This is a genomic window from Leisingera aquaemixtae (assembly GCF_019801145.1).
Lineage (GTDB): Bacteria > Pseudomonadota > Alphaproteobacteria > Rhodobacterales > Rhodobacteraceae > Leisingera > Leisingera aquaemixtae_A.
The window spans coordinates 1-57436 of the sequence record NZ_JAHVJQ010000012.1 but is presented as its reverse complement, the minus strand read 5'-3'; the positions used below and the strand labels follow the sequence as shown (position 1 = coordinate 57436).

Annotated in this window: 46 protein-coding genes and 1 pseudogene (1 of these 47 cut by a window edge); 18 read left to right on the top strand and 29 right to left on the bottom strand. The window is 65.5% G+C overall.

The genetic code is table 11. From position 1 onward, the window contains the following. Positions 1–1312, top strand: the 3' portion of a protein-coding gene (hutU, locus tag KUW17_RS20605) for a urocanate hydratase (RefSeq protein ID WP_222482192.1). It extends 371 nt beyond the left edge of the window; 1312 of the gene's 1683 nt are visible here — the last part of the coding sequence; its start codon lies beyond the left edge, outside the window; the stop codon is at positions 1310–1312. A gap of 53 nt (positions 1313–1365) precedes the next feature. Here the strand turns inward: hutU and KUW17_RS20600 are convergent, their stop codons facing one another. Next, positions 1366–2040, bottom strand: a complete 675-nt coding sequence (locus KUW17_RS20600; protein ID WP_222482191.1) for a GntR family transcriptional regulator — start codon at positions 2038–2040, stop codon at positions 1366–1368. A 107-nt stretch (positions 2041–2147) separates the two neighbouring features. On the opposite strand from KUW17_RS20600, the gene KUW17_RS20595 reads away from it, so the two are divergent. The 5 genes from KUW17_RS20595 to KUW17_RS20575 are packed head-to-tail and all read left to right on the top strand — an operon-like array spanning position 2148 to position 6958. Further along, entirely contained in the window at positions 2148–2750 is a 603-nt protein-coding gene (locus KUW17_RS20595; protein ID WP_222482190.1) for an amino acid synthesis family protein, read from the top strand. Beyond that, positions 2722–3525, top strand: coding sequence for an alpha/beta fold hydrolase (locus KUW17_RS20590; RefSeq protein ID WP_222482189.1), 804 nt, complete (start codon positions 2722–2724; stop codon positions 3523–3525). The genes KUW17_RS20595 and KUW17_RS20590 overlap by 29 nt, the downstream gene beginning before the upstream one ends. Further along, complete coding sequence (locus KUW17_RS20585; protein ID WP_222482188.1) at positions 3522–4448, top strand: flavin reductase; 927 nt, start codon at positions 3522–3524, stop codon at positions 4446–4448. The genes KUW17_RS20590 and KUW17_RS20585 overlap by 4 nt, the downstream gene beginning before the upstream one ends. Next, positions 4445–5482: an LLM class flavin-dependent oxidoreductase gene (locus KUW17_RS20580; RefSeq protein WP_222482187.1), complete on the top strand. Its 1038-nt coding sequence runs from the start codon at positions 4445–4447 to the stop codon at positions 5480–5482. Before KUW17_RS20585 ends, KUW17_RS20580 begins: the two co-directional genes overlap by 4 nt. A 12-nt stretch (positions 5483–5494) precedes the next feature. Beyond that, positions 5495–6958 (top strand): aldehyde dehydrogenase, encoded by a 1464-nt coding sequence (locus tag KUW17_RS20575; RefSeq protein ID WP_222482186.1) that lies wholly within the window; start codon positions 5495–5497, stop codon positions 6956–6958. Positions 6959–7096: 138 nt separating this feature from the next. Here the strand turns inward: KUW17_RS20575 and KUW17_RS20570 are convergent, their stop codons facing one another. The 4 genes from KUW17_RS20570 to KUW17_RS20555 all read right to left on the bottom strand — a co-directional run bounded on the left by KUW17_RS20570 (position 7097) and on the right by KUW17_RS20555 (position 13407). Beyond that, positions 7097–8788, bottom strand: a complete 1692-nt coding sequence (locus tag KUW17_RS20570; protein WP_222482185.1) for a BCCT family transporter — start codon at positions 8786–8788, stop codon at positions 7097–7099. Between the two features lie 226 nt (positions 8789–9014). Beyond that, positions 9015–10436 carry a carnitine 3-dehydrogenase gene (locus KUW17_RS20565; RefSeq protein ID WP_222482184.1) on the bottom strand — a complete coding sequence of 474 codons (1422 nt, stop codon included), beginning with the start codon at positions 10434–10436 and terminating at the stop codon, positions 9015–9017. Positions 10437–10524: 88 nt separating this feature from the next. Further along, positions 10525–11442: a 3-keto-5-aminohexanoate cleavage protein gene (locus KUW17_RS20560; protein ID WP_222482183.1), complete on the bottom strand. Its 918-nt coding sequence runs from the start codon at positions 11440–11442 to the stop codon at positions 10525–10527. Between the two features lie 18 nt (positions 11443–11460). Then, positions 11461–13407, bottom strand: coding sequence for an acetoacetate--CoA ligase (locus KUW17_RS20555; RefSeq protein WP_222482182.1), 1947 nt, complete (start codon positions 13405–13407; stop codon positions 11461–11463). 138 nt (positions 13408–13545) lie between these two features. Here KUW17_RS20555 and KUW17_RS20550 point away from each other — a divergent pair, with 138 nt between their 5' ends. Beyond that, the gene (locus tag KUW17_RS20550) at positions 13546–14535 is read left to right on the top strand and encodes a GlxA family transcriptional regulator (RefSeq protein ID WP_222482181.1); all 990 of its coding nucleotides are present in this window, start codon (positions 13546–13548) and stop codon (positions 14533–14535) included. Positions 14536–14606: 71 nt separating this feature from the next. On the opposite strand, the gene KUW17_RS20545 is transcribed toward KUW17_RS20550, so the two are convergent. Then, the gene (locus KUW17_RS20545) at positions 14607–15521 is read right to left on the bottom strand and encodes a LysR substrate-binding domain-containing protein (protein ID WP_222482180.1); all 915 of its coding nucleotides are present in this window, start codon (positions 15519–15521) and stop codon (positions 14607–14609) included. A 107-nt stretch (positions 15522–15628) separates the two neighbouring features. On the opposite strand from KUW17_RS20545, the gene KUW17_RS20540 reads away from it, so the two are divergent. The 3 genes from KUW17_RS20540 (at position 15629) to KUW17_RS20530 (ending at position 19448) form a co-directional block, all read left to right on the top strand. Further along, positions 15629–18094 (top strand): CoA transferase, encoded by a 2466-nt coding sequence (locus KUW17_RS20540; RefSeq protein ID WP_222482179.1) that lies wholly within the window; start codon positions 15629–15631, stop codon positions 18092–18094. Between the two features lie 147 nt (positions 18095–18241). Beyond that, entirely contained in the window at positions 18242–18448 is a 207-nt protein-coding gene (locus KUW17_RS20535; RefSeq protein ID WP_222482178.1) for a dodecin, read from the top strand. A gap of 103 nt (positions 18449–18551) precedes the next feature. Further along, complete coding sequence (locus tag KUW17_RS20530; protein ID WP_222482177.1) at positions 18552–19448, top strand: complex I NDUFA9 subunit family protein; 897 nt, start codon at positions 18552–18554, stop codon at positions 19446–19448. A gap of 65 nt (positions 19449–19513) precedes the next feature. Here the strand turns inward: KUW17_RS20530 and KUW17_RS20525 are convergent, their stop codons facing one another. From KUW17_RS20525 to KUW17_RS20495, 7 genes are all read right to left on the bottom strand, one after another. Continuing rightward, a complete protein-coding gene (locus tag KUW17_RS20525; RefSeq protein ID WP_222482176.1) occupies positions 19514–21175 on the bottom strand; it encodes an acetolactate synthase large subunit in 1662 nt (553 codons plus the stop codon). 29 nt (positions 21176–21204) lie between these two features. Next, a complete protein-coding gene (locus KUW17_RS20520) occupies positions 21205–22716 on the bottom strand; it encodes an FMN-binding glutamate synthase family protein (RefSeq protein WP_222482175.1) in 1512 nt (503 codons plus the stop codon). Between the two features lie 290 nt (positions 22717–23006). Further along, complete coding sequence (locus KUW17_RS20515) at positions 23007–23678, bottom strand: TetR/AcrR family transcriptional regulator (protein WP_222482174.1); 672 nt, start codon at positions 23676–23678, stop codon at positions 23007–23009. Between the two features lies 1 nt (position 23679). After that, entirely contained in the window at positions 23680–25236 is a 1557-nt protein-coding gene (locus KUW17_RS20510) for a trimethylamine methyltransferase family protein (RefSeq protein WP_222482173.1), read from the bottom strand. A 4-nt stretch (positions 25237–25240) separates the two neighbouring features. Continuing rightward, positions 25241–27646 carry an FAD-dependent oxidoreductase gene (locus tag KUW17_RS20505; protein ID WP_222482172.1) on the bottom strand — a complete coding sequence of 802 codons (2406 nt, stop codon included), beginning with the start codon at positions 27644–27646 and terminating at the stop codon, positions 25241–25243. Positions 27647–27784: 138 nt separating this feature from the next. Then, complete coding sequence (locus tag KUW17_RS20500) at positions 27785–28771, bottom strand: pyridoxamine 5'-phosphate oxidase family protein (RefSeq protein ID WP_222482171.1); 987 nt, start codon at positions 28769–28771, stop codon at positions 27785–27787. A gap of 59 nt (positions 28772–28830) precedes the next feature. Continuing rightward, a complete protein-coding gene (locus KUW17_RS20495; protein ID WP_222482170.1) occupies positions 28831–29451 on the bottom strand; it encodes a glutathione S-transferase family protein in 621 nt (206 codons plus the stop codon). Positions 29452–29592: 141 nt separating this feature from the next. Between KUW17_RS20495 and KUW17_RS20490 the strand changes: the two genes are divergently transcribed. The 6 genes from KUW17_RS20490 (at position 29593) to KUW17_RS20465 (ending at position 35352) form a co-directional block, all read left to right on the top strand. Beyond that, positions 29593–30480, top strand: a complete 888-nt coding sequence (locus KUW17_RS20490) for a LysR family transcriptional regulator (RefSeq protein WP_222482169.1) — start codon at positions 29593–29595, stop codon at positions 30478–30480. A gap of 326 nt (positions 30481–30806) precedes the next feature. Then, positions 30807–31943 (top strand): ABC transporter substrate-binding protein, encoded by a 1137-nt coding sequence (locus KUW17_RS20485; RefSeq protein ID WP_222482168.1) that lies wholly within the window; start codon positions 30807–30809, stop codon positions 31941–31943. A gap of 68 nt (positions 31944–32011) precedes the next feature. After that, positions 32012–32932, top strand: a complete 921-nt coding sequence (locus KUW17_RS20480; RefSeq protein WP_222482167.1) for a branched-chain amino acid ABC transporter permease — start codon at positions 32012–32014, stop codon at positions 32930–32932. Beyond that, positions 32929–33918 carry a branched-chain amino acid ABC transporter permease gene (locus tag KUW17_RS20475; protein ID WP_409996787.1) on the top strand — a complete coding sequence of 330 codons (990 nt, stop codon included), beginning with the start codon at positions 32929–32931 and terminating at the stop codon, positions 33916–33918. The genes KUW17_RS20480 and KUW17_RS20475 overlap by 4 nt, the downstream gene beginning before the upstream one ends. Next, positions 33911–34666 (top strand): ABC transporter ATP-binding protein, encoded by a 756-nt coding sequence (locus KUW17_RS20470; RefSeq protein ID WP_222482166.1) that lies wholly within the window; start codon positions 33911–33913, stop codon positions 34664–34666. The genes KUW17_RS20475 and KUW17_RS20470 overlap by 8 nt, the downstream gene beginning before the upstream one ends. Further along, positions 34663–35352 carry an ABC transporter ATP-binding protein gene (locus KUW17_RS20465; RefSeq protein ID WP_222482165.1) on the top strand — a complete coding sequence of 230 codons (690 nt, stop codon included), beginning with the start codon at positions 34663–34665 and terminating at the stop codon, positions 35350–35352. The genes KUW17_RS20470 and KUW17_RS20465 overlap by 4 nt, the downstream gene beginning before the upstream one ends. Positions 35353–35462: 110 nt before the next feature. On the opposite strand, the gene KUW17_RS20460 is transcribed toward KUW17_RS20465, so the two are convergent. The 8 genes from KUW17_RS20460 to KUW17_RS20425 form a co-directional block, all read right to left on the bottom strand. Further along, on the bottom strand, positions 35463–36779 hold the full coding sequence (locus KUW17_RS20460) for a TRAP transporter large permease subunit (protein WP_222482164.1): 1317 nt from the start codon (positions 36777–36779) through the stop codon (positions 35463–35465). An 11-nt stretch (positions 36780–36790) separates the two neighbouring features. Continuing rightward, positions 36791–37291 (bottom strand): TRAP transporter small permease, encoded by a 501-nt coding sequence (locus KUW17_RS20455; RefSeq protein ID WP_222482163.1) that lies wholly within the window; start codon positions 37289–37291, stop codon positions 36791–36793. Positions 37292–37331: 40 nt separating this feature from the next. Continuing rightward, complete coding sequence (gene dctP / locus KUW17_RS20450; protein ID WP_222482162.1) at positions 37332–38300, bottom strand: TRAP transporter substrate-binding protein DctP; 969 nt, start codon at positions 38298–38300, stop codon at positions 37332–37334. A 360-nt stretch (positions 38301–38660) separates the two neighbouring features. Next, positions 38661–40202 carry an indolepyruvate oxidoreductase subunit beta family protein gene (locus KUW17_RS20445; RefSeq protein ID WP_222482161.1) on the bottom strand — a complete coding sequence of 514 codons (1542 nt, stop codon included), beginning with the start codon at positions 40200–40202 and terminating at the stop codon, positions 38661–38663. After that, entirely contained in the window at positions 40202–42364 is a 2163-nt protein-coding gene (locus KUW17_RS20440) for an indolepyruvate ferredoxin oxidoreductase subunit alpha (protein ID WP_222482160.1), read from the bottom strand. The genes KUW17_RS20445 and KUW17_RS20440 overlap by 1 nt, the downstream gene beginning before the upstream one ends. 39 nt (positions 42365–42403) lie before the next feature. After that, on the bottom strand, positions 42404–42907 hold the full coding sequence (locus KUW17_RS20435; protein WP_222482159.1) for a MarR family winged helix-turn-helix transcriptional regulator: 504 nt from the start codon (positions 42905–42907) through the stop codon (positions 42404–42406). A 93-nt stretch (positions 42908–43000) separates the two neighbouring features. Continuing rightward, a complete protein-coding gene (locus tag KUW17_RS20430; RefSeq protein WP_222482158.1) occupies positions 43001–43792 on the bottom strand; it encodes a cyclase family protein in 792 nt (263 codons plus the stop codon). 669 nt (positions 43793–44461) lie between these two features. Next, complete coding sequence (locus KUW17_RS20425; RefSeq protein WP_222482157.1) at positions 44462–46711, bottom strand: methyl-accepting chemotaxis protein; 2250 nt, start codon at positions 46709–46711, stop codon at positions 44462–44464. 388 nt (positions 46712–47099) lie between these two features. On the opposite strand from KUW17_RS20425, the gene KUW17_RS20420 reads away from it, so the two are divergent. After that, positions 47100–47549 carry an Lrp/AsnC family transcriptional regulator gene (locus KUW17_RS20420; RefSeq protein WP_222482156.1) on the top strand — a complete coding sequence of 150 codons (450 nt, stop codon included), beginning with the start codon at positions 47100–47102 and terminating at the stop codon, positions 47547–47549. 18 nt (positions 47550–47567) lie between these two features. On the opposite strand, the gene KUW17_RS20415 is transcribed toward KUW17_RS20420, so the two are convergent. The 7 genes from KUW17_RS20415 to KUW17_RS20385 all read right to left on the bottom strand — a co-directional run bounded on the left by KUW17_RS20415 (position 47568) and on the right by KUW17_RS20385 (position 56103). Beyond that, entirely contained in the window at positions 47568–49061 is a 1494-nt protein-coding gene (locus KUW17_RS20415; protein ID WP_409996786.1) for a M81 family metallopeptidase, read from the bottom strand. Beyond that, positions 49058–50683 (bottom strand): amidohydrolase, encoded by a 1626-nt coding sequence (locus KUW17_RS20410; protein ID WP_222482154.1) that lies wholly within the window; start codon positions 50681–50683, stop codon positions 49058–49060. Before KUW17_RS20410 ends, KUW17_RS20415 begins: the two co-directional genes overlap by 4 nt. Positions 50684–50721: 38 nt before the next feature. Next, positions 50722–51645: an ABC transporter ATP-binding protein gene (locus tag KUW17_RS20405; protein ID WP_222482153.1), complete on the bottom strand. Its 924-nt coding sequence runs from the start codon at positions 51643–51645 to the stop codon at positions 50722–50724. Next, complete coding sequence (locus KUW17_RS20400) at positions 51642–52622, bottom strand: ABC transporter ATP-binding protein (protein WP_222482152.1); 981 nt, start codon at positions 52620–52622, stop codon at positions 51642–51644. Before KUW17_RS20400 ends, KUW17_RS20405 begins: the two co-directional genes overlap by 4 nt. Continuing rightward, positions 52619–53476, bottom strand: coding sequence for an ABC transporter permease (locus tag KUW17_RS20395; protein WP_065266562.1), 858 nt, complete (start codon positions 53474–53476; stop codon positions 52619–52621). Before KUW17_RS20395 ends, KUW17_RS20400 begins: the two co-directional genes overlap by 4 nt. 14 nt (positions 53477–53490) lie before the next feature. Beyond that, positions 53491–54429, bottom strand: coding sequence for an ABC transporter permease (locus KUW17_RS20390; protein WP_222482151.1), 939 nt, complete (start codon positions 54427–54429; stop codon positions 53491–53493). A gap of 111 nt (positions 54430–54540) precedes the next feature. After that, positions 54541–56103, bottom strand: coding sequence for an ABC transporter substrate-binding protein (locus KUW17_RS20385; RefSeq protein ID WP_222482150.1), 1563 nt, complete (start codon positions 56101–56103; stop codon positions 54541–54543). Positions 56104–56326: 223 nt separating this feature from the next. Here KUW17_RS20385 and KUW17_RS20380 point away from each other — a divergent pair, with 223 nt between their 5' ends. Continuing rightward, complete coding sequence (locus KUW17_RS20380) at positions 56327–57130, top strand: helix-turn-helix transcriptional regulator (protein ID WP_222482149.1); 804 nt, start codon at positions 56327–56329, stop codon at positions 57128–57130. A gap of 72 nt (positions 57131–57202) precedes the next feature. Here the strand turns inward: KUW17_RS20380 and KUW17_RS20375 are convergent. Further along, positions 57203–57436: pseudogene (locus KUW17_RS20375) on the bottom strand (Na/Pi cotransporter family protein); the annotation flags it as partial.

The following is a 57436-nucleotide window of genomic DNA, read 5'->3' as shown; positions in this document are numbered from 1 at the left end:
CCTGATGATGTACGGCCAGATGACGGCCGGCTCCTGGATCTATATCGGCACGCAGGGCATCGTGCAGGGCACCTATGAGACCTTTGCTGAGGCCGGCCGCCAGCATTACGGCGGCGACCTCAAGGGCAAGTGGATCCTGACCGGCGGCCTTGGCGGCATGGGCGGCGCCCAGCCGCTGGCGGCTGTATTCGCCGGTGCCTGCTGCCTGGCGGTGGAGTGCAACCCGGACTCGATCGACTTCCGCCTGCGCACCAAATACCTGGACGAGAAGGCCGAAACCCTGGACGAGGCGCTGGAGATGATCGAGCGCTGGACCGCCGCGGGCGAGGCGAAATCCGTGGGCCTTCTGGGCAACGCGGCAGAGATCTTCCCGGAGCTGGTGAAGCGCGCTGAGGCAGGCGGCATCCGCCCCGATATCGTGACCGACCAGACCTCCGCCCACGATCCGGTCAACGGCTACCTGCCGCTGGGCTGGACCATGGGCGAGTGGAAGGAGCGCCGGGTATCAGAGCCTAAAGCGGTTGAAAAAGCCGCCCGCGCCAGCATGCGCGTGCAGGTGAAGGCAATGTGCGACTTCCATGCAATGGGCATCCCCACCGTCGATTACGGCAACAACATCCGCCAGATGGCGCTGGAGGAGGGGCTGGAGAACGCCTTTGACTTCCCCGGCTTCGTGCCCGCCTATATCCGCCCGCTGTTCTGCAAGGGCATCGGCCCGTTCCGCTGGTGCGCGCTGTCGGGCGATCCGGAGGATATCCGCAAGACCGACGCCAAGATGAAGGAGCTGTTCCCGGAGAACGAGCACCTGCACCGCTGGCTGGACATGGCGCAGGAACGCATCGCCTTCCAGGGCCTGCCTGCGCGGATCTGCTGGATCGGCCTCGGCGACCGCCACAAGGCCGGTCTCGCCTTCAACGAGATGGTGCGCAACGGCGAGCTGTCGGCGCCGGTGGTGATTGGCCGCGACCATCTGGACAGCGGCTCGGTGGCCTCGCCCAACCGCGAGACTGAGGCGATGATGGACGGTTCCGATGCGGTATCCGACTGGCCGCTGCTGAACGCGCTCCTGAACACCGCTTCCGGCGCCACCTGGGTGTCGCTGCACCACGGCGGCGGCGTTGGCATGGGCTTCTCGCAGCATTCCGGCGTGGTGATCTGCTGCGACGGCACCGAGGACGCCGACCGCCGCATCGGCCGCGTGCTGTGGAACGACCCGGCGACCGGCGTCATGCGCCACGCGGACGCGGGCTATGACATCGCCAAGGACTGCGCACGCGAACACGGGCTGAACCTGCCCGGCATCCTGGGCTGATAATTCAGCCCGCCAAACAAACCTGGGTAGCCGGTTTCCAGTGAGGAGACCGGCTATTTTTCCTGCAACAGGCGCTCTGCGGTTTGTTTGGCGTCGCTCAGATGCTGTTCAATGGCGGCTTGCGCAGCCTTTGCGTCCCCTGAGACAATCGCCTCGCAGATGTCCTGCATATGGGCGGGGCCGGGCTTCTGCCGCTCCGCGGTCGACAGCGTCACCGCCCGCAACCGGCTGATGCGGCCGTTCAGACGCTGGGCGATTTCCCAGGCGACGTTGTGGCCGGCGCCGTCAAAGATGATCCGGTAGAACTCCGTCGTGGCGCGCAGCATCGGGGTGGGCACGCCTGCGGCCACGGCCTCTTGCAGGCTCTGCAGCGCCGCCCTCAGCCGTTCTGCCAGCTGCGGCGTGATGTTGCGGGCGCATTCAGTGGCGGCTGCGGTCTCCAGCATCTGGCGGATGTCGTAGATCTGCCGCGCGTCGGCCCAAGTGAGCTGCGCCACAATCGGCCCCTTGCCGGGCAGGATCTCCACCAGCCCCTCCGCCTCCAGATAGCGTATCGTTTCGCGCACCACGGTGCGGCTGACGCCAAGCTGATCGCACAGGGGACGCTCCACCAGCCGCTCGCCGGGGGCAAACTGGCCGGAGATGATCGCCTCGCGCATCCGCTCCTGCACAATGTCGCGCAGGGTCTGCGGCTGGTGGTTGATTTTGCTCATGATGGGGCTGGTCATGTTTCTTCCGATAGCAACCGGGGCAGGGCGGAACAAGTCTGCATTGACATACTGTATGATGGTATACCATATTACGGCAACTGGAATCAGACAGGAAAGACCCGCCCATGCCCGCCGAAATCCGAAAGACGCTGCTGCATGTCGAAGAGACCCTGATCGAGGGCGGCAAGGCAGCGGAAACCCCGCTGAAAATGATTGCCGCGGTGGCGGTGATCAAAAACCCCTGGGCGGGGCAGGGCTTTGTCGAGGACCTGCGCCCGGCGATCCATGACTGCGCGCCGGGGCTGGGCGAGAAGCTGACCGCGATGATCCTGGAGGCCGCCGGCGGCGGCGACCGGGTGGAGGGCTACGGCAAATCCGCCATCGTCGGCGTCAATGGCGAGGTGGAGCATGCCTCCGCCCTCATCCACACGCTGCGTTTCGGCAACCACTTCCGCGAGGCGGTGGGGGCAAAGTCCTACCTCGCCTTCACCAACACCCGCGGGCCGGCAAACGCGCCCCTGCAGATCCCGCTGATGGACAAGAACGACGGCGGGCGGCGCAGCCATTACCTGACAATCCAGCTGTCGGTGGCCGATGCGCCGGGCCCGGATGAGATCGTGATCGCGCTTGGCGCCTCCATCGGCGGGCGGCCGCATCACCGCATCGGCGACCGCTATCAGGACCTGAAGGAACTGGGTCATGACGTCGACAACCCTGCAGCTGTCTGAGCCCTACGGCGCCGTCACCTGCCTGCGGGCTGGGCGCGGCGATCCGGTGGTGCTGATCCACGGGGTTGGCATGCAATCGGCGGCCTGGGGGCCGCAGATTGAGGCGCTGAGCCTGACCCATCAGGTGATTGCGCTGGACATGCCCGGCCACGGCGGCAGCGCGCCGCTGCCGGAGGGCGCCGAACTGCCGGACTATGTGGCCTGGCTGCATGCCGTGCTGCAGGCGCTGGATCTGGGGCCGGTCAGCCTGGCGGGCCATTCCATGGGCGCGCTGATTGCAGGCGGCTATGCGGTCTGCCATCCTGAGAATGTCGCCCGCGTGGCGCTGCTGAACGGGGTGTTCCGCCGCTCTGCCGGGGCACGGGCTGCGGTTGAGGCGCGCGCCGCGGAAATCCGCGCGGGCAGCTTTGACCTGGAAACGCCGCTGGCGCGCTGGTTCGGCAGCAGCCCCGCCGACCAACAGGCGCGGGCGCAGGTGGGTGAATGGCTGTCGGGCGTGAACCTGGCGGGCTACGCCGCCGCCTATTCCGCCTTTGCCCGCGGCGACAGCACCTATGCGGACGGGTTCGGCGGCATCCGCTGCCCGCTGCTGGCGCTGACCGGCGACGGCGATCCGAACTCGACGCCGGACATGGCGCAGATGATGGCCGCCGCCGCGCAGCAGGGCAGGGCGGTTGTCATCGAAGGCCACCGGCATATGGTCAACCTGACTGCGCCCGCAGAGGTCAACGCCGCCCTGCGCGCCTGGCTGAACACCGAAGGAGCGACGTCATGAGCGATATCGACCCGAGATCCTTACGCAATGCCTTTGGCACCTTCATGACCGGCGTCACCGTGGTGACAACGCACGATCCGGACGGGAACCCCATCGGCTTTACCGCCAATTCCTTCACCTCCGTGTCGCTGGACCCGCCGCTGGTGCTGGTCTGCATCGCCAATTCCTCCAGCAATTACGCCGCCTTCGAACAGGCGGGCGGGTTTGCCGTCAATGTGCTGGCGGAGGATCAGAAGGACGTCTCCAACACTTTCGCCCGCCCGGTCGAGGACCGTTTTGCCGCCGTCAGCTGGCAGCAGGGGCCGCAGGGCAGCCCGGTGTTCGCGGACGTTTCCGCCTGGTTCGACTGCTCCATGCACAACCGGGTGGAAGCCGGTGATCACCTGATCCTGATCGGCCGAGTGGAGGCGTTTGAGACCTCGCCCGCACCGGGGCTGGGATACGCCCGCGGCGCCTATGTGACGGCGGCTGCCGAGGCCGAGGCCCTCAGCCAGGGCGCCAAGCTGATTGTCTCGGCATTGATCGAGCACGAGGGCAAGGTGCTGCTCATGGGCAACGATCAGGGCAAGCTGACGCTGCCGGAAACCCGGGTGGGCAAGGAGGGCGCCTCAGCCGCCCTGGCCCGCCTGATTGCGGAAACCGGCGTCGAGGCGGAGCCGGGGTTCATCTATTCCGTATTCGAAGACGAAGCGCGCGAACATCAGCACATCTCGTTCCTGTGCCAATCGGCCGGCGGCACACCGGCCAAGGGGGTTTTCACGGCCCTGACCCAATCCACGCTGATGGACATCGCCGATGCGGCGGTCTGCACCATGCTGGAACGGTTCGCCAGTGAAAGCCGGATGGGCAATTTCGGGGTGTATTATGGCAATCAGACCACCGGGCAGGTCCGCCCCGTGGCGACAGGGAGCAAGGGCGCATGAAATTTTCCCTCTTTGCGCATATGGAGCGGATTTCGGAAGCCGACGACCAGAAGCAGCTTTATGACGAGTTCATCCAGCTGTGCAAAATCGCTGATGACGGCGGTATGCACGCGGTCTGGACCGGCGAACACCACGGGATGAATTTTACCATCTCGCCGAATCCGTTCCTGAATCTCATAGACGTGGCGCGGCATACCAAGAACGTGCGGCTGGGCACCGGCACGGTGATTGCGCCATTCTGGCATCCGATCCGGCTGGCGGGCGAGGCGGCGATGACCGATATCATCACCGAAGGCCGCCTGGACCTGGGCATCGCGCGCGGCGCCTATTCGTTCGAATACGAGCGGATGATGCCCGGCATGGACGCCTGGGAGGCGGGCCAGCGGATGCGGGAGCTGATCCCGGCGGTGCAGGGCCTGTGGCAGGGCGACTATGCGCAGGAGGGGGAGTTTCATTCCTTCCCGAAAACCACCTCCTCGCCCAAGCCGCTGCAGCAGGAAGGCCCGCCGATCTGGGTGGCGGCGCGCGATCCCAACAGCCATGAATTTGCGGTTGCGCAGGGGTGCAACGTGCAGGTGACGCCGCTGTGGAAAGGCGATGAGGAAATTGCCGACCTGATGGGCAAGTTCAACGATGCCTGCGCCAAGCACCCGCAAGTGCCGCGGCCCAAGATCATGCTGCTGCAGCACACCTATGTGGCGGACAGCGCGGCGGACGTGAAACGCGGGGCGGAGGAACTGAACCGGTTCTACTGCTATTTCGGCGCCTGGTTCATGAACAAGCGCGAAATCCGCCAGGGCCTGATCGACCCGCTGAGCGACGAGGAAATCGCGGCGCATCCGTTCTATTCGCCCGAGGCGATGGAGCGCGATCTGGTGATCGGCGAACCGGCGGCGGTGATCGAGCGGCTGAAGAAGTATGAGGCCCTGGGGTATGATGAATACTCGTTCTGGATCGACAGCAGCATGAGTTTCGAGCGCAAGAAAGCATCGCTTGAGCGGTTCATCACCGAGGTGATGCCGGCGTTTCAGTAAAGGAACCTGAGAATGCAGACCTTCCAGCAGTACATTGGCGGAGCGTTTGAGGACGCAGGGGAAACCTTCGAGAGCCTTGATCCGGCCACCGGCAAACCCTGGGCGCAGATGCCTGCCGCTTCGGCGGCGGATGTGGACCGGGCGGTTCGGGCCGCGGAGGCAGCGTTTTTCTCGGCCGAATGGGCGGGGATGACCGCCACCCAGCGCGGCAAGCTCCTCATGCGGCTGGCCGATCTGGTGGCAGAAAACGCGCCGCGGCTGGCAGAGCTGGAAACCCGCGACACCGGCAAGATCATCCGCGAGACCTCGGCCCAGATTGCCTATGTGGCGGAATACTACCGCTATTACGCAGGTCTCGCCGACAAGATCGAAGGCGCGCATCTGCCGATTGATAAACCGGACATGGAGGTCTGGCTGCGGCGCGAGCCGGTGGGCGTGGTCGCCGCCATCGTGCCGTGGAATTCGCAACTGTTCCTGTCCGCTGTCAAAATCGGACCGGCGCTGGCGGCGGGCTGCACGGTGGTCTTGAAGGCCTCCGAGGAAGGCCCGGCGCCGATGCTGGAATTTGCCCGTATCTTTGATCAGGCGGGCTTCCCGCCCGGCGTGCTGAACGTGATCACCGGCGGGCCGGAGGCGGGTGCTGCGCTGACCAGCCACGCGTCGGTCGCCCATGTGGCCTTCACCGGCGGGCCGGAAACCGCGCGCCATATCGTGCGCAACTCGGCGGAAAACCTCGCCTCCACCTCGCTGGAGCTGGGCGGCAAGTCGCCCTTCATCGTGTTCGACGACGCGGATCTGGAAAGCGCGGTCAACGCGCAGGTTTCCGGCATCTTCGCCGCCACCGGGCAAAGCTGCGTCGCCGGATCGCGGCTGGTGATCCAAAAGGGCATCAAGGACGCCTTCCTCAAGCGGCTCAAGGAGAAAGCCGAAGCGGTGGTGATCGGCGCGCCGGATGACATGGCAACCGAGGTCGGGCCGCTTTGCACCCTGAAACAGCGCTATCATGCGCTGCGGCTGATCGAAGCCTCGGTTGCTGCCGGGGCGAAACTGGTCACCGGCGGCATCGTGCCGGAAGGGGAGGGGTTCTATTTCCCGCCCACGGTGCTCGATTGCTCCGATGCACCGGAGGCACCCTGCCTGTCGAACGAGTTCTTCGGCCCGGTGCTGTCGGTGGTGGAGTTCGAGACCGAGGCAGAGGCGATGGAGATCGCCAACAACACCGAATTTGGCCTGGCTTCGGGCGTGTTCACCCAGAACCTCACCCGCGCGCACCGGATGATCCGGGGCATCCGGGCGGGGATCGTCTGGGTCAACACCTACCGCGCGGTCAGCCCGATTGCGCCCTTTGGCGGCCACGGCCTGTCTGGCCACGGGCGCGAGGGCGGGCTGCAGGCAGCGCTGGATTACACCAAGGTCAAGGCAGTCTGGCTGCGTACCAGCGATGATCCGATCCCCGATCCCTTTGTGATGCGGTAGGCCTGCGGCTTACTGCAAGGCGGATCGCCAGTGGCAACGCCGTTCTGGCCACCGAAGGAGCGGCACATCAGCAGAAGCGTCAGCGTACCGGGCCCCGAAAGGGGCCCGGCGCATTTCTCAGTTCTGTGCTTGCCCGTCTCAGGCGTGCAGATCCTGTGTGATCCGCGTCCCATCCGGTGCGGCGCCGCTTTCGCTGATCGGCGCAGCCGAGGGGTCGCTCTTCAGCGATTTGTACAGCCCCACGGTCATCGCGATGATCACAAAGGAAATCGGGAAGGCCGCCGCAATCGACGCGGTCTGCAAGGCGCCAAGCCCGCCCGCCATCAGCAGCACGATTGCGGTTGCGCCGATGCCTGCGCCCCAGATGATGCGGAACTTCTTCGGCGGATTGTCGTCCCCCATCGACAGCATGGTGGTAATCACCAGCGTGCCGGAGTCCGCCGAGGTCACGAACCACGAGAACAGCAGCAGCGTCGCCAGCGCCGACAGCGGCCAGGCGGTCCAGCTGAGGTCGCCCAGCCAGGACGTGGCACCCAGGTTGCCGATGGTGCCGTAAAGCGCCGCTGGCAGATCCCAGTCGCGCACGGTCTGGATCACCCCCGCGCCGCCGTCGGCTCCCGGGCCGCCAGCCATGTTCAGTTCCTGCCAGATGGCGTTGCCGCCGAACATGCACAGCCAGAAGAACGCAATCGCGGTCGGCACGAACAGCACCCCGATCATGAACTCGCGGATGGTGCGCCCGCGCGAGATGCGGGCGATGAACATGCCAACCATCGGCGCCCAGGCGATCCACCAGCCCCAGTAGAAGATGGTCCAGCCGCCCTGCCAGGCGATGTTTTCCCCAGAGCTCGCGGTCCAGAAACCCATCGGGATGAAGTTCCAGATGTAATCGCCCAGCGTGGTCACATAGAAGCCCAGCAGCCATTTGACCGGCCCGATCACCACAAAGGCGGCCAACAGGAACATCGACAGCCAGATGTTCCACTCGGAAATCAGACGGATGCCCTTGCCCACGCCCGATACGGTGGAGGCGGTGGCAATGATGGTCACGATCACGATCAGCGCGATCTTCAGCGTCAGGGTCGGCTCCATGCCGAACAGCACATTGAGGCCGGTTGCCATCTGGCTGGTGCCCAGCCCCAGCGAGGTCGCGATGCCAAACACCGATCCGAACACCGCCAGCAGGTCGACGCAGTGCCCCCAGGGGCCATAGATCCGCTCGCCGATCAGCGGATACAGAGCCGACCGCATGGTCAGCGGCAGCTTCTTGCGGAAGCCGAAATAGGCCAGGCACAGGCCGACGATCACATAGAGCGCCCAGCCGTGGAACCCCCAGTGGAAATAGGTCACCCGCATCGCGTCGATGGCGCGCTGCATGTTCATTTCCGAATGGCCCGCCAGCTCTGCATGGGGGTTGTTCGGGTAGCCCCAGACCGCCGAGTTGTCGAAGTAGAAGATCGGCTCCGCGACGCCGAAGAACAGGATGCCGATGCCGATGCCTGCGGAGAACAGCATCGCAAACCAGCTGAAGTTGCTGAATTCGGGGCGCGCGTCGTCATCGCCCAGCCGCAGGCTGCCGAACTTGGAGAACATCAGAAAGAAGCAGAAGAACATGATCCCGGCCAGGACCGAGATGTAGTACCAGCTGAGGCCGCCTTCGATCCAGCTGCGGATGGACTTGTACAGACCGCCTGCAAACTCGACGTTCAGAACGGTGAAGATAACGAAGGCGGCAATCATTGCCTTGGATGCCATGCCCATCCCCGGATGCAGACCGGTAAAGAAACCGGACTTCGCCACCAGATGGCCGTTGGAATTGCTTTCTGACATTTGGTCCTCCCATAGGTTTTTGGTCATTCAGCTCCTGGAGCCCTCCGTGCTCAGGAAACTGATCGGAACACCCTGACGGGGTGAAGCCTTCCCCGCCGCGCTCCGGCTTGGTCCTCCCCCTGCCGCTGCATCCGCAGCAGCACACCTTCAAAAAACGGGCCGGATCGGGGAGGAGATCCGGCCCGCAAAAGAAACCCGGCAGCGCGCGAGCCGCCGGGTTTCCAAGTCATCCGCGCTGGCCGACGTGGCGCCCGGCGCCTTCGGGCAGCGGCAGGCCCGCGTGCGCGGCGGCAAAGGACGCCAGCTTGTCCGCAACCTCCGGCGACGGCAGCGAGGTGCCGCGCGCGTTCAGGTCCATGTGCAGGAGCAGCGTTTCCACCGTTGCCGCCAGCTTGCCCTCGGGGCCGAACAGGCGGTGGAACAGGTGCATTTTCTTGCCTTCGCCCTGCAGCACCTGGGTGGTCACGGTCAGCGCATCGCCCTCGTGCAGCTCATCCAGGAAGCGCACGTGGTTCTCGACGGTGAAATAGCTGCCGCCCGCGGCGATGTACTCGGCGTCGCAGCCGATCATCTCCATGAACCGGTCGGTCGCCTGCGCCGAGGCCTCGGTGTAATGCGCCTCGTTCATGTGGCCGTTGTAGTCGGTCCAGCTCTGCGGCACCGGGCGGCTGACGGTGACCGGCAGCTCCACCACGTCCGGCACGGGCAGCGTGGCCTCATGGGTGTTGATGACACCGCCGGCACCGCTGCCGGATTTCTTCAGCGCCCGCATCATGCCGACCAGGTTGTCGTCCCGCAGCCGCTCCAGCGCGCGAATGGACATATGGCCGGACTGCGCATCGGACTGGCCCGCGATCAGGTCCACCAGTTCCTCGGTGAACTCCGGCACATCCATCAGCTTGGTCCAGGGCCATTCCAGCGCCGGCCCGAACTGCGCCATGAAATGCTTCATGCCCGCTTCGCCGCCGGCAATCCGGTAGGTCTCGAACAGGCCCATCTGCGCCCACCGCAGGCCAAAGCCCATGCGGATCGACTCGTCCAGCTCCTCGGTGGTGCAGATGCCGTCCTTGATCAGCCACAGGCCCTCACGCCAGACCGCTTCCAGCAGACGGTCGGCAATATGCGCGTCGATCTCCTTGCGCACGGTCAGCGGGTACATGCCCACAGACCGCAGCAGGCCCGCGGCCTGCGCGCAGGTCTCCGCATCGCCGACCAGCTCGACCAGCGGCAAGAGGTAGACCGGGTTGAAGGGATGCGCGACCACGGCACGCGCTCCTGCTGCGTTCAGCTCCGACGGCTTGAAGCCCGAGGTGGAGGAACCGATCACCGCGCTTGCCGGCGCGTGCGCCTGGATCTGCGCGTGGATCTTGTGTTTCAGGTCCAGCCGCTCCGGCACGCTCTCCTGGATCCAGGCGGCATCCGCCACCGCCTCCGCCATGTCCGCATGGAAGGTCAGTTCGCCTTCGGCCGGCAGCGCCTTGTCATAAAGCGAGGGCAGCGAGCGGCGGGCGTTGGCCAGCACTTCGCCGATCTTGCGCTCTGCTTCCGGGTCCGGGTCGAACACCCGCACGTTCCAGCCATTCAAAAGAAACCGCGCGGCCCAGCCGCCGCCAATAACCCCGCCGCCGATGATTGCTGCTGTTTTCATGATCTATCCTCTGATCGCCCTCCCTGTGCGCCCGCCGGTGCACAGGGGATGTACAGGGGGTGCACGCAGGACACCCCCGCATTTCGGCTTATTTCGCCACCGGCGCGCGCTTGGTCAGGCCCAGCTTCTCGCGGACCGCATCCGGGCCGATGATCCGGGCACCCATGTTTTCGATCACGGTGACGGCGCGCTCGACCAGCTGCGCGTTGGTGGCCAGCACGCCCTTGTCCAGGAACAGGTTGTCCTCGAGGCCAACCCGCACGTTGCCGCCCGCCAAAACCGACTGCGCCGCGTAAGGCATCTGGTCCCGGCCCAGGGAGAACGCCGACCAGGTCCAGTCGGCGGGCACGTTGTTGACCATCGCCATGAAAGTGTTGAGGTCGTTCGGCGCGCCCCACGGAACACCCATGCACAGCTGCACCAGCGCGTTGGGTTCCAGAATTCCCTCTTTTACCAGTTGCTTGGCAAACCACAGGTGGCCGGTGTCAAACGCCTCGATCTCCGGCTTCACGCCCAGATCGGTCATCATCTGGCCCATCGCCCGCAGCATGCCGGGCGTGTTGGTCATCACGTAATCGGCCTCGGCAAAGTTCATGGTGCCGCAGTCCAGGGTGCAGATTTCCGGCAGGCATTCGGCGATATGGGCCATCCGCTCGGTCGCGCCGATCATGTCGGTTGCCGCCTCGTTCACCGGCAGCGGCGCTTCGGTCGAGCCGAACACGATGTCGCCGCCCATGCCCGCGGTCAGGTTCAGCACCACGTCCACCTCGGAATCGCGGATCCGGTCGGTAAGCTCGCGGTACAGCGCCAGATCACGGCTCGGCGCACCGGTCTCCGGGTCGCGCACATGGCAGTGGACCACCGCCGCGCCAGCCTTGGCCGCCGCGATCGCGGACTCGGCGATCTGCTTGGGTGAGCGCGGCACATGGGGGGATTTGTCCTGGGTGCCGCCGGAGCCGGTCACGGCGCAGGTGATGAAGACGTCTCGGTTCATGGTCAGGGGCATGGTCTCGCTCCTTTGGGGTTAGACTTGCAATTCGGGGTGATCGGCAAACAGCGCCAGCGCCTGCGGGTTGGCGATGCCGGAGAGGTTGCGGACAGGGTGTTTGTTCACCACATCCCGCACCGCCAGCTCGGCGGTCTTGCCGGATTTGGTGCGCGGGATGTCAGCGACGGCGATGATTTTCGCGGGCACGTGGCGCGGCGAGGCATTTTTGCGGATTTCCGTTTTGATCCGGGTGGTTAGCGCATCATCCAGCGCGGCACCCTCGGCAGGAACCACAAACAGAACCACCCGCACGTCGTTGTCGATGCTCTGGCCGACCACCACCGCATCCGCGACCTCGCCGATCTTGTCGAGCTGCCGGTAAATCTCCGCGGTGCCGATCCGCACGCCGCCGGGGTTCAGCGTCGCGTCCGAGCGGCCCAGCACCACGTAGCCGCCGTGTTCCGTGCGGATGGTGAAATCGCCCTGCCGCCAGATATTGGGATAGGTTTCGAAATAGCTGGCGCGGTAGCGGGCATCACCGGGGTCGTTCAGGAACCGGGTCGGCATCGACGGATGCGCATTGCGGCAGACCAGCTCCCCCGCCGTGCCCTCAACCGGTTCGCCCTGATCGTTCAGGGTCGCCACATCCAGCCCCAGCATCGGCGCCTGGATTTCGCCCTGATGCACCGGCAGCACCGGGCAGCCGCCGATGAAACAGCCCAGAATATCGGTGCCGCCGCAGATCGAAGCCAGCTGCACATCCGCCTTCCAGTCCGCATAGACATGGGCAAAGCCCTCGGGCGACAGCGGCGAGCCGGTGGACAGAACCACCCGCAGTGAAGCCAGGTCATGGCTGTCCGCAGGCCGGTTGCGGCGCTTCAGCGAGGCATCGATGTATTTGGCGGAAATGCCGAAATGGGTGACCTTCTCAGCCTCGGCCAGATCGAACAGCCGGCGCATGCCCGGATACATCGGGTTGCCGTCAAACAGCACGATCACGGCCTCGGAGGCCAGCGCCGCCACCTGCCAGTTCCACATCATCCAGTTGCAGGTGGTGTAATAGAACATCCGGTCGCCCGGGTGCAGGTCGCAGTGCAGCTGCTGCTCCACCAGCATCCGCAGGAGGGTGCCGCCGCCGGAATGCTCGATGCATTTCGGCTTGCCGGTGGTGCCGGAGGAAAACATCACATAGAGCGGATCGCGGAAGCCCATGGGACGGCAGTTCAGCGCCGGGGCGTCCGCCTGCTTGAAAGCTTCATAGGCGGTCATGCCCGCGGGCAAATCCGCGGCATCGCCCGCATAGGGCCAGACCACGATCTGCCGGATCGACGGCACCCGGGCGGCGACTTCGGCAATCGCCGCGCGGGTTTCAAACGTCTTGCCGTTGTAGAAATAGCCGTCGGCGGCGAACATCAGCTTGGGCTCGATCTGGCCGAAGCGGTCGACCACCACATCCGGCCCGCTTTCCGGCGCGCAGGAGGACCAGACCGCGCCCAGCGAGGCAGCGGCCAGCATTGCCGCCACGGTCTGCGGCATGTTCGGCACATAGCCCGCGACGTGGTCGCCTGCGCCGATCCCGGCATCCCGCAGGGCGGCAGCGAGCACTTCCACCTCGCGCTTCAGCTCGGCGCGGGTCCAGGCCATGCGGCGGCCGTCCTCGCCAATGAAAACAATGGCCTCGCGGCCGTCAGCGTTGTTCAGGAAGGTGTCCACGATGTTCAGCCGCGCTTGCGGGAAGAATCGCACCTGCATAGGGTCGGCATCCGCCTGCAGCGGCTCCGCACCCTTATCCCCCGCCAGCCCGCAAAAATCCCAGGCCAGCGGCCAGAACTCCTCCGGCCGGGCGACCGACCAGGCGTGCAGATCGGCGAAGCTGTCCAGAGCGGTTCCGGCAGCGGCAGAGGCCTGCGCCATGAAATCGGACAGCAGAGGTTTGCGGCGCGCCGAAAGATCCGGCTGCCAGAGAAGGGGAGCGGTGGTCATGGAAGTCTCAGTGGCTAGAGAGCGGGCTTAGATGTCGTCTGCGCGTCGGTTCGGATCGGGTCAAGAGGCTTGACTTGCAGCGTGATTAGCGCAGGAAATGACGTAACGTTTATACAGTTTCGGTCAAATACTATACAGATGCCGTCAAAACCGCCGCCGATATTCGAATTCCTGCTGTTCGACGGGTTTTCCAACATGGTGCTGGCCAGCGCCATGGAGCCGCTGCGCGACGTGCGGATGAACTCCGGCCAGGAGATGGCCGGCTGGCGGGTCAGCACCCTTGATGGCGCGCCGGTCACCAGTTCCAGCGGCCTGCAGATCACGCCTGACGGGGCATTCGACGACGGCGGGGGCAACCGCACCCTGGTGCTGGTTGCAGGCTACCACGTGCGCGGGCAGGTGACGCCCGCGCTGCTGGCGCGGCTGCGCGGCGCAGTGCGGCGGGCGGAGCTGGTGCTGGCACTGGACACTGCCGCCTGGCTGCTGGCCGCGGCAGGGGTGTTGGACGGCCATACCGCGACGATCCACTGGCAGGAGCTGGAGGCCTTTGCCGAGACCTTTCCCAAGGTCGAGGTTTCCACCGCGCGGTTTGTACGGTCCGGCGCGTTCCTCACCTGCGGCGGCGCCAGCACCGCGCTCGACATGATGCTGAGCCTCATTCAGGATCTTTACGGATCCGCCGCGGCCTTTGGCGCCTCGACCATGTTTGTCTACGACCCGTCGCGCCAGTCGGAGCTGAACCGCGGCGCCGCGCGGCTGGAGCAGAAGGGCTCGCCCAAGATCCTGAAGGCGGCGAACCTGATGGCCGAAACCATCGAAGCCCCGCTGAGCACGGCGGCGCTGGCCAAACGGGTGTCGCTGTCCGAACGCACGCTGGCCCGCGCGTTCCAGCGTGAACTGGGCATGACGCCGGGCAAATACTACAAGATGCTGCGGCTTCAGCATGCCCGCTATCTGTCGGAAGAGACCCATCTAAGCCTGGAGCAGATTGCCCTCCGGTGCGGGTTTTCCTCTGCTTCCTCACTCGGGCGGTCCTTCAGCGGGCATTACGGCAGGACCATCCGCGAGGCGCGGGGGCAGGAAAAACCGTGGGACCGTGCCGCACAGGGCAAAGGCGGCAGATCCTAGGGGCAGGAGCCATTGACGCCGCCACCCCGGCGCGGCAGCGTCCGGTTTGGGCTTTTAAGTTCCGCGTACCATCAGCGGTGAGGCGCTTGGCCCTGGAACCAGGCCAGCAGACGCGCCAGCGCACCGGTTTCGTCCAGGACCGGCCGATGCTGTACATAGTAGGCGGTTTCGCGGCTGAAAACGCTGGGGCCTGCACGGACCAGGCGGCCATTCTCCAGCAGCTGATCGACCAGCCCAAGCCAGCCGAGCGCTATGCCCTCGCCGTCCAGAACCGCCTGCAGAAGGAACGGATAGGCATCAAATTCCGGCGCCTTGCCAAAGCGCGGCAGCGGCAGCCCCGCCTGCTCGAACCAGCCCGGCCAGGTCAGAAAACCGGAGCTGCCGGTGTCGAAGTGCAGGAAAGACACCGGCGGCAGAGCAGAAATGCCGTCAGCTGCCTCCGGGTGATCCGCCAGAAAGCCAGGGGTGCAAACCGGAAAGGTCTCCGACGGGATCAGCGGGAAATACGGGCGCTCAGGCATCCGCGATGGATCCCAGACCACCGCCGCATCCAGGCGGGACATGTCGATATCCCCCAGCTGGTCGGTGGTCACCACCCGGACCCTTGTGCCGCCCAGGCTGGCCCGCAGATCCGAATGCCGCGGCATCAGCCATTGGTCGGCAAAGCCGAAGGTGCACGCGAGCGTCACCTCATCCGTTTCCGGCGCTGCCAGGACCTCGCTCCAGGCCTGGTCCACATGGCCCAGCCCCAGCGCCACCGCATCCGCCAGCCGGATTGCATTGGCGGTGGGGGTGATCCGGTTGTTGTTGCGGTCAAACAATGGCTGCCGCAGCCGGTCCTCCAGCGTGGCGATATGGCGCGAGACTGCAGGCTGGCTCAGTCCCAGTTCAATGGCCGCGCGCGACAGGCTGGCGTGGCGCACGGCCACTTCCAGAACCAGCAGGGAATTCAGCGACCCGGCGGTGGGGCGTATCGAACGTTCCATAGGAAAATGTTAGGGAGACCATGCGTTTTTGGCCAGTGGATATTGCGCGGCGCAAAGATAACCTGGGGCGAACCAGGATTTGATTGCAACAGACAGGTTCCCTCGCAATGCCGCAGCGCCCCCTTTCCCACATCCGCGTCCTCGACTTCGGTCACTATCTGGCCGGCCCGCTGACCGGCATGATGCTGGCCGACATGGGGGCAGAGGTGATCCGCATCACCCGGCCCGGCGGAACCGGCTTTGACGGACCGGCCTTTGACATGCTGTCACGCGGCAAGCAGACGCTTGAGCTGGACCTGAAATCGGAAGAGGGCCGCGCCACCGCCATTGCGCTTGCCAGACGCGCCGATGTGGTGATCGAAAACTTCCGCCCCGGGGTGATGGACCGCCTGGGCCTGGGGCCGGATGTGCTGCGGGCTGCCAACGCCCAGCTGGTCTATCTGTCGCTGCCCGGCTTTGCCTCCACCGACGCGGAACTGGCAGGCCTGCCCGCCTGGGAGGCGGTGATTGCCGCCTATACCGGCCAGTTCACCGACATGGGGCTGAACCGCCGCCTGATGGGCATCAACCCGTCGTTCTCGCCGCTGGCCCTGGCGTCGGCCTATGGCGCCAGCTTTGGCGCCATGTCGGTGCTGTTTGCGCTGAATGCCCGCCGCGAAAACGGCGGCGATCACATCGAGGTGCCGCTGGCCGCCGCGCTGCTGGAAGGGCTGGTCTATAACTGCGAGCAGATTGAGGATTACCCGGAGCGCTACAAGTCCCCGCGCGAGGTGGAGCTGGACCGGCGCCAAGCACGAGGGTTGCCGATGAACCTGCGGTTCGAGGAGCTGTCCGAATTCCTCGATCCCTTCTACCGCACCTATACCTGCGCCGACGGGCGCGGGTTCTATGTGGTGAGCGGCTCTGTCGCCACCCATCCGCGGCGGGTGCTGGAGGCACTGGGGCTGAAGGAACTGGCAGACGGGCTGCCGGATTTCTCTGCCTATCTGGACGCCAAAGACTGGCCCGCCGAATGGTCGATGCGCAACTACCCGGTCGGGGCTTCCGACCGGGAGCGGGTGTCCTCGGCAATGAAGGCCGCCTTCCTGACCAAGCCAGCGCATGAGTGGGAGGATTTGTTCGGCGCCGCCAAGGCGCCCGCGACCGCGCAGCGGTTCACCGCGGAGTGGCTGCACGACCCGCATGCGCTGGCGTCCGGGCTGATCCTGAAAGTGGAGGATAGCAAACACGGGATCATGCATCAGATGGGCAATGTCGCCTGGCTGTCCGGCGACGCGGGCGCGGTGCGGAAATCGGGCGCGGTGGAGGCGGATCTGGCGGCGCTGCTGGCGGAACCGGAACGCGGCGGGGCCAGCGGCCGGGCGGGCAAGGGCTGGCTCGACGGGCTCAAGGTTTTGGACCTGACCAATGTGATTGCCGGGCCGACCATCGGCTCGACCCTGGCGCGCTTCGGCGCAAAGGTGACGCTGGTGCAGCCGGTGGAGCCTTCGGTGGATCCCTGGAACACGGTTGTCTTCGGCATCCACGCGCAGCGCGGCAAGGAGAGCATCCTGTTGAACCTGCGCAGCGAAAAGGGGCAGGAGGCGCTGGCCCGGCTGATTGCCGAAGCTGACGTCATCACCATGAACGGCACCGATCAGCAGCGCGACCGGCTGGGCCTGTCGCCGGAGCGGCTGGCAGAGATCAATCCGCGCCTGATCCTGGTGCAGCTCGATGCCTTCGGCGGCCCGATGCGGGGGCCGAAATCCGGGCACCTGGGTTATGACGATCTGGCGCAGGCGGCGACCGGTGTGATGCTGCGCTTTGGCGGCGGCATGGAAACACCCGAGGAGCACGCGCATTTCGGAACCATCGACGTGCTGACCGGCTTCTGCGCCTGCGTGGCGCTTGGCGGCGCGCTGCTGCGGCTGGAGGACACCGGCAAGGGCGGGGTGGCGCGCGCCTCGCTTGCGGCGGCCGGCAACCTGATCCAGTCGCAGTTCATGTATGACTTTGAGGGCAGGGCGCCCTTTGACGAACCTTCGGGGCGCGAAGCCTTGGGATGGGGGCCGTTCTACCATTGCTATCAGGCCGCCGGCGGCTGGTTCTTCTTTGCAGCCCCCACCGAGCGCGGTGCGGCGCTGGCGCGGGTGCCGGAGCTGGCGGACCTGGCAGAGCTGCCGGAGGACCAGCTGCACGATGCCTTGCAGGCACGCTTCGCCGCCCAGCCGCTGCCGCACTGGCGGGCGGCTTTTGCCGGAACCTCCGCTGCCGCGGTGCCGCTGTCGTCGCTGCATGAAACCCGCGATGCGGCGCTGCAGCTGGAAAGCCAGGGCGGTATCGACCTGAACCAGGCCACTTTCCGCGTGATCCGCCATGACCGGCACCCGATGGGCCGGTGGTGCGATCTGGTGGCCCCCAATGCCGTGCGCCCGCAGGCAGGCCGGATTGCCATTCCGGGCCCAATGCCGAAATACGGCCAGCACACCAGGGCCATCCTGGAACGGCTCGGGTACTCCGAAGCGGAGGCCGCGGCAATGGCCGCAAGCGGTGCGGCAGGTGATAGCTGGTCGGAGAAATATCTGCCCGAATAACCAGTTCGACCCATCGCATGGCTGCCGGCGGGACCGCTGTCCTGAAAGGCCGGTGTTGCTGTGCGGCGCGGCCAGGATACGGATTCTGTAGGTTTCCTGGTCCAAAGCGGTTAACGTGACAGACCCCGCAGTGTGAGGAGGTGTGTTATGAGTGACGCGGTTTACAAGACGGTGGATGTGGTGGGCAGCTCGCAGTCCAGCATCGAGGATGCCATCAGCGGGGCGATTGCCCGGGCGTCCAAGACCATCGAGCACATCGGCTGGTTCGAAGTCGGCGAGATCCGCGGCCATGTCGAGGACGGCAAGGTTGCGCATTACCAGGTCGGGCTCAAGATCGGGTTCCGGCTGGACTGACCGGCTAAGCTGACCGGCAGGGCGCTGACGGTTCCGCTGCAAGTGGCGCAGCGGGGCAGGCGTGCTATCTGGTGGCGCAGACCCGGAAGGGGAGCGCGGCCAGATGCAGAACAGTTCCCGGCGTGTGATTGTGCTGGGCGGCACGGGATTTCTCGGCCGCCGGGTGGTGCGGCGGCTGCAGCGGCTTGGGTGCAGCGTCAGCGCCGGCACCCGCACGCCCGGGGCCGCAGCCCCAACGGAGTGGGAGCCGGGGGTGGCGCAGGTGGCGCTGGACCTGGCGGACCAGAGTGTCATGGCCCGCGCCCTGAACGGCAACGGATGGGTAATAAACTGCATCGGTTTCTACACCGAGACCCGGCAGCAGAGCTTTCAGGACGTGCATCTGGCGGGCGCCCGCAGGATTGCCCGGCTGGTGCAGGAGACCCCCGGTCAGCGGCTGGTGCATATCTCCGGGATCGGCGCCAGCCTGCATTCGCCCTCTGCCTATGTGCGGGCCAGGGCCGAAGGCGAGGTGGCGGTGCGCAGCGCCTGCCCCGATGCGGTGATCCTGCGGCCCAGCGTCATGTTCAGCCGTGACGGCGCCTTTTTCGGGGATCTGCAGAAGATTGTTGAGCATCTGCCGGTGATCCCCCTGTTCGGCACCGGCCGCACCCGCCTGCAGCCGGTCTGGGCCTGCGACGTGGCTGAGGCGGTGGCCCGTGTGCTGGACGGCCCCCGCGCGCAGCGCAAGGTGTTCGAGCTGGGCGGGCCGGACGTCTTCACCTACCGCGAAATCCTGCAGCGGCTGGCGGCCCGCAGCGGCCGCCGCCGCCTGCTGCTGCCGGTGCCCTTTGTTCTGTGGCGGATTGCGGCGGCGCTGCTGGCGCCGCTGCCGCACCCGCCGCTCACCCCGGCGCAGGTTGCGCTGATGCGGCAGGACAATACCGCGGGCGAGGGGATGGCGGGGTTCAATGATCTGGGGATCTCGCCGCAGTCTGCGGTTGCGATGGGCCTGCTGTAGGCACGGGGCAGCATACGTGCACCCCCCGTGCATCCCCTGTGCACCGGCCGCAGCCTGCGGCGGGGTCAGATCAGGCAGGTCTTGGCGGCCAGCTCATCAATCAGCACCCGCTGGTTTTCGCTGTAGTCGACCGGCACGTCGATCAGATGCACGCCGCACGCGGCAAAGGCTTTCTCGAACGTTGGCGCCAGGTCCTCAGTGCGGGTTATGCGGTGGCCGGTGGCGCCGTAGCTGGCGGCGTATTGCACGAAATCCGGGTTGTTGAACTCCAGTCCCCAGTCGGCAAAGCCGACATGCGCCTGTTTCCAGCGGATCATGCCGTAGGCGCTGTCGTTCAGCACCGTGACCACCAGGTTGAGACCCAGCCGTACCGCGGTTTCCAGTTCCTGGCTGTTCATCATGAAGCCGCCGTCGCCGCAGATCGCCATCACCCGGCGGCCCGGGTTCAGCTGCGCCGCCATCATCGCCGAGGGCAGGCCCGCGCCCATCGTCGCCAGCGCGTTGTCCAGAAGCACAGTGTTGGGGTGAAAGGCCTTGTAGTTGCGGGCGTACCAGAGCTTGTAGATGCCATTGTCGAGCGCGATGATATCGCAGTCATCCATCACCTTGCGGGTGTCCGCGACCAGCCGCTGCGGGATCACCGGGAAGCGCGGATCATCGGCGCGCTCGGCGATGTGCGTGTCGGTCTCCGTCTTCATGCGCTCGAAAAAGCTGCGGTCGAAATTCAGCGGCCCGCCGAGGATCTGCCCCAGCCGGATGATGGTCTGTGCCAGATCGCCGACCACCTCCACCTGCGGGAAATAGACCTGATCGACCTGCGCCGCCTTGTAGTTTACATGGATCACCTTGGTGCCGCCCTCGGTCATGAAGAAGGGCGGTTTTTCCACCACGTCGTGGCCCACGTTGATGATCAGGTCGGCGCGTTCGATGGCGCAGTGCAGGTAATCGCCGTCCGACAGCGCCGCGGTGCCCAGGAACAGGCCGGAGCTTTCGTCGATCACGCCCTTGCCCATCTGGGTGTTGAAGAAGGGAATCCGGACCTGTTCGATGAAATCACTCAGCGCCGAGCGCGCCTTGCGGCGGTTGGCCCCGGCGCCGACCAGCACCAGCGGCATTTTGGCGGCGCGGATCATCTCTGCGGCTTCCGCCAAAACGGTTTCGTCCGGCACCGCGTAATGGCGCGGGTGGGGAGGAATGACAGCGGCATCGGTCTGCTCTGCCGCGATGTCCTCCGGCAGCTCCAGCAGCACCGCGCCGGGGCGTTCCTCCTCTGCCACGCGGAAGGCCTCGCGGATCAGGGCGGGGATGGTGTTGCCGTGCACGATCTGGCGCGACATCTTGCAGACCGGATCAAAGAGGTTGACCACGTCGATGATCTGGAACCGGCCCTGTTTCGATTTCTTGATCGGTTTTTGCCCGGTGATCATGATCAGCGGCATCGCCCCCAAATGGGCATAGGCCGCAGGCGTTGCCAGGTTGGTGGCGCCGGGGCCGAGGGTGGCCATGCAGACGCCCGGTTTGCCGGTGAGGCGGCCATAGGTTGCCGCCATGAAGCCCGCGCCCTGTTCGTGGCGGGTCAGCACCAGCTGGATGTTCGAGGTGCGCAGCGATTCCAGAAGATCGAGGTTCTCCTCGCCCGGAACGCCAAAGACATATTCGACGCCTTCGGCCTCCAGCGCGGCAACAAGAAGATCGGAGGCTTTGGCGGGGCGTGCAGAGTCTGGCATGGGGGCTCCTGTCAGGTTCGGGTCGGGGGTCATTGCGCGGCGTACTGCTGGGCCGCCTGTTCCGGGAACAGCTCCGCCATCGAGACCGACCGCCCCGTGTCCAGCACGATGCGCGCGTGGTAGCGTTTCAGCAGCCGCGGCTCAGCCACGCCGCAGCTGTGCGCGATAGTGGTGATCTCCTTGACCATGTTCTTGGCGTAAGCGGCGACACGGTCGGCCTTGCTGAAGGGGTCGAGGCCGAATTGCAGCTTGGGGTCGTGGGTGGTGATGCCGGTGGGGCAGGTGTTCTTGTTGCACTGCAGCGCCTGGATGCAGCCGAGCGCAAACATGAAGCCGCGGGCGGAGACAACGAAATCGGCTCCGGCGCAGAACGCCCAGGCGACCTCAGACGGGTTGATCAGCTTGCCGCTGGCGCAGACCTTGATGCGGTCGCGCAGGCCATAGCGGGTGAGGACATCCACCGCCAGCGGCAGGCTTTCGCGCAACGGCATTCCCATGTTGTCGATCAGGCTCATCGGGGCGGCGCCGGTGCCGCCGTCGGCGCTGTCGATGGTGATGAAATCCGGCGCGCTTTCCGCCCCGCGCGCCAGGATCTCCTGGCACAGGCCCTCGAGGAAGCCATAGGCGCCGAGCACTGCCTTGAACCCCACCGGCTTGCCCGTCACCCCGCGCACATAGGCGATCAGATCGAGCAGCTCGCCCACGGTGGCGGCTTCCGGGTGGCGGTTGGGGCTGATCGCGTCCTTGCCCGGCGTCAGGCCGCGGATGGCGGCGATTTCCTCTGTCACCTTGGCGCCGGGCAGGATGCCGCCCTTGCCGGGCTTGGCGCCCTGGCTGAGCTTCAGTTCGAACATGCGCACGGTTTCATGCGCCGCCACCGCGCGCAGCTTGTCCTCGTCAAAGCCGCCCTCCGGCTTGCGCACGCCGAATTTGCCGGTGCCGATCTGGAATACGATGTCGGCGCCGCCTTCCAGGTGGTAGGGCGACAGGCCGCCTTCGCCGGTGTTGAGCCAGATCCCGGCCTTCTTGGCGCCATGCGACAGCGCCCGCACAGCCGGAACGGAGATGGCGCCGAAGCTCATGCCGGAGATGTTGAAAACAGAGGAGGTGGTATAGGGCTGGCGCGCATAGGGGCCGATGGTGATCGCGGCGGGCGGGGTTGCGGCGTGCTCCAGCTCCGGGAACGGGGCATTGGCAAAATAGACGGTTCCGGCCGGGCGCAGATCGCGGGTGGAGCCGAAGGCGACGGTGGAGTCCGCATTCTTGGCCGCCCGGTAGACCCAGGAGCGTTCGGCGCGGTTGAACGGCATCTCTTCGCGGTCCAGCGCAAAGAAATACTGCCGGAAGAATTCGCCCAGATGCTCGAACAGATAGCGGAAGCGGGCGATCACCGGGTAGTTGCGGCGCAGGGTGCTGGCGGTCTGGGTCTTGTCGCGGATGTAGAGCGCAACAATCAGCAGCAGGCCCGCGCCGATGGCAAAGATGAAGGTGTAGGACAGGATCTCGAGCAGCGCCAGGACGGTGCTGGATAGCTGGGACATGGGTTCCTTCGCTCCTTTGGGGCCGGGCCGCAAGCGGGCCTGGCTTCTGCTCCTGAAGACTGCGCCATTGCGGCGGGATTCGCAGTCACGGAGCGGTCACAACCGTGGGAGCCGCGGGCGCGGGCGGACTGCTGTCCAGTGGCAACGTGCAGCAGCCCGCAAAGGTTCCGCCCGGCGCGGCCCTGCCGGGGATACTGCGGCAAGGCGGGGAAAGTTGTCCAGCCTGAGGCGCAGTCAGGCAAGAGCCGCAAGCCGATGCGGATGCGGTCGGCGCAGAAATGCGCTTGCTGTCAGCGGGGCATCTTTCCTTGCGCAAAGGCGCGGGCGGCGGCCACTGCCTCCGGGTCCGGGTGCACGCCGGTGAAGCCCAGCAGGTATCCCTCCAGCCGGGCGGTGCGGGCCTGCATCGGCTCGCGCACTTCCAGCGCGTGGTAGCCGCACTGCATGAAATAGAGAATCCGGGCGCGGGCCTCTGCTTCATAGGCGGAGTAGCCGTGGCGCTCATACATGGCCGTCACCGCCGCAAGCCGCTGCGCATCCGCCGCGTCGATCCGGTTGCGCACCTTGCCGTCGCGGCGCGACCATTCGCGGACCGCAAAGTCCAGGCTGGCGTCGAACAGGTCCGGGTCCACAAAGCAGCGGAAGAAATTGCAGACCGCCCAGGAGATATTGGCGGCGGGCAGGTCGCAATGGTCGAGGATGGGCGCGGTGTTGCGCGCCTCCCAGTCGTCCAGCAGCGCCTCCAGCAGGTGTTTGCGGCTTTTGAAGTACCAGTAGAAGCTGGAGCGCGAAACGCCGAGCCGTTCGCCGATCGCCAGCACCTTGACCCCGGCCACCCCTTCGCTGACCAGAAGGTCGCGGGCCACGTTCAGCCAGTCCTCCGGCGTGACCTTCACATGGCCGCTGAGGGGCTCCTTGTCGGGGTTGTCCCGGTGCAGCACCGGGGCGGCGCGTCTGGCCATGTCAACTCTCCGGCGGGGCGCCGCCTTCTGCGGTGCGCTTGGCAATGAAGCGTCTAAGCGCTTCAGCGCGGGTTTCATCCGTTGCGGGCCGGTTATCACGGGCGAGGATCTCCTTCCAGACCCGGGTGGCGCGCTGGCTGGCATCCAGGGCGCCGCGTTCCGTCCAGGTGCCGAAGTTGGCATAGTCATGCACCACAGGCTCATAGAATTCCGTGTTGTAGCGGTCCATCGTCTGGGGGGCGGCAAAGAAATGCCCCTGCGGCTCCACCTGTGTCAGCGCGGTTGCATAGCCGATTTCGTCCGTTCCTGCCTGGGCGCCTGCGCAAAGTTCGGAAATCATGTTCAGCACTTCGGCGTCGGTGATCAGTTTCTCGTATGAAACCGAAAGCCCGCCTTCGAGCCAGCCGGCCGAGTGAATGATCACGGTGGCGCCTGCCATCAGGCAGCCCCAGAGCCCCATCTGGTTTTCATTGGCCGCCTGCACGTCGTTGCAGTTTGACGCGGACCCTGCGGCTGAGCGCCAGGGAAGCCCGAGGTGCCGCGCCAGCTGGCCTGCGGCCAGCGAGGCCTGGAAATGCGCGGGCGTGCCGAATGCAGGCGCGCCGGACTTCATGTCGACATTGGAGGTGAAGGTGCCGTAGCACACTGGCGCGCCGGGATTGGCCAGCTGGGTGAGAGTGAGCGCGGCCAGCACCTCCGCATGGCTGAGGGTAATGGCGCCTGCGACGGTGATCGGCGCCATTGCTCCCATCAGGGTGAACGGCGTGATGATCGAGACCTGCCCGTGGCGGGCAAAGTCGATGAGGCCCTGCGCCATCGGAATGTCCAGCGTGCGCGGGCTGTTGGTGTTGATGATGGTGTAGCAGCGCGGCTCAGACCGGAATTCCGCGTCAGACAACCCGCGGAAGTCGCGGATCATCTCGAAGCAGTCCATCACCTGCGGCGTGCCGCGCGAGAAGATGAAGGGGAACTTGTCGGTCCGGGTCATCTGCGCTTCGGTGGTGAAATAGTGGCGCAGATGGATGGGAACGTCCTGCGGCTCCACCTGGGGGGAGATCATGTGGAAGACGTCAAAATGGTGGGTTAGCTGCAGATATTCCAAATAATCCCGGGCTGAGCCGGGGCGGCGGCCGCGTTCCAGATCGGTGGCATTTGGCGCGCCTGCACCCGCCTGGAACACCAGGCTGCCCAGTTCCAGCGTGATGTCGCGCTCACGGCTGCCCGCCCGGCAGGTGATCGAGCGGGGGGCTGTTGCCAGCGCCGCCTCCACCATGTCACGGCCGATAAAGACCATTTCGGTGTCTTCATCGACGCGCGCACCGCCCTTGGCGTAGTTCCGGCGCGCCTCGGGCAGCAGCACCTTCATGCCCAGTTCCTCGAGCATCTTCAGCGCGGTTTCATGCATGTCCGCGATCTGATGCGCCGGGAAGACCTCCATCAGCGGGAAGGGGTTTTTCAGCTGGCGGTAGTTTGTGGTGCGCTGCGGGGCCGGGGCGGCTTCGCCCCCGCGCCCCCGCCGCCGGCGTCCGCGGGCGGCGCTGTCGTTTTCGATGGTCATGGCCTTAACCTCTCATCGCTTTGCCGGATGGGTCGTAGGGGGAAGCTGCGATCACCCGCGCGGCACGCTCCTGCCCGACAATATGAACCGTCAGTTCGGTGCCTTCCGCAGCTGCCGCCTGGTCCACCATTGCCAGCGCCAGCGACTTGCCCGTGGTGTGGCCATAGCCGCCGGAGGTTACAAAGCCGACGCGGGTTTCGCCCTGCCAGACCGGTTCGTAGCCGCTGGCATCGGCATCGGTGGCGGCCACTTCCAAGGTCACAACCACCTGCGCCGGGCCTCCCGCGTCGCGTTCCTTGAGCGCGGCGGCGCGGCCGATGAAGTCCTTGTCCCAGTCGATCCAGCGGTCCATGCCGGTCTGCGCCGCGGTGTAGCCTTGGGTGAATTCAGCGCTCCAGATGCCAAAGCTTTTTTCCAGCCGCAGGCTCAGCAGCGCGTTGAAGCCAACCTCGCGGATGCCGAGGTCCGCACCGGCCTCCAGCAGGGTTTCGCGCAGCGTGATGTGCTCGGCGGCCGAGCAATGGAGTTCAAAGCCCAGCTCACCCGCAACCGAGAGGCGGCCCACCTTGGGGCGCAGCATTCCGATGTCGAAGGTGCCGCAGCCCATGAAGGGCAGGTCTGCGATGGGGCCGTCCGTCAGCTTTTCCAGCACCTTACGGCTATTCGGTCCGGAGAGGCTGAAGCCGGTTATCGCATCGGTCACGTCGCGCACCCCGGCGTCCTCGCCCATGTGGTCCTGGAACCAGCGCATGTGCCATTCGCGCAGATAGTAGCTGCCCATGACCCACCAGGTGCCGTCCCCCCAGTTAAAGACCGTGAGGTCGCCCTTGAGACGGCCCTCTGGCGACAGCATCGGCGCCAGCTTCGCGCGGCCCGGTTTCGGCAGTTTCGAGGCCATGATGCGGTTGAGCCAAGCCTCGGCGCCGGCGCCGGTGACCTCGAACCGGGAGAAGGCGGAGATATCCAGCAGCCCCACGGCTTCGCGCACTGCCTTGCATTCCTCTGCGACAATGCCAAAGGCGTTGGAGCGTTTCAGGGTCGGGGTTTCGGTGAAGTCTTCCGACGGGGCGAAATAGAGCGGGATCTCCAGCCCGTAACTGGCGCCCCAGCGGCAGCCTGCGGCTGTCATGCCGTCATAGGCGGGTGCTTTTTTCAGCGGGCGGCCTGCGGGCAGCTGCTCATTCGGGTAGGTCATCACGAAGCGGCGGGTGTAGAATTGGCCGGTGGTTTCCTTGATGAACCGCTTGTTCTGGGCGTAGTCGCCGAAACGCGCCACATCCATCCCGAAGACATCCGCCTCCGGCTCACCGTGGATCATCCATTCGGCCAGCGACTTGCCGACGCCGCCGCCCTGCAGGAAACCGGCCATCACGCCGCAGGCGCACCAATAGCCGGGCTTGCCGCGCACCGGGCCGACCAGCGGGTTGCCGTCCGGGGCAAAGGTGAAGGCGCCGTTGACCCAGGTCTTGACGCCGGTGGTTTGCAGTGCCGGGTAGCGTTCGAACCCCAGTGTCAGTTCGCGCTCAATCCGGTCGGGGTCTTCCTGCTGCAGCTCGAATCCGTATTCCCAGGGCGCGCCGTCCATCATCCAATGCTGGTGGTCGATCTCGTAGATGCCGAGCAGAATGCCTTTCTGATCCTGCCGCATGTAGGTGAAGCCTTCGAGGTCGACGGTCATCGGCACCTCGAAATCGAGCTGTTCCAGCGCGGGGATGGTGTCGGAAATCAGATAGTGGTGGTTGAGCGGTGAGACCGGCAGTTCAATGCCCGCCATCCGGCCCACTTGCTTGGCCCAGAGGCCCGCGGCGTTGACCACATGTTCGGCGTGGATGGTGCCCTTTTCGGTCACGACCTGCCAGCCGCCCTCCACCTGGTGCAGTTCCAGCACCCGGTTGTGCTCGATCACCTCGGCGCCGCGCTTCTTGGCAGCCCCGGCATAGGCGTGCACGGTGCCGGTGGTGTCGACATAGCCCTCGCGGTCGGCCCACATGCCGCCGAGGATGCCCTCGGTGGACATGATCGGGCAGAGCTCTCCTGCCTCCTGCGGGGTGATCAGGCGGCAGTCGTCGATGCCGATGGACTGGAAGGTGCGGTAGGCCGATTGCAGCCATTCCCAGCGGTCCGGGGTGCCCGCCAGCGTCATGCCGCCGGTCATATGCATGCCGACGGACTGGCCGGATTCCTGTTCGATCTCGGACAGGAGGTCGATGGTATAGGCCTGCAGCGAGGCGATGTTGGGGTCTGCGTTCAATGCGTGGAAGCCGCCCGCCGCGTGCCAGCTGGATCCTGCTGTCAGCACCGAGCGTTCGATCAGGCAGACATCGGTCCAGCCGAATTTCGCCAGGTGATAGAGGACGGAGGCGCCGACAACGCCGCCCCCGATGACAACGGCACGATAGTGCGACTTCATGGCTTAGCTCCCTGTCTGCCGCTGCGGAACATTCGGGGAGCAGCCCCGAATCTTCGCTTTGGACATTTCTGTCCAATTCATCGGCGATCCTGGACAGTCTTGTCCAGAGAAATTTGCGGGAGCTTGCCGCGGGCTGCGTTACGGGCCGGGTGCTGCGGCGCGGGCCTCGGCTTCCGCCCAGGTGCCCGTGCGCAGGGTTTGCGGGGCAAACCCGCCGGGGCCGGTCCGCCAGGGCAGGGCGGATTCCAGCCACAGGCCCTTGTTCAGGGTGACCTGCCAGCCGCGCTGCGCGCCGTCAAAGCCTGCCAGCTCCGGGTGGTTCTCCTCCAGCAGCTCCACCGTGCCGGTCAGCAGCAGAAGGCTGCCGCTTTCGAAGTCCGGGAAGGCCAGGCCCGCGCGCGGGTTCAGCAGGAAATTTCCCAGCGTGTTGAAGTGGTTGTTGCCGCGAAAATCCGGGATGGTGAGGGTCTTGCCCGCCACCCGGACAAAGCCGGGCCGCCCGCCGCGGTGGGAGACATCGACGCCTTCGCGTTCCGGGTCTTCGGCGGCGGCGATGTGGCTGGCGACAAAGAACGTATCGGCCTGTGCGATCCGCGCGCTGTGCTCCGGCGGCAGGTCTGCAAAGGTCTGCGGGCGCGCGGCGGGCACGTCATCGGCGGGGATCAGATCGCGCTCCTGGATATACTGCGGGCAATTGCCAAAGGACTGGTCCACCCGCAGGGTGAAGCCATCGCGGCCTGCTGCAGCGACCCGCCCGTTCAGCCGGTTGCGGCGGCGGCTGTGTAGCTCAATCCCCAGGAGACCCAGCGGTGCGCCCTCGCGGATGGCGGCATGGACCGGATCCCCGGGCGTTCTATTCAGCGCTATCTGCAGGTGCTCCGGGTCGGGCGAGACGGCAAAGCCGGGCGGGCCGCTGAGCAGGCTGGCCCAGGGCCAGCCGTCCGCGTCCACGGCACCAGCGGCCAGGAACGGCAGCTGGGCGAAGAATTCCCGGTGCTCCTCAGGCATGAAGGGGCGGATCATCCGGCGGCCCAGGGTCTCTGCCATGTCGCGCTTGCCCGCGCGGCGCTGCATTTCCTGTTCGCCCGCGTGGAAGGGCGAGGGGCTTTCTGCGTCATGGGGCATTGGAGCCTCCTTTAGCTGGAGCGATGCGGCGGCGGCCCGGTGGACCGCCGCCTGCGGGATCAGGCAGCCAGCCCAACCTTGGTTGCGGGCATCGGCTTGAAGCCTTTCAAGGCTTCGATATTCGCCAGCAGGGCGCGGACGTTGGGGTAAGGCTCCAGCGAGATGCCGCCCTCCGGCGCGTGGGCGAGGTAGGAATAGGCAGCCACGTCGGCAACGGTGGGGGTGTCGCCAACCAGGAAGCGGCGACCATTCATGTGGTCGTCGATCTTGCCCAGCACGCGGGCCGCGACGGTGGCGCAAAACTCTGCGTCCAGCGGCGCGTTGAAGACGTTGATCAGCCGTGCCGCGGCCGGGCCGAAGGCGATCTCGCCGGCCGCCAGGGTCAGAAACTTTTGCACCTCGGCCTCAAGAACCGGGTCGGACGGCAGCCAGGACGGCGCGTATTTGCGGGCCAGGTAAACCAGGATGGCATTTGAATCGCTGATCACTGCTTCGCCGTCCTCTATCACCGGCACCTGGCCTGCGGGGTTCAGCGCCAGGAAGGGCGGCTTTTTGTGCTCACCGGCGGCGAGGTCGATGTTCACCACCTCATGAGCGATGCCGGTGAGGCTGGCGAACAGCTCCACCCGGTGGGCGTGGCCGGAGAGGGGGAAGCTGTGGATGCGGATTTGATGTGCCATGTCTGGGGTCCTTTGCTGCGGCAGGGGCCGCTGGTTTCTGAAGACACCCGGTAGATACACCGTGCCGTACATGGCGATAATATTCCAATTCATGGAATGATTATGTACATGTCGTTCATAACTGATGCCGGAGGCCCTGGGATGGACAAGCTGGACTGCATGCGCGCCTTTGCCGCCGTGGCGGCGCAAAGCTCCTTTACCTCCGGCGCCCGGCAGCTGGGGATCAGCACCAAGCTGGCCAGCAAATATGTCGCCCGGCTGGAGGAGCAGCTGGGCGCGCAGCTCTTGAACCGCACCACCCGCAAGGTGACGCTGACCGATACCGGCCGCGCCTATCTGGAGCGCTGCCTGCCGCTCTTGGATCAGTTCGACGAGCTGGAGGACGTGGTGCAGCTGCGCCAGCAGGAGCTGGCAGGCCCCATCCGCATCACTGCGCCCACCGGTTTCGGCAGCCGCGAACTGGTGGAGGCGCTGCAGCCGTTCCAGCAGGCGCACCCCAAGGTGGAGGTAGAGCTGGTGCTGTCCGACCGCCACCTGCCGATGCTGGAGGAGGGGGTTGACCTGGCGGTCCGGTTCGGCGCCTTGAAGGATTCGACGCTGGTCGCCCGCAAGCTCTGCGATATGCGGCTGGTGGTGGTGGCCTCGCCCGGCTATCTGGCGGCACAGGGCGAACCGGCGGAGCCGGAGGCGCTGGCCACCCACAACTGCCTGCTGCAGATGACTTCGCCGCAGCCGGACGCATGGGCCTTTGGCAAGGGCGGTGCGCTGAGGACGGTATCCGTCGGCGGCAGCTTCCGGGCCAACTCGCCCCGGGCGGTGGCGCATATGGCCGCCAGCGGCCTCGGCATTGCCCGCTGCCCGCATTACACCGCGCTGCCGTTTCTGCGCGACGGCAGGCTGCAAGTGCTTTTCGAAAAACAGGAAACCGATCCCTCGACGCTGTATGCCGTCTATCCGTCCAGCCGTCATCTGACGGCGCGTATCCGGGCGCTGATCGGCCATCTGGCGGGCTGTTTCGGGCCGGGCTGACCCGGCGCCGCAGGCAGGGGTTCAAGGCGCTGTTTCATCTTCCCCCAAATACTCCGGGGAGCGCGAGGGGCCGGCCCCTCGCATCCTTGCATGCCGCCGCTGGAAAGGCGCAGGCCCAATTGGGGCAACAATATTGCCCTATTTATTTTATGCTTGAAATATATGTTCAAGCCTGCGTAGGCTTGTCCTGAGGGCTGGCGCGAGATCAGCCGGGGAGATGCGGGCTGCGGCGGGTCTTGGCTTCTGCCGGGGCGGCGTTAAAGTCGCAAGCATTTGATCAAGAACCCCGGCTTCGGGCCGGGGCCTATTCTGGGAGGAAAGACGTAATGAAGACCATTCGGATGCTCGCCATGGCAGCGGCGGTTCCGGCGCTGGCGGCTGCGGCCCAGGCCGACACCAAGATCGGCATGATCACCACCCTGTCCGGCGGCGGCGCGGGGCTGGGCGTGGATGTGCGCGACGGCTTCATGCTGGCGATCGAACAGGACGGCCGCGAGGGTGTCGAGGTAGTGATCGAGGACGATCAGCGCAAACCCGACGTGGCGGTGCAGATCGCCGACCGGATGATCCAATCCGAGAAAGTCGACGTCATGACCGGTATCATCTGGTCGAACCTGGCGATGGCGGTAGTGCCTGCAGCAACCGCGCAGGGCGTGTTCTACCTGTCCCCGAACGCCGGCCCCTCGGCGCTGGCGGGCAAGCGCTGCCATCCGAATTATTTCAACGTCGCCTGGCAGAACGACAACCTGCATGAGGCCGCGGGCGCCTATGCCAACGAGGCGGGGCTGAAGAACAGCTTCATCCTGGCGCCGAACTACCCGGCGGGCAAGGACGCGCTGACCGGCTACAAGCGGATGTACGGCGGCGAGCTGGCCGGTGAGATCTACACCAAGCTGGGCCAGACCGACTATGCCGCCGAAATCGCGCAGATCCGCGCCTCGGGCGCCGACTCGGTCTATTTCTTCCTGCCCGGCGGCATGGGGATTTCCTTCCTCAAGCAATATGCGGGCAGCGGCGTGGACCTGCCGGTTGTTGGTCCTGCGTTCTCGTTTGACCAGGGCATCCTGCAGGCGGTGGGCGACGCGGCGCTGGGGGTGAAGAACACCTCGCAGTGGAACAAGGACATCGACAATGAGGCCAACGCCGCCTTTGTCGCCTCTTTCCAGGAGAAATACGGCCGCCTGCCGTCGCTGTATGCAAGCCAGGGGTTCGACACCGCCAACCTGATCCTGAGCGCGCTGGACAAGTCTGAGGCTTCGGACGCGGATGCCTTCCGCGCGGCGCTGAAAGCGGCAGAGTTCGCATCGGTCCGCGGCGATTTCAAATTCGGTGACAACCACCACCCGATCCAGGACATCTATGTCCGTGAAGTGATCAAGGAAGGCGACGTCTTCACCAACAAGATCATCGCCACCGGGCTGAGCGATCACGCCGACGCCTATGCGGGCGAGTGCAAGATGTAAGACCTGACTCGGGCGGGGGCGTCTGAGGCGCCCCCGCACACGGCAAGACTTCCCCTTCGGAAAATCAAATGACGTATATTCTAGTTCTGGAGCAGATCCTGAACGGGCTGCAGCTTGGCATCATGCTGTTCCTGATGGCGGCTGGCCTGACGCTGGTGTTCGGGGTGATGGGGCTGATCAACCTGGCCCACGGCTCGCTCTATATGGTGGGCGCCTTTGCAGCTGCCGCAGTGGCGGGCTGGACCGGATCGTTCCTGCTGGCGCTGATCGCAAGCCTGGCCGCCGCTGCCGCCGCGGGCGCGCTGATGGAGCTGGTGGTGATCCGGCGCCTCTACCGGCGCGACCACCTGGACCAGGTGCTGGCGACCTTTGCGCTGATCCTGATTTTTTCCGAAGGCACCCGCTGGCTGTTCGGCTCCTTCCCGCTGTTTCTGGACGTGCCGTCTTATCTGTCGGGACCGGTGAGCCTGCCGGGCGGCATCGAATACCCGCTGTACCGGCTGACCATCATCCTGATCGGATTGGCAATCGCCGCCGGGCTGTTCCTGCTGATTGCCCGCACCCGCATCGGCATCCAGATCCGCGCAGGCGAGGCCGACCGCGAGATGATTGCCGCGCTTGGCGTCGATATTTCCAAGCTCTACACGCTGGTCTTTGCCCTTGGCGCGGCGCTGGCCGGGCTGGCCGGCGCGCTGGTCGGCGCGATCCAGTCGGTGCAGGTCGGCATGGGCGAGCCGGTGCTGATCCTGGCCTTTGTGGTGATTGTCATTGGCGGTATCGGTTCCATCAAGGGGGCCCTGGCGGGTGCGCTTCTGGTGGGGATGACCGACACGCTGGGCGGTGTGTTCCTGCCGCAGCTGTTTGCGCTGTTCATGGACCCGGCCAGCGCGGCCTCTGCCGGGGCGTCGCTGGCCTCGATGCTGATCTACATTCTGATGGCGGCAATCCTCTTGGTGCGCCCCTCTGGCCTGTATGGAGGGAGCGCATGATGCTGACCCGTGAAAGCCTTCTCAACTGGGCGATGATTGCGGCGCTGCTGATCGTACCGCTGGCGGCCTGGAGCCTGGACGAGCCCTTTATCATCACGCTGGCGACCAAGGCGGCGATTCTGGCGCTGGCCGGGGTGGGGCTGAACATCGCCCTCGGCCTTGGCGGGCTGATCAGCCTGGGCCATGCGGCGTTTTTCGGGATCGGCGGCTATGCCATGGGCATTCTGGCCGCCCATGCCCAGAACTATGAGCCGCTGTTCGAATGGCCGTTCCTGTTTGAGGGCAGCAACCAGATGCCGCTGATCTGGCTGGTGGCGGTTGTTTTCAGCGCTTGTGCCGCGCTGGTGATCGGCGCGCTGTCCTTGCGCACCTCGGGTGTCTATTTCATCATGATCACCCTCGCCTTTGGGCAGATGCTTTACTACTTCGCGATCAGCTGGAGTGCCTATGGCGGCGAGGACGGGCTGTCGATCTGGGTGCGCAATGAATTTCCCGGCCTCAACACGCTGGATCCGATCCAGTTCTTTGCCATTGCCTATGTCATCCTCTGCCTGGCGCTGGTTTTCGCGGCGCGGCTGGCGCGCTCACCTTTCGGGCTGGCACTGGCGGCGGCGCGGCAGAATGAGGACCGGGTGCAGGCGGTGGGCCTTACGCCGTTTACCCTGCGGCTGACGGCCTTTGTGATTTCCGGCGCCATCACCGGGCTGGCGGGGGCCTTGTTTGCCGATCTGAACCGGTTCGTCAGCCCGACCATGCTCAGCTGGCACACCAGCGGCGAGATCATGATCTTTGTGATCCTCGGCGGGGTGGGGCGGCTCTATGGCCCGGTGGCCGGTGCCGCGCTCTATATCCTGCTGGAGCATCTGCTGGGCGGGATCAGCGATTACTGGCAGATCTTCCTTGGCGTGCTGCTGCTGCTCATCGTGCTGTTTGCCCGCGGCGGGCTGATCGGGGCCATTGCAGGACGGGAGAAGGCGCATGGCTGATGTGGTCCTGAAAACACAAGCCCTGAACAAGAGCTTTGGCGCATTGCAGGCAAGCCGCGACGTCTCGCTGGACCTGCGGCCGGGTGAAATCCACGCGCTGATCGGTCCCAATGGCGCGGGCAAGTCCACCCTGATCAAGCAGATTGCAGGCAACCTGGTGCCGGACAGCGGCACGGTGGAGCTGCTGGGGCAGGATGTGACCGCGCTGGACACGGTGGCGCGGGCCCGGATGGGGCTGGGGCGGACGTTCCAAATTTCTGCGCTGGCGATGGAATACACGGTCCTGCAAAACGCGGTGCTGGGGGCGCTTGGCGGGCGGGGCCGCCCGTTCCATTTTTTCCGCAACGTGATGAAGGACGCGGAGTTGCTGGAGACCGCCCGCACCGCATTGGAGCGGGTCGGCCTGACACAGGACGCAAACCGCCGCACCGCGGATCTGTCGCACGGCCAGCGCCGCCAGCTGGAGGTGGCGGTGGCGCTGACGCTGAAGCCGAAGCTGTTCCTGATGGATGAGCCGATGGCGGGGCTTGGCACTGCCGGGTCCAAGGCGCTGACCGGTTTCCTCGACGGGCTTCGGCAAGAGGCGCCGATCCTGCTGGTGGAACACGACATGGACGCGGTCTTTGCCCTGGCGGACCGGATCAGCGTGCTGGTCTACGGCCAGATCATTGCCACCGGCACCGCGGATGACATCCGCGCCAACGCCGAGGTGCGCCGCGCCTATCTGGGAGAGGAGGACGCCGCATGAGCCTGCTGTCATTGCAAGGGGTTGAGGCGTCGTACGGACCGGCGCAAGCGCTGTTCGGCGTCAGCCTGGAGATCGGCGAGGGCGAGGTGGTGGCGCTGATGGGCCGCAACGGCATGGGCAAATCCACCACCATCAAGACGATCTGCGGGATGCTGGCGGCCTCCAAGGGGGAGTTGCGGTTCGACGGCCACGACCTGCGCCAGCTGCCGTCGCACAAGATTGCGCGGCTGGGGGTCGGTCTGGTGCCCGAGGGGCGGCGCTGCTTTGCGCCGCTGACGGTGGAGGAAAACCTGACCGCCGCGGCCCGCCCCGGCCCCTGGGATATGGCCAAGGTGGCAGAACTGTTCCCCCGGCTGGAAGAGCGGCGGACGCAGGCCGCCGGGTCGCTGTCGGGCGGCGAGCAGCAGATGCTGACCATCGGCCGTGCCCTGATGACCAACCCGCGGCTGCTTATTCTGGACGAGGCGACCGAAGGGCTGGCGCCGGTGGTGCGGCAGGAAATCTGGGCAGCGATTGCCCGGCTGAAACGCGAGGCGGGGCTGTCGATCCTGGTGGTCGACAAATCGCTGAAGGAGCTTTCGGCCATCGCCGACCGTGCGGTGATCCTGAACAAGGGCAGCAACGCCTGGGAGGGCCGGATTGCAGAGCTGCCTGCGGAAGTCGCGGACCGGTTCCTTGGGGTCTAGGCCGCGGCTGCAGCCTTCCTAGCCTGGCGGGGGATGAATGGTCTGGCGCTGCAGGCCGGCACGCAGAAAGCCAGGAGGCTTAAGATGCGTCCCGGCCTGCAGGCCGGCACTCATTTCGCCATCAGCCCCGGCAGCCAGGTGCCCACGGCGGGCTGCCAGACAACCAGCACCAGCACCGCCAGCTTGATCAGCAGGAAAGGGGTGACCGCTGCATAGATGTGCTTCATCCCGATGCCCTCGGGGGCGACCCCGCGCATCACAAAGAGCAAAAGCCCGAAGGGCGGGGTCAGGAGGCCGATCTCCATGGTCAGCAGATAGACCACGCCCAGCACCAGCTCGTTGATCCCCATCTGTGCCGCCAGCGGCACAAACACCGGCACCGTTACCATCAGCATCGAGACCTGATCGACGAAGCAGCCGAGCAGCAGCAGGATCACGATCATGCCGGCCAGCACCATGGTGGGGGTCGGGTCCACCGCGTTGATTGCCTTGATCAGCCCGTTGGTGGCGCCGCTGAAGGACAGCACCTGGGCAAAGGTCTGGCTGGCGGCCATGATGAACAGGATCATCACCGACAGCTTCACGGTTTCCATCAGTGCCTTGCCGATCTTGTCCAGCGACAGTGAACGGTAGGCCGCTCCGGTGCCAAGCGCGGCCAGGCAGCCGAGCGCCGCGGATTCGGTTGGGGTGGCAAAGCCCAGCAGCAGGCTGCCGATCACCACCGCGAACAGCACCGACAGCGGCGCCACATAGATCAGGAAGGGGCGCCAGCGTTCCCCCAGGGTCATTTGCGGCAGATCGTCGGGCGGCGCGGCCTTGGGGTCAAGCAGGCTGCGGGCCACGATATAGATCACAAAGGCCGCCGCCAGCAGCAGGGCGGGCATGACGCCTGCCACCAGCAGCCCGGCGATGGAAATCCCGGCAAGGCTGCCGACCAGCACCGCCAGCGCTGACGGCGGGATCAGCATGGCGATGGCGCCCGAAGCCATGATCGGCCCCATCGCCATGGTTGGGTGATAGCCCCGCTGCAGCATCCCGGGCATCAGGGTGGATCCCAGCATGGCGGTATTGGCGATGGTCGATCCGGACAGGGCGGCAAAGATGGTGCCACCGAACACGGTAACCACCGAAAGCCGCCCGGGCACCCGGGTGACCACCCGCTCGATTGCGTCGATGGCGCGGTGGGCGATGCCGGTCTGGAACAGGATTTCCCCCATCAGGATGAACAGGGGGATCGGCGCCATCTGGAAATTGGCCACCGACTGGGTTGCGTTGCGCGCCAGCTGCAGCAGGCCGCGGTCGCCGCCCAGCACCTCATAGGCGCCGATCATGGTGATGGTAATGAAGGCAAAGGCCACCGGCAGGCCGATCAGCAGCAGCGCCGCCAGGCCGCCGAGCATCAGCGAAAGGGTGAGAATCCAGTCCATGGGCGGTCCTTTCAAAGGCCGGTGAGCGGCGCATCATCCGCGGCGGGGCGGAAAATCCTGAGCAGAAATTCAAACGTGCACAGCGCCATCGACAGCGGCAGCACGGAAAGGGTCCACCATTCCGGGAAGGTGAAGGCGGTGCGCACCATGGATCCGCGGGCAAGGGATTGCATCAGCGCCTGCGCGCCGGCCCATCCGAGGGCAGCGCAGGTGGCGGCACCCAAAAGGCAGGCCGCCAGGGCAACCCGGCGGCGGGCGCGCGGCGGCAGCCCCTGGGTGATCAGATCCACCTGCACATGGGCATTCAGGCGCAGCACCCAGGGGGCGCCGAGGAAGGCCGCCGCCATCAGCCCGTATTCAATGGCGTCGAGCGCGCCGTAGATTACCGGCAGGCCGAGGTTGCGCATCAGAACATTGAGCGGGATCACCAGGGTAATGGCGGCGAGGATGGCTGCGCTGAGCCCGGCCAGGCCGGTGAGCAGCGCGCCGAAACTGCGGTCAAAACGGTTCATGGGCAGAAATGCGGGGCGGCGCCGGGCCGCCCCGGTTCCATCACTTCAGCAGGCAGGCCTGCAGCTTTTCGCCAAGCTGCGGGTCTGTCTTCATCACTTCGCCCCAGCCTTCGGTTTGCGCGGTGGCGCTCCACAGTTTGCCGTTCTCGCCGTCCAGTGTGATGGTCTTGATCCCGGCCTCGGCCTGGGCTTTGGCCTCGGCCTGGTTGCGGGCGATGTTTTCGGCGTTCTGGGCCTCGATCCAGGCGGCGCCTTTCTCCAGCAGGGCGCGCTGTTCGCCGCTGAGCCCGTTCCAGCTGTCGAGGTTCACCAGGAAGTTCACGTCGACCTGATAGAAGCCCGGGTCAACGCGGTAGGCGGTCTGCTCGTGCCAGCCGAGGTCCAGCACCCCCTGGCTGGGCCAGCCGTAGCCGTCGATCGCGCCGCGCTCCAGCGCGGTATAGACTTCGCCCGGCGCCGTGCGCACCAGTGTGGCGCCCAGTTTTTCGAACATGGCGCGGTAGACCGGTGTGGTGCGGATGGTCAGGCCGCTCAGATCCGGCCCCTCCAGCGGCTTCGTCAGATATAGATGATAATTCATGTGATCGCCGACCCGGGCGAGGTATTTGACACCCATCTGGTGCTGGTGGACCTGGTCGATCAACTCGTAGCAGCCATTGGCGCGCTGGTCCTGAATGGTGTTCTGCGCCAGGTGCAGCGCATCGCCTGCGGGCAGCAGGTTCGGATAGTAGGCGGTGGTGTTGTTGGCGATGTCCACGATCCCCGCCTGCACCGCATTGCCCAGTTCAAAGGGCGGCACAGCTTCAGGCCCGCCGAGCAGGTCGATCTGCACGACGCCTACGCCGTTTTCGTTCACCCAGTCAACGAAAGCCTCGAAATCGCGGGAAAAAGTTGTCCCGGTGGCAAAGGCGGTCACCGCCTTCAGCGTGACCTCCCCGGCCTGGGCTGAAGCGGCGGTGAGCGTAGCGGCCCCCAGAAGGGCGGCGGCGGCAATCGTGCGAATGGTCATGTTGTTCTCCCTGGATGTGTGGCGGCGTCCGGACCGGGTGGTTTGCAGTCCCTTGTTTTTCCGGACACCTGAGAAAAAGCCTAGGTTCAGGTCGTTTCACCTTCAAGCACGAAGTTTTAGGCTTCAAGTAAGTTTATATGCAAACGCATAAAAAAGTTTCAAGCGCTGCTGTTTTGAGCGGCTGGCGGGCCGGGTGATTCGGGTTTTCCCCACCATCGGACGGCTTGCGGAGGGCGGGCCAGACGCTTGCCTGAGCTTGTTGCGCTCACGTCTCAGCGCTGCCCGGTGCAGCTTGCGCAGGGCTGATAACGGACGCCGCAGCGTGCCGCGGAAACAGGTTCAGCGGGGCGGCTGGGGCGGTCAGGCGGTGAAGCTCTGGATGGTCTTGAGCGCGCCGTCCAGAGCCTCTCCCTTTTCGTCCTGCAGAGCGGCCTCGCGCAGTCGGACCACCCACTGCGGGCCGTCTTCGCGGGCTGCCACCATACGGGCGCCCTGCATCACCTTGTCGAATTTGGAAAGGCCGCGGGCGTGCGTGTCCGAATAGCCCTTGATCAGGCGGCGGCAGCGGATCACCTCAACCGCCATGCCATAGCTCTGCGGCAGGTGGCCGAGCGCTGCGGCCAGCCATGTGTCCAGATGCGCCTGCTCTTGCGCGTGGCGCAGGCTGCGGCGGCGCCAGCTGCGCATACCGCCGAGAACAAAGAGCAGCACAAACCCGCGTAAACCGTCCGTCCGGATGCGGCGGCCGTTGCTGAACAGCCGGTCGAGACGGGCCATCCATTTCGGGCTGTTTTCCACCCGCGCGCCCAGGCGGGCGGGGAGCAGGCCCGCGATCTCATCGGCGCGGGGATGCAGGTAGTCGGTGAGCGTCATCAATTTGCCCTGCGACCCCATCTGCTGCTCGATGCGGCCAAGGCGGCTGCTGCGGGTCTTGAGATCCGCCACCCGGATCACGTCATCATAAGCCATTGCAACGGCGACGTATTTCGCCGCCTCGCGGGACAGCTCATACCCTTTGTCGGCGCTGTCGCGGTCCAGCACATTCTGTAACCGGGCCAGATATTCGGCCCCGTAGGCCGTGTCCTGAAAGTCCACCACCCTGCGCAGCCCCGGCACAGCCATGTCCTGGACCCTGGCCGGGAACTTGGACACCCGTTCCATCAGATCGCCCCAGGCGCGCAATACCTTGTCCGGGCCGGCAGGCGCGGCCGGTGCTTCTGCGGCTGGGGCGGGCTGCGGCCGTTCGCCGTGCTGTGCCAGGTCGAACCCGGCGGCAAAGGCCCGAAGACTGGCCTCGACCCCCTTGCCGCTTGCACGGACCGCGTCCTCAAACGCCGCGCGCGGGAAGGGCAGGGCGCCTGAGCCTGCCAGGGCGCCGAACAGCGAGGCGGAGATCACTGACCCCGACTGCGCCGCAGCGCTTTCCATGTCCGCCATCACCAGCTTTTTTGCTGCGGTCTCCGCGGCGGCGCGCACCTCATCCGCGTCCGCCATGCCATCCCCGGGCACCATCTTCTCAGAAACTGCCAGCGCCCGGTGGGTCGAGGCGATCAGCGTGGTGCGGTCCGGGGTCACGAAGCCGCGCATGATGGCGCGGCCCGCTTCCATCATCTCGGCAGCGATCATGATGTCCACGTCGCCCTGGGCCGGCGCCAGCGAGAACACAGGATGCGGCACATCGCCTGGCGCCATTTCGACATAGTAGATGGTGGCGCCTGTGCGCTGCGCCACGCCGGCCACCGATGTGGCCTGGGCGCTGTAGCCCTGGCTGCGGGCCAGGGACTCGATCCAGTTGGTCAGCACCCCGCCGCCCTGGCCTCCGACTGCGAGAATGGCGATCTTGATAACGCTGTCCTGGCCGAGGTGTTTGCCCCCTGCGGTGACTGGAAGTTCGATGGACATCAGGCAGTCTCCTGGGGTGCTGCGCCGGTAAAACTGAGGCGCCGCGCCGCGCGGCGGGCCTGCAGCCAGGAAATCAGGCGGCGGCGGACACTGGCCGCCCAGCGTTCAAACCCGCCCGGGTTATGCACAACGCGGGCCTCAAAGAAGGAGGGGCAGAGGATCGCTGCATCCGCCACCTCGCCGCAGTTGCCGCAGCCGACGCAGGACTGGTCGATATGGGCCACCGGATCGTCGCGCAGCGGATCATCCAGCTTCTTCAGCGACAGGGAGGGGCAGCCCGACAGCCGGATGCAGGCGTGATCGCCGGTGCAGACGTCCTCATCGACGCCGAAGCGGGGGATTTCCACCCGCGCCCCGTCCTTCACCGCTTGGCTGCGGAGCGGCTTTTCGCGGCGCTGCCGGTTCAGCATGCATTCCGAGGAGGCGACGATCACCTTGGGGCCGCCGTAACTGGTGGTCAGCGCCTCGCGGATGACCGCGCGCATCCTGGGGACGTCATAGGTGCGGTCGATGTGCCGGATCCATTTGACGCCGGCGCCTTCCAGCGCCTTGGTGATCGGGTTGTTGGTGGATTTGGTGGCGTTCATTGCCCGGCTCGACGGGATGTCCTGTCCGCCAGTCGCCGCCGAATAGTAGTTATCGACAATGATCGCGACGCTGTCGGATTTGTTGAACACCATGTTGCCGATCGAGCTGCTGAGGCCGTTGTGCCAGAAGCCGCCGTCGCCGATGATCGAGATTGCGCGCTTGTCGCCGCCGCCGTCGAAGGCCGCGTTCGAGGCGGGACCCAGCCCGTAGCCCATCGTCTGCCCGCCGATTTCAAACGGCGGCAGCGCGGCAAACAGGTGGCAGCCGATATCGGCGGATATCTGATGCTTGCCCAGTTCCTGCTCGACCAGCTTCATCGAGGCAAAGATCGGCCGCTCCGGGCAGCCGGTGCAGAACCCCGGCGGGCGGATCGGCACGGTCTGGCTGAGGTCCGGGATTTCGGGGCGCGGCACATTCGGCGCCCGCACCTGGTCGGGCAGCAGGTGGGCGGCGTATTTGCGGAAGAAGCCGTCCAGCCCGTCCAGCATCACCTGGCCGGTGTATTCGCCGGCCTTGGGAAAGATGCCCTTGCCCTCCAGCCTGGTGCGGCTGCCCGCCTTGAACAGCATGGCGCCAAGCTGCTGCTCGATGAACTCGGGCTGGCCCTCCTCGATCATCAGCACCGCCTCCTTGCCCTCGCAGAAATCCAGGAGATCGCTTTGCACCAGCGGGTAGGCCACGTTCATCACATAAAGCGGCACATCGGTGTTGCCGCTGACATCGGCGAGGCCCAGCCGCTGCAGGGCGCGGATCACGCTGTTGTACATGCCGCCCAGGCAGATCAGCCCGGCCTTGCCCTCCAGCGGGCCGAAGCGTTCGTTCAGCCCCTGCTCCAGGATGAATTTCTCCGCCGCGGGCCAGCGGTTTTCGATCTTGTCATGCTCGTGCTGATACGACATCGGCGGCAGCACCACGCGGCTGAAATCGCGCTGCGGGTTCGCCAGCGCCTGTCGCACGGTCAGCGGCGGGCGCTGGTTGTCGCGGCACGCGAAGCTGCCTGTCACATGGCAGGAACGGATCCGCACCATCAGCATCACCGGCGTGTGCGAGGCCTCCGACAGCGCAAAGCTGTCGCCAACCGACTTGACGATGGAGGGCAGGTTCGGGCGCGGGTCGAGCAGCCAGAATTGCGATTTCATCGCAAAGGCATAGGACCGCTCCTGCATGATCGAGGAGCCTTCGCCGTAATCTTCGCCGACGATGATGATGGCGCCGCCATTGACGCCCGAGGAGGCCAGGTTGGCAAGCGCGTCGGAGGCGACGTTGACCCCGACCGAGCCCTTGAAGGTGACCGCGCCGCGGATCGGATAATGGACCGAGGCGGCCAGCATCGCTGCGGCGGCCGCTTCGGAGGCATTGGCCTCGAACCGCACGCCGAGTTCACCCAGCAGGTCCTCGGCATCGGCCAGCACATCCATCAGATGCGAGATCGGCGCCCCCTGATAGCCGCCGACGTAGCCGACACCGTTTTCCAGAAGCGCCTTGGTGATGGCCAGAATGCCCTCGCCGGTGAAGGTGCTGCCCGCACCCTTCCGCAGATGCTCGACCTCAGCCTTGAATGATCTTTCGGCCATCGGCGCCTCTTTGGATGTGCCGGAGCAATGTTTCCGGGGTCAGAACTGGTTCACACGCACGTTGCGCAGGATCTTCTGCAGCGTGGCGGTAAAGGCGCGCTGTTCGTCCGGGCTGATGCCGTCGAACATCTGCGCGCTGGCGGACGCCACATGCGGCCACAGCTCCTCGTGGGTTTCCCGGCCTTGCCGGGTCATGAAGATACGGGTGGCGCGGCTGTCGTCGGGATCGGTTTTGCGCTCGATCAGCCCGTCGCGTTCCAGTGCGTCAAGCGCGCGGCTTAGGGTGGATTGCTCCACCACAGCATAGACGGACAGGTCGCGGATCAGCAGCCCGTCCAGCACCGAGAGGACCGCCAGCGTCCGCATCTTGGCGGTGGTCAGCCCATGCGCGGCCATTTCCGCGCGCAGTGCCGCGTTGTAGCGGCCCATGATGCGGTTCATCAGGTAGGGCGGGAAGTTTTCCAGCCCGATTTCCCCCAGCCGCGGCAAGGGTTTGTTCTCTTCTGCAGGTGTGTGCGGGGCCGCGGTTTTGTCTGCCGTCATGCATCTGTCCTTTCTGCCAGCTTCAGGCCGGGTCCGGCGCCGGGCAATATCGCTGCGCACCGGGCGCCATGTGTGGCGCAGTGTCTGCCAGCCTCAGGTCCGCGGCACCAGGGCCAGGGCCCGGATCGGGCTGCCGGTGCCGCGCTTGATCTTGAGCGGCGCGGCAATCAGCAGCGCGCCCTTGGGCGGCAGCTTGTCCAGATTGGCAAGCGAGGCAAGGCCGAAACAGTTGTCGCGGTGCAGCAGGTTGTGGGCCGGGTAGGGCGGCTCCATCCCGCCGGCCTGGCCTGCGTCGGTGCCGATGCACTGGCTGCCCCAGCCGGCGATGTTCTTCGACAGCAGATATTCCACCGCGTCCGGCGTCGGCCCGGGGCTGTGCGGGCCGGTTTCATCCGCGTTCAGAAAGGCGTCCTCGTCATGCGCGCGCTTGTCCCAGTCGGTGCGCATCACCACCCATTCGCCGGCGCCGATGTCGCCGTGTTCCGCCTCCCAGGCCCTGATGTGGCCGGCGGTCAGCAGGAAATCGGGGTTTTCGCTGCTCTCCTTGGAGCAATCGATCACATTGACCGGCGCCACCAGGCGCTGCACGTCCAGCGTATCGGTGTAGCCGTCGCTGTGATCCTTGCCGGTGATCCAGTGGTGCGGGGCGTCGAAATGGGTGCCCGAGTGCTCACCCAGGACCATCCAGTTCCAGGCAAAGAACGGGCCGTCCTCGTCATATTCGCTGATCTTGTGGATCTCGACCCTGGGCGTGTTCTTGGCGAAATCCTCCGGCAGGCGCAGGATCGGCGTCTCGGGCCCCAAGGTGCCGGAGCAGTCCACCACTTCGACTTCTCCCGACAGGATCATCGCGCCCAGTCCGTCCAGTGCATTGGCTGCAGTCATGTTCTCTCTCCTGTTGCGCGCGGTCTGAACGCCGCTTCGTGCTTTTGGTGAAGCACTTCCACGAGGAATATACATGTATTTGCAAATTTCCAAGAGGTTTGATTCCCGGGGCCGCAGCGTGGCCTTGGTTGTGGATGCATTGTTTGCGGCTAGCAGCGGGTGCCCGGACTGGGCCGCGTAGCAGGCGAACAGGCTCGAAAACTTCTTTAAAAGATGTGCGCTTGGTTAGGTTTCCGCGGCTTCCAGGGTGCGGATTCTAGTTTTCATGTGCGAGCAGCGCTGCCCTTTGGGCACCCCGCTGCCAGTCCAACAATATGCATTTGCAATTATTTAGTTGCTGCCATTGATCTTGGTTGACGGCCCCGCGGGCATCTTTGTCTCTTTGAGTGCAGCCGCCGGTCCGTACTTCAGAGCGAAGATTCAGGCGCGCTGTCCAGCGGGCTATAAACCAATTTCATTTCATAGAGCGAGAGCAGAGCGTGGCCGCAGGCGTATCCTGCGGCGATGAAAGACCCGCCCCAAGTCTTGCGGCATTCCGAAAGAGTACGCAGCGGATCAGGAAACAGGAATACGGCCTGTAATCAGACTTATGTAAAATAAATGCTGGGTTCTGCTGAGCGGTTTCCCCCGGCAGGGGCCGGGGAAATACGTCTTCAGGCGGTCAGGCGGTCAGGCGGTCAGGCGGTGCGGTTCGCCTTGGAACCCGTGAACCGGAGCAGCTCCGGCGCCGCCCAGATCGAAGCGGCCGACGATGTCGGTCAGGCTTTGCGATTCGTTCTGCAGCAGCTGGCTGGCGGCAGCAGCCTCTTCCGACATGGCGGCGTTCTGCTGGGTCATGCTGTCAAGCTGATGCATGGCGCCGTCGATCTTTTCCAGCCCGCGCGACTGCGCGCGCACGCCGTCGGCAATTTCCGTCACCAGCCCGGACACCGCCGAAACCTGCTCGATGATGCTGGTCAGCGCATCGCCTGCGCGGCCCACCATGGCCACGCCGTTGGCGACATGCTCCTCGCTGGCAGAAGTCAGCCCCTTGATCTGGCCGGCGGCGTTGGACGCGCGCTGCGCCAGCGCCCGCACCTCGGAGGCAACCACGGCGAAGCCTGCGCCGGCGGGGCCTGCGCGGGCGGCCTCGACGCCTGCGTTCAGCGCCAAGAGGTTGGTCTGGAAGGCGATGTCGTCGATCATGTTGATGATCTTGGAAATCTCCGCCGAGGCCTGCTGGATCTGGTCCATGGCCTCCACGGCGGAAGTCACGACGTCGGTGCTCTGCTCCGCCTCGCTGCGGGCGCCGCGCATGGTTTCGTCCATCCGGCCTGCGCGGTCGGCGGTGTCGCGGATGCCGCCGGTCAGCTCGCGGATGGCGCCTGCGGTTTCCTCCAGCGTGGCGGCTTGGCTTTCGGTGCGGTGCGCCATCTCGGTGGCGGCCCCGCGCTGCTCCTCGGAGAAGCGGCCGACGTTTCCGGCGGCGCCGACCACCTCAGCCATTGAGCCGCGCAGCCGCTCCAGGCTGCGGTTGAAGTTCTCCCGCAGGGTTTCGTAGTGGCCGTCGAACGGCGCCTGGATGTCGCAGGCCAGGTTGCCGCGCTGCAGTTCCGACAGGGCCGCGCTCATGCTTTCGACCACGGCGGCGGTGTGGCGGGCGGCCTCCACCTCGCGGGCGGCGGCCTCATCCGCCTCTTTCAGCTTGCCGCGGAACGTGTCGAGGCTGCGGGCCAGGTCGCCCAGCTCATCGCCGCGGGCGAGGCCCTGGATTCCGGTGTCGTAATCGGCGTCGGCCAGCGCATTGGTGGCCTCGCGCAGGGCGTGGATCGGGCGGGTCACGCTGCGCGCCGCCAGCCAGGAGACGCCAACCGCCGCCAGGAGCGCGGCGCCGATCATCGCGGCCGCGATCATGCGGATGCGCTCCACCACGGCAAAGGCGGTGTGCTCATCGGTTTCCAGCACCAGCGACCAGTCAAAACCCGGCAGGTCCAGCGGCATCACCTGGGCAATGGCGCGTTCCCCCAGCGAGGAGGCAACGCCCGCAAACTGGCCTGCTTCACGCGCCTTGGCAGCCTGGATCTGCGGCGTGTTAGGCATCTGCTGCAGCACCGGGAACAGCCCGCCGACAGAGGACGGGCTGCGGGCCAGCCCGTCGCTGCTGACCACATAGATGTTCTGGTGGGTGCCGCCCGACAGGTTGCTGGTCAGCGCCTTGACGATGCCCGCACTGCCCAGCTGGATTGCAATCACCCCGGCGATTTTGCCATTCTTGGCGAACACCGGCGCGGCCATGAAGGCGGCAGCATCCGCGCTGTGGCTGTAGGCGGCAAAGTCCGCCACCGCGACGCTGCCTGCCTCAGCCTCCAGCGCCGTCTGGAACACCTGCGCAAGGCCGCTGCCCGGGGATTCTTCTATGCCGGTCAAAAAATCCCCCTGCTTCTTGACCGAGTAGACCACCTGCCCCTTGGGGGTGATCAGGTAAAGGTCCTGATAGCCGTTCAAGCGCAGGCTTTGCAGGAAGGTCGGGTGGTAGGTGACATGCGACTGGTTGTAATAGGAGCCGTCGCCCGCATCCGTCAGCTCCTCCCGCTGGTCTGCGGGGTTGGGGTTGCCAGCGGCATAGGTCTGTTTCAGATAGGCGATGGGGTCCTCTTCCTCGACCATGCCGATCACCCGTTCGAAATTGCTGATCGCGCGGAAAACCGCGGGCTGGCCTGCCAGGCTGGACACATCCGAGCGCGCGGCCTTGATCAGGAACGCCAGCGCCTGGGCGCCGGACTTGGCCTCGATCTCCTGGGCGGCAAAGGCGTTTTCCCGGATGCTGTGCTCTGCCATGGAATAGACCAGCACCGACACGGTGACCAGGAAGACACCCGTCAGCGCCACCATGATCAGCGGCAGTTTCAGTTTCAGCGGCAGTTTCGTCAGTCGGGGCATTGGCCAGGGTCTCCTGCGGTCTTTGGCGCCCGGGCAGACCGGGGCCTTGAGGAGACTTAACCCGGAAAGTCCTGAAGAAAGTGTGTACCGTGAACAGCCCGCAAATGAAGTTTTCCGGAATTTCCGCGGAAATGATGCCGCAAATTTGAATCGTGCCTCGGGGCGGCGGTTTCTTGGCAGCAAGCCCTTTACGATAAGGCTATTCTGCCCAATGGATCCTGGTTCGCGGGCGCCAGGGGTGACGCAAACCGGCAGGCTGGGCCATGTTCACATTCGGTGACTTCACATCAGTGAAGTTTCCGCAAAAGTAGGCCGCGGCGGCTGCCTGGCGGCGCCTGCGGCGGGTTTTCACGTTGTCATTCCCGCCAAACCGGACCAAAAATCAGCCATGGACAAAAAAGACCACGACATCCTGCGGCTGATCCAGTCGAATGCGCAACTGACCGCAGAGGCGATCAGCCAGGAGGTTGGCCTGTCGGCGCCTGCGGTTCAGAAACGGCTGAAGAAGCTGCGCGATACCGGCGTGATCGCGAAGGAAATCGCCGTCCTGTCGCCCGCGAAGCTTGGCCGCGAGATGACGGTGATCGTGCAGGTGGTGCTGGAGCGTGAAAGCCGGATGCACCTGGATGCCTTCAAGCGCAAGATGCGGCAGGCGCCGCAGGTCCAGCAGTGCTATTACACCACCGGCGAGGCGGATTTCATCCTGGTGGTCATCGTCAAGGACATCAAGGAATACGAGACCTTCACCCAAGAATACTTCTTTGATGAATCCAATGTCAGCCGGTTCACCTCCTCGGTGGTGATGGACCGGGTCAAGGTTTCGCTCGATATCCTGTGACCCAGGCCGCGCCAGGTTTCACTTTGGAGCGGTCCGGACCTCCGGGTGCAGGTTCCTGTAGGGCACCGTGCGCAGATCGCAGGGGAACACTCCCGGTGCGGCAACCGGGTGGACGGCGCTGGCAAGCGGCTCGAAATCGGCGCGGAAATGGGCGGTGCTTTTGACGCAGACGGTGCGGTATTCTGCCGGCTCCAGCCCGATATGGGTGAAATGCGCCAGATCCAGGCACTGGTTGCGAAGGCTGGTCACCACCAGCGTGATGTCCGCCCCGGTCCCCAGCAGCCGCAGCGCCCCCGTCGGGCCAAGCGCCGCCACCCCGCCGCCGTACATCTCTCCGGTATAGCGGCAGCGGCCGTCGCCAAGCGCGAGAACCTGGAATTCCGCCTCAAAGGGCTGATCGCCTGCCGCGCCTGAGCGTCCGCCAAGTGCTGTGCGGAATTTACCGCCCTGCCCCGCCTCATGTGCCGCCGCGGCGGCCGCGGGGTCATGAAACAGCCCCATCAGCACGCGCTGCGCCCCGGCCCGGGCCAGCGCGGCCAGCAGGCCCGTGGTGTCGGATGTGCCGCCTGCGCCCGGATTGTCCTGCACATCCGCCAGCACCACCGGTTTGCCCCTGTGCGGCTGGCAGGCGAGCTCCGCCGCTTGCTCCGGCGTCAGCATCGGGTGGCTGGACCGCCGCTCCAGCCTGGCGAACAGGCCGGCAATATGGTCCGCGGCCTGCGCTGCGGCCCCGGCGGTCCGGGCATAAGCCACGCAGGAGGGGCGTGTGTCCGGGAAATCCGCCGCGGTGAATCCCAGCGCGATGTCCGCCAGCACGCCTGCCTGCTCCAGCGGCGGCAGCACGGCATACAGCTCCCGCCCCGGAGCGGCGCTGGTGTATTGCGCATGCAGCGGGATCAGATAATCCATCTGCCGGAACGCCTTGTGCAGCCTGCCACCTGCCAGCAGGTGCTGCAGCACCGGAACACAGCGGGCGCCGGTTTCACCCATGTCGAGGTGCGGATAGGTGCGGTAGATCGCGATGTAGTCGGCCAGTTCCACCGTGGCAGGCGAAATATTGGCGTGCAGGTCGAGGCTGACCGCGATGGGCAGCTCCGGCCCGGCCCAGGCGCGCAGCCGCCGCAGGATTTCGCCCTCGCCGTCGGGGTGGCTTTCACTCACCATCGCGCCGTGCAGGTCGAGGAATATGCCATCAAGCGGCCCGGCGGCACGCAGCCCGTCCAGGATCATGCCGCTAATGGTGTCAAAGGCGTGATCGGTCACATGCGCCGAGGGTTCCGCCGCGCACCACAGGATCGGGGCGAGTTCCATCCCGGCCTCCTCTGCCGCGCTGGCAAAGCCTGCGATGGGCAGGTTCATGCCGCGGGTCTCGGCGATTACCGCGTCCCCGTGCAGCATGGCTGGCCAGGAATCCGCCATCTCGAACTCTGCCAGCCCGGCCTTGGTGGTGCCGAAGCAATTGGTTTCATGCTGAAAGCCCGCAATGGCGATCCGCGGTTTGGCCTGCATCATGCCTGTTCCTGCCCCCAGACAGTCTGTCCGCGGCGGATGGTGCGGGCGACTTTGGTGGTTTCGATGGCGTCCGGATTGTCCAGCGGATTGCGGTTCAGCACCGCGAAATCCGCCAGCTTGCCCGGTTCGATGGAGCCGCGCGTGCCTTCCTGAAACACCTGCCAGGCGGCGTCGATTGTCTGGGCGCGCAGAGCTGACAGAACGCTGATCCGCTGCGCCTCCCCCAATCTGCGGCCGCTGGCGGTCAGCCGGTTCACGGCGCAATGGGCCAGGTGGATGGGCCGCGTCGGCGTCACCGAGGCGTCGTTGTGGATGGTGTAGCGCACGCCAAGCCGCTCTGCCGACGCGCAGGGGGAAATCCGTTCTGCCCGCTCAGGCCCCAGGAAAGTGTCGTAATGGCGGTCGCCCCAGAAATGCACATGCGCCGGGAAGAAGCTGACGGTCATGCCGAGCTTTGCCATCTGCTGCAATTGGTCGTCGCGCAAGGCTTGCCCGTGGATGATGGTGTGGCGGTGATCGGCGCGCGGGTTGTCTTGCAGCGCCGCCGCCACCGCGTCGATGAACATCTGAGCCCCGGCATCGCCGTTGCAATGGCAGTGGATCTGGAAGCCCAGATCATGCAGCTTCTTCACTTCGCGGCGGTGTTCGGCGGCATCCGCATAAGACATTCCGCAGGGGTGCACCGGATCCACCGGCTTGTGGTACGGCGCGCTGAGCAAGGCGGTCTGCAATTGGAACGCCCCGTCGGTGAACAGCTTGCGCGGCCCAAGGGTGAAATGCGGGTTGCCGGGCCAGTCCAGCGCATCGGGGCCTTTGCTCAGCGCTGGTTCCAGTTCCCCGATCGGCAGCAGCATCAGGTCATATCCGGGGTCCTGATCTGCGGGCAGCGAGGCGAAATGCTCCAGCATATCCCGCGTGGCCCAGGCGTTCTGGGCGTAGGTGACGCCATGCGCCAGATACTCGTCGCGGCAGCTGTTGAACCCGGCCCAGAAGCGGTCGCGGTCAATCAGGAAATCGGTATCGCCCATCTCCCCCATCGCTGACAGGCCTTCGACCAGCCCGGTCAGCGCGCCTGTATCAGGGTCGCGGCCAAAGCGGCCGCCCAAGGGATCTGGCGTGTCGCGGTTGACGCCGCGGCGCTCCAGCGCCAGCGAATTGGCCGCGCCGTTGTGGCCGGAGGCATGAATGACCCAGACGGGATGCTCAGTTGAGACACTGTCCAGCTCGGCGCGTGTCGGCATTCGGCCCTCGGCAATGGCGGTATTGTCAAACAGCACTCCCATCACCCATTCCCCGGCAGGGGTTTCGGCTGCCTTGGCCCGCAGCCGGTCCAGCGCGGTGGGGATATCCGGGCAGTCGCCGCTGGGGGCAGAGGCCAGGTTGACCCGGAACAGCCGGATGAAGCCGGGATCGGGGAAATGCCCGTGCGGGTCGATGAAGGCGGGGATCAGGGTCTGGCCCCTCAAATCCACTTCATCGGTGCCCGCAGGCATCTGCGCGCGCAGGTCCGCCTCAGGGCCAACAGCGCGGATGATCTCGCCTTCGGTCAGCACCGCCTGGGCGCAGGAATTGGCCGCGTCCATCGTCAGGACAGCGCCGTTGAAATACAATGTGCTGGTCATGGTCTTTCAGGTGTTGAGGGGTTTCGGGCGGAGAGCCGTCAGCTCAAGGGCGCAAGGCAGCGCAACCCGTGGCCGTTTTCGACCTCCCATTGCGGGGTTTGACTGCAGACCTCCTGCGCGAAGGGACAGCGCTCGCGGAACTCGCAGCCCTTGGGGCGGCGCAGCAGGCTGGGCGGCTCGCCTTTCAGGGCGATGCGCTCCAGCCGGGCATCGGGGTCGGGTTCCGGGTTCGCGGACAACAGGCACCGGGTGTAGGGATGGCGCGGCTCCTTGAAGATGGCCTCGGTGGTGCCTTCCTCGACCAGCCGGCCCAGGTACATGATTCCCATCCGGTCGGCCACGTGGCGCACGACATTGAGGTTGTGGGTGATGATCACCATCGCCAGCCCCAGCCGTTCGCGCAGGTCGTTCATCAGGTTCAGCAGCTCCCCCTGCACCGAGACGTCAAGCCCCGCAGTGGGTTCATCCGCCAGGATCAGCTTGGGCTCCAGCGCCAGTGCCCGGGCCACGCCCACCCGCCGTGCCTGCCCGCCGGACAGCTGATAGGGATAGCGGTCGGCGAAATGCGCAGGCAGGTTCACCATCTCCAGAAGGCGTTTGGCTTCGGCGTCCAGATCGCGGTCTTTCATGCCTTGGATGCGGTAGGGTTCGGTGATCAGGCTGCGGATCGTCAGGCGCGGCGACAGGCTGCCGACCGGATCCTGGAACATCATCGCGATGTCCTTGCGCAAGGGGCGCAGCTCCCGTTCCGAGGCGCCGCGGATCTCGCGGCCGTCGAATTTGACCGACCCTTCCTGCGCCGGGGCAAGACCGGCGATTGCGCGGATCACCGTGGTCTTGCCGGAGCCGCTCTCGCCCACCAGGGCATAGGTCTCGCCCGGCTCCACGGTGAAGCTGACACCGGCCAGCACATTGACCGGGCCATAGCTGGTTTTCAGGTTTTTGACATCCAGCAGGCTCATTCTGCGGCCTCCTTGTGGTTCAGCCAGCAGGCGGCGTGGTGGCCATCTTTCAGCTGTGTCAGCGGCGGCACCTCAGCCGCGCAGCGCGGCATCGCCTGGTCGCAGCGGTCGCGGAAGATGCAGCCGCCGGGCAAGTTGGCCAGATCCGGCACCTCGCCCGGGATCGTTGGCAGCACGCGGGCGCGCTCCTTGATGTGGCCCGGGTCGCAGTCGATCAGGCGGCGGGTGTAGGGGTGCTTGGGATCGTGGAAGATCTCGCGCACCTCGCCGCTTTCGACCACGGCGCCCGCATACATCACCACCACCCGGTCGCAGAGCTCCGCGATCACCCCCAGATGGTGCGAAATGAACAGGATGGCGCAGTTGAATTCCTGCTGCAGCTCCTGCAGGCGCTCGATGATCTGAACCTCCAGCGTGGCATCCAGCGCCGTGGTCGGCTCATCCGCGATCAGCAGGTCCGGTTCCGACATCAGCGCCATGGCGATGGCGATGCGCTGCCGCATACCGCCCGAAAACTCATGCGGAAACTGGTTCAGCCGTGCCTCCGGGTCAGGGATGCCCACCGCGCCAAGCATCTGCGCTGCGCGGGCGCGCTTGTCGGCCTTGGGCGCCTTGGAGCGGTGCTGGATATCCAGCATCTGCTGGCCGATCGACAAGACCGGGTTGTGGGTTTGCATCGGGTCCTGAAACACGATGGAGATGTCTGCACCGCGCAGATCGCGCATCTTGCGCTCCGGCAGCTGCAGCAGATCCTGGCCCTTGAACCGCACCTCGCCCTGGCGGAAACGGGTGTTCGGGGCGGTCAGCCGCAGGATAGAGGAGATCAGGGTGGACTTGCCGCAGCCCGATTCCCCGACGATGCCGACAATCTCGCCCTTGCGCACATCAAAGGAGATATCGCGCAGGGCCTTCAGGTCACCGCGGGCGGTCTCATAGTCGACACTGAGGCGGTCGATTTCCAGAAGCGTATCAGTCATCGCTGTTTCCTCAGTTTCGGGTCAACCACATCGCGCAGGGACTCGCCCAGGAAGGTGAAGCCAAGGGTTGCCAGGATGATCGGCAGTCCGCCGCCCACCACCAGCCAGGGGGTCTGGCGGATCAGCGAATAACCGTCCTTCAGCAGTGCGCCCCAGCTGGGTGTCGGCGGTTTCACCCCGAGGCCGAGGAAGGACAGCCCCGCCTCCAGCGCGATCACAGTTGGGATATCCATCGCCGCCAGCACCGCCAGCACGCCGACGATATTGGGCAGCATGTGCACGCCCAGAATGCGCTTCATGCTGGCGCCCATTGAGCGTTCGGCCAGGATGAACTCGGAATTGCGCAAGGTCAGCGTCTGGGTCCGTGCCACCCGGCCATAGGTCGGGATCGAGGTCGCCATGACCACAAACACCACGGTCTGCAGGCTTGGCCCCACCAGCGCCACCACGGCCAGGGCAAACATCACGGTCGGGAAAGAGCGGATGGTGTCGAAGAACAGCATCAGCAGGTTGTCGAGCCATTTCGGCCCGTAACCGGCAATCATGCCCAGCGTCAGGCCAATGGCCATGGCGCCGAAGACAGCCGGCAGGGCAACCTGCAGCGCCACCTGGCCGCCCGCAATCACGCGGGAAAACGTATCGCGGCCCAACTGGTCGGTGCCCAGAAGATGGGTCCAAGAGGGTCCCTGCAGCCGGTCCTTGATGTTCATGCCAACCGGATCGAAGGGCACGATCCAATAGGCGAAGATTGCGCAGAACACGATGGTGCCGACGATGATCAGCCCCATCAGCCCCAGCGGGTCGCGCGCGACGCCGGTGACGATCTGGCCCAGTTCGGAACGGGATTTTGCCATATCTCACGCCCTCCTTATGCTGCCGTGCGGGCACGGGGATCGAGCCAGGCGTTGATCAGATCAGCCAGCGCGGTGGAGACCACAAACAAGCCGGTCGAGATCAGCACCGATCCCATCACGATCGGGTAATTGCGGGTAGTGATCGAGTCGATCACCAGCTTGCCCAGGCCGGGGCGGGCAAAGACGATCTCGGCAAAGACGGCGGAGGATAGCAGGAACCCCATGCCAACGCCGATCACCGTGACCACCGGCAGGATGGCGATGCGCAGCGCATAGACCATCACCACCCGGCGCTCATGGATGCCAAAGGCGCGGGCGGTGCGGATGTGGCTCTCGCCCATCACCTCCAGCATCGAGGCGCGCACCAGCCGGGCGATATAGCCGACCCAGCTGAGGCCGATGGCAAAGGCAGGCAGCACCAGGTGGTCGAGGCGGCCCCAGAACCCTTCGCCTGCGCCGATGGCCGGGAACCACTGCAGATGCACCGCAAAGATCAGCAGCGAAAGCAAAGCGACCACAAAGGCGGGCGCGGCGACGAAGCTAACGGAAAGCGCGGCGGCAATACGGTCGATCAGCGTATTGGGATGCGCCGCGGCATAGGCGCCCAGACCGATGCCCAGAAGCGCCGACCACAGGATCGAGGCAAAGATCAGCGCCAGCGTATGCGGCAGCTGTTCAAAGACAATCGCCGTTACCGACCGGCCCGAGAACACGTCGATGCCCAGGTCGCCCTGCACCAGGTTGCCGTAGAAGATCAGCAGCTGTTTCCAGATCGGCTGGTCCAGCGCCAGTTCCGCCGTCAGCCGCGCCTGCAGCTCTGGCGTGGCGCGCGGGCCCAGCATGATCTGGACCGGATCGCCGGGCACGGCGCGGATCATCAGGAACATGACGGTGACCGCCACGATCAGGATCAGCAGTGCCAGCCCGAACCGCCGGGTTGCATAAAGTAACATGGCCGCATGGCTCCCTTGGTCTCGCGGTGCGGATGAAAACGGCACGGCTGCGCCGCATACTGCAGCCGTGCCAGGTCAGGCCCGGGGGGAGGACCGGGCCTGAGGGGAGAATCAGGCCTTGCCGAAGTAGCGCAACAGCGCCAGCCCGTCGGGCCGCAGCGCCGGCACAATACCTGCCGAGTGGATCACCGGCGTCGCCTCATGGGTCAGGAACCGGTAGGCGCCGCTTTCCTCCATCAGATCCTGCGCCCGCCGGTACATCTCATCCCGTTTGGCCAGGTCGGTCAACTGCGAGGCCTCGGCGTGGATCTTGTCGAACTCCTCATTGCTGAACTGCTCCCAGTTCCAGTGGCCGACCTGTTCGGTGGTGAACCAGGAGGTCGCGTAGTACGGGTCCGGGGTCATCGAGTAGCGGTTCAGCACCAGCTGCAGGTCCTCGTTGTCGGCGCTGGCCCAGAAGGCCCCGGATTCCAGCACGTTGACCTCAACCGTGATGCCGATCTGCGCCAGCGTCGCCTGGATCACCTGCGCCGCGGTGGTGAAGGTGGTCTTGTTCAGCGTGTCGAGCTTCAGCGTGACGTTGGTTTCACCGGATTCGGCCAGCAGTTCCGCTGCCTTGGCAAAATCGGCCTGCGGCGGCACCAGAGACTGCGGACGGTGGCCCGCCAGGCCCGGCGCGATGATGCCGGTCGAGGGCTCGACGGCACCGAAATAGGCGGCTTCCAGGACCGAAGGCACGTCAATCGCGTGCTGGATCGCCTGGCGCAGTTTCTTGTTCTGCAGCTTGGGGTGGTCCAGGTTCATGCCGAGCCATGCATAATAGAGCGACGGATACTCCAGCAGCGTGCCGCCATTGGGCACACCGGCGCGGTAACGCTCGACAGAGCCGAGCGAGACGCGGGTGAAATCCAGCTCGCCTGCTTCAAAGGCGATTTCAGCGGTGTTTTCATCGTCGATCGGCAGGATCTCAATGGTGTCCCATGCCGGGGCTTCGCCCTTCCAGTCCGGGTTGCGCTTGAGCACGGTCTTTTCCTTCGGCGACCAGCTGTCGCGCAGGTAGGGGCCAGATTCCGCCAGCGGATCGGTGGTTGCCTTGCCGCCCGCGGCCTCCCAGGCCTTTTTCGACACGATGTTGCCGGTGATATAGGGCAGCGCAATGGACCACAGCGGCGCAAAGGGTTCCTTCAGCACGATGGTGCCTTCCCGTTCGCCGGTCACTTCCACGTGGCTCAGCGGCCCCATGTCGGGCTTGTTGGGGCTGTCGGTGGCCTCGTCCACGATCCGTTCAAAGCTGAATTTCACGTCTTCGGCGGTCATTGCCCCAAAGCCATTGGTGAACCCGATGTCGTCGCGCAGCGCGAATTTGATGTGGGTGTCGTCGCCCTGCTCGATCATCGCGGCGGCGTCCATCTGCCAGTCCCATTCGCGGCCCGGCTTGTACTGGATCAGCTTGTTGTAGATCGAGGCATGGATTTCCTCGTCGATCACGCCCTTGGAGAAGGCCGGGTCGATGCTTTGCATGTCGCCGTAGGAACGCACCCGCAGGGTGCCGCCTTCCGCCGCCATGGCGCGGCTGCCCAGGCCCATGGGCAGCGCCGCCGCCGCCCCCAGCGCCATGGCGCCCTTCAGAAATCCGCGGCGTCCCAGCGCCGTCTTGGTCCATTCGATCTTCATGGTGTCCTCCCTTGGATCAGATCAGCTCCGCCTGTGCTCCTCCGGTCTGCTTGCGCCTCGCGGCGCGGCCCTTGGCGGGTCTTTCTGCAGGTTTCGGTTTCCCCAAGCCCAGACGGCTTGGTTACAGAAAACGCCTGTTTCGCGGATTGAGGAACTGTGCAAACATGCGCGAACCGGCGCGGCATGCATCATCCCCGCGTCAGTTCGCGAAAGGAAATTGGCCATGCCGGAAAATTTTTCTGAAAACCTGCGTTCGCTCTGCGCCGAACATGGCAGCATTGCGCAAATCTGCCGCGAGGTCGGAATCAACCGGCAGCAGTTCAACCGCTACCTCAACGGCTCCAGCCTGCCCGCAGCCCATAACCTGCGCCGGATTGCCCGGTATTTCGAGATCCCGGAGGCGCGGCTGTTTGCCCCCCAGGCAGAGTTCGAAGCCCAGCTCAGCGACGCCGCCCGCTCTACGCCGCCGGGACCCAGCGACAGTTTTCTGGAGCCATTCCGCGGCCAGCAGCGCAATCTGAAGCGCTATCTGGGCTTTTACCATGCCTATTTCCGGACACCCTCCTGGGGCGAGGGGATCTTCTGCTCCCTGACCCGTTTCATCGAGAAGGACGGGTTTATCCTGTCGCGCAACTTGGAAATTGCCCATGATCCGGAGCAGAGCATCCGGCAAATCTCGCGCTACGAAGGCATGGTGACCCAGCGCGGCAACCGGCTGTTCATCACCGAGCATGAGCGCGCCCATGAGGGCAGCGTGGCGCAGACCATCCTGTTCTCGGCGCACCGGCAGCAGCTGAAATACCTGCGCGGCATGACCATGGGCGTGGCCTGGCGCCCGTTCCCGCGCCCTTATGCGGCGCGGGCGATCTGGAAACGCCTGGATGAGCGGGTGTCGGCGCGCGAGGCGATTGCCGCCTGCGGCGTCTACCCGGTGCGCAGCACGCGGATCGACCCGACCGTCAGGAATTACCTGGAATCCGCGGCCAAAGAGGATCTTCCCGACATGGCTGGAGGCGTCCTGCTCTGAACCGCGCCGGCCAAAACTTTTCCGCAAAAGTTTTGGCATATTCCTTGGTCAAGGAATTTGGCCCGGGTGCGGTCAGCGGCCAGTTCCCTCCAGGGCGTCCTCGTCTCCTTCGGGCATCTCCTCGATCAGCCGTGTCTCCAGCAGCTGTCCGTTGCGGTAGAGCACCGGATAGGCGACGGCGGCGATATGGCTGTTGAACTCGCGCAGGGCGCGCAGCGTCTCCAGGTGGATGTCGGAAGTGTCGAAACTCTCCCGGCCGCCGTCCTGCAGCCGCCGCAGGTGCCGCTTGCGGCTGTCGCGCTCCAT

Bases quoted from the DNA above. Each gene is read 5' to 3' on its own strand.
- KUW17_RS20600 (WP_222482191.1), bottom strand. From the start codon at position 2,040: ATGACCAGCCCCATCATGAGCAAAATCAACCACCAGCCGCAGACCCTG.
- KUW17_RS20595 (WP_222482190.1), top strand. From the start codon at position 2,148: ATGCCCGCCGAAATCCGAAAGACGCTGCTGCATGTCGAAGAGACCCTG.
- KUW17_RS20590 (WP_222482189.1), top strand. From the start codon at position 2,722: ATGACGTCGACAACCCTGCAGCTGTCTGAGCCCTACGGCGCCGTCACC.
- KUW17_RS20585 (WP_222482188.1), top strand. From the start codon at position 3,522: ATGAGCGATATCGACCCGAGATCCTTACGCAATGCCTTTGGCACCTTC.
- KUW17_RS20580 (WP_222482187.1), top strand. From the start codon at position 4,445: ATGAAATTTTCCCTCTTTGCGCATATGGAGCGGATTTCGGAAGCCGAC.
- KUW17_RS20575 (WP_222482186.1), top strand. From the start codon at position 5,495: ATGCAGACCTTCCAGCAGTACATTGGCGGAGCGTTTGAGGACGCAGGG.
- KUW17_RS20570 (WP_222482185.1), bottom strand. From the start codon at position 8,788: ATGTCAGAAAGCAATTCCAACGGCCATCTGGTGGCGAAGTCCGGTTTC.
- KUW17_RS20565 (WP_222482184.1), bottom strand. From the start codon at position 10,436: ATGAAAACAGCAGCAATCATCGGCGGCGGGGTTATTGGCGGCGGCTGG.
- KUW17_RS20560 (WP_222482183.1), bottom strand. From the start codon at position 11,442: ATGCCCCTGACCATGAACCGAGACGTCTTCATCACCTGCGCCGTGACC.
- KUW17_RS20555 (WP_222482182.1), bottom strand. From the start codon at position 13,407: ATGACCACCGCTCCCCTTCTCTGGCAGCCGGATCTTTCGGCGCGCCGC.
- KUW17_RS20550 (WP_222482181.1), top strand. From the start codon at position 13,546: ATGCCGTCAAAACCGCCGCCGATATTCGAATTCCTGCTGTTCGACGGG.
- KUW17_RS20545 (WP_222482180.1), bottom strand. From the start codon at position 15,521: ATGGAACGTTCGATACGCCCCACCGCCGGGTCGCTGAATTCCCTGCTG.
- KUW17_RS20540 (WP_222482179.1), top strand. From the start codon at position 15,629: ATGCCGCAGCGCCCCCTTTCCCACATCCGCGTCCTCGACTTCGGTCAC.
- KUW17_RS20535 (WP_222482178.1), top strand. From the start codon at position 18,242: ATGAGTGACGCGGTTTACAAGACGGTGGATGTGGTGGGCAGCTCGCAG.
- KUW17_RS20530 (WP_222482177.1), top strand. From the start codon at position 18,552: ATGCAGAACAGTTCCCGGCGTGTGATTGTGCTGGGCGGCACGGGATTT.
- KUW17_RS20525 (WP_222482176.1), bottom strand. From the start codon at position 21,175: ATGCCAGACTCTGCACGCCCCGCCAAAGCCTCCGATCTTCTTGTTGCC.
- KUW17_RS20520 (WP_222482175.1), bottom strand. From the start codon at position 22,716: ATGTCCCAGCTATCCAGCACCGTCCTGGCGCTGCTCGAGATCCTGTCC.
- KUW17_RS20515 (WP_222482174.1), bottom strand. From the start codon at position 23,678: ATGGCCAGACGCGCCGCCCCGGTGCTGCACCGGGACAACCCCGACAAG.
- KUW17_RS20510 (WP_222482173.1), bottom strand. From the start codon at position 25,236: ATGACCATCGAAAACGACAGCGCCGCCCGCGGACGCCGGCGGCGGGGG.
- KUW17_RS20505 (WP_222482172.1), bottom strand. From the start codon at position 27,646: ATGAAGTCGCACTATCGTGCCGTTGTCATCGGGGGCGGCGTTGTCGGC.
- KUW17_RS20500 (WP_222482171.1), bottom strand. From the start codon at position 28,771: ATGCCCCATGACGCAGAAAGCCCCTCGCCCTTCCACGCGGGCGAACAG.
- KUW17_RS20495 (WP_222482170.1), bottom strand. From the start codon at position 29,451: ATGGCACATCAAATCCGCATCCACAGCTTCCCCCTCTCCGGCCACGCC.
- KUW17_RS20490 (WP_222482169.1), top strand. From the start codon at position 29,593: ATGGACAAGCTGGACTGCATGCGCGCCTTTGCCGCCGTGGCGGCGCAA.
- KUW17_RS20485 (WP_222482168.1), top strand. From the start codon at position 30,807: ATGAAGACCATTCGGATGCTCGCCATGGCAGCGGCGGTTCCGGCGCTG.
- KUW17_RS20480 (WP_222482167.1), top strand. From the start codon at position 32,012: ATGACGTATATTCTAGTTCTGGAGCAGATCCTGAACGGGCTGCAGCTT.
- KUW17_RS20475 (WP_409996787.1), top strand. From the start codon at position 32,929: ATGATGCTGACCCGTGAAAGCCTTCTCAACTGGGCGATGATTGCGGCG.
- KUW17_RS20470 (WP_222482166.1), top strand. From the start codon at position 33,911: ATGGCTGATGTGGTCCTGAAAACACAAGCCCTGAACAAGAGCTTTGGC.
- KUW17_RS20465 (WP_222482165.1), top strand. From the start codon at position 34,663: ATGAGCCTGCTGTCATTGCAAGGGGTTGAGGCGTCGTACGGACCGGCG.
- KUW17_RS20460 (WP_222482164.1), bottom strand. From the start codon at position 36,779: ATGGACTGGATTCTCACCCTTTCGCTGATGCTCGGCGGCCTGGCGGCG.
- KUW17_RS20455 (WP_222482163.1), bottom strand. From the start codon at position 37,291: ATGAACCGTTTTGACCGCAGTTTCGGCGCGCTGCTCACCGGCCTGGCC.
- dctP (WP_222482162.1), bottom strand. From the start codon at position 38,300: ATGACCATTCGCACGATTGCCGCCGCCGCCCTTCTGGGGGCCGCTACG.
- KUW17_RS20445 (WP_222482161.1), bottom strand. From the start codon at position 40,202: ATGTCCATCGAACTTCCAGTCACCGCAGGGGGCAAACACCTCGGCCAG.
- KUW17_RS20440 (WP_222482160.1), bottom strand. From the start codon at position 42,364: ATGGCCGAAAGATCATTCAAGGCTGAGGTCGAGCATCTGCGGAAGGGT.
- KUW17_RS20435 (WP_222482159.1), bottom strand. From the start codon at position 42,907: ATGACGGCAGACAAAACCGCGGCCCCGCACACACCTGCAGAAGAGAAC.
- KUW17_RS20430 (WP_222482158.1), bottom strand. From the start codon at position 43,792: ATGACTGCAGCCAATGCACTGGACGGACTGGGCGCGATGATCCTGTCG.
- KUW17_RS20425 (WP_222482157.1), bottom strand. From the start codon at position 46,711: ATGCCCCGACTGACGAAACTGCCGCTGAAACTGAAACTGCCGCTGATC.
- KUW17_RS20420 (WP_222482156.1), top strand. From the start codon at position 47,100: ATGGACAAAAAAGACCACGACATCCTGCGGCTGATCCAGTCGAATGCG.
- KUW17_RS20415 (WP_409996786.1), bottom strand. From the start codon at position 49,061: ATGATGCAGGCCAAACCGCGGATCGCCATTGCGGGCTTTCAGCATGAA.
- KUW17_RS20410 (WP_222482154.1), bottom strand. From the start codon at position 50,683: ATGACCAGCACATTGTATTTCAACGGCGCTGTCCTGACGATGGACGCG.
- KUW17_RS20405 (WP_222482153.1), bottom strand. From the start codon at position 51,645: ATGAGCCTGCTGGATGTCAAAAACCTGAAAACCAGCTATGGCCCGGTC.
- KUW17_RS20400 (WP_222482152.1), bottom strand. From the start codon at position 52,622: ATGACTGATACGCTTCTGGAAATCGACCGCCTCAGTGTCGACTATGAG.
- KUW17_RS20395 (WP_065266562.1), bottom strand. From the start codon at position 53,476: ATGGCAAAATCCCGTTCCGAACTGGGCCAGATCGTCACCGGCGTCGCG.
- KUW17_RS20390 (WP_222482151.1), bottom strand. From the start codon at position 54,429: ATGTTACTTTATGCAACCCGGCGGTTCGGGCTGGCACTGCTGATCCTG.
- KUW17_RS20385 (WP_222482150.1), bottom strand. From the start codon at position 56,103: ATGAAGATCGAATGGACCAAGACGGCGCTGGGACGCCGCGGATTTCTG.
- KUW17_RS20380 (WP_222482149.1), top strand. From the start codon at position 56,327: ATGCCGGAAAATTTTTCTGAAAACCTGCGTTCGCTCTGCGCCGAACAT.